Annotated in this window: 47 protein-coding genes and 2 riboswitches (1 of these 49 only partly in view); of the genes, 19 read left to right on the top strand and 28 right to left on the bottom strand. The window is 72.0% G+C overall.

From position 1 onward, the window contains the following. Positions 1-21: 21 nt before the first annotated feature. From ABH931_RS27170 to ABH931_RS27150, 5 genes are all read right to left on the bottom strand, one after another. Entirely contained in the window at positions 22-960 is a 939-nt protein-coding gene (locus tag ABH931_RS27170) for an ROK family glucokinase (RefSeq protein ID WP_370118496.1), read from the bottom strand. 149 nt (positions 961-1,109) lie between these two features. Beyond that, positions 1,110-1,547: a DUF5304 family protein gene (locus tag ABH931_RS27165; protein ID WP_370118493.1), complete on the bottom strand. Its 438-nt coding sequence runs from the start codon at positions 1,545-1,547 to the stop codon at positions 1,110-1,112. Positions 1,548-1,584: 37 nt separating this feature from the next. After that, positions 1,585-2,772: an ArsA-related P-loop ATPase gene (locus ABH931_RS27160; protein ID WP_370118490.1), complete on the bottom strand. Its 1,188-nt coding sequence runs from the start codon at positions 2,770-2,772 to the stop codon at positions 1,585-1,587. A 17-nt stretch (positions 2,773-2,789) separates the two neighbouring features. After that, positions 2,790-3,230 (bottom strand): SRPBCC family protein, encoded by a 441-nt coding sequence (locus ABH931_RS27155; protein ID WP_370118487.1) that lies wholly within the window; start codon positions 3,228-3,230, stop codon positions 2,790-2,792. A 127-nt stretch (positions 3,231-3,357) separates the two neighbouring features. Then, entirely contained in the window at positions 3,358-4,125 is a 768-nt protein-coding gene (locus tag ABH931_RS27150; RefSeq protein WP_370118484.1) for a metallophosphoesterase, read from the bottom strand. Positions 4,126-4,275: 150 nt separating this feature from the next. Here ABH931_RS27150 and ABH931_RS27145 point away from each other — a divergent pair, with 150 nt between their 5' ends. The 5 genes from ABH931_RS27145 to ABH931_RS27125 all read left to right on the top strand — a co-directional run bounded on the left by ABH931_RS27145 (position 4,276) and on the right by ABH931_RS27125 (position 14,803). Further along, positions 4,276-6,072 (top strand): long-chain fatty acid--CoA ligase, encoded by a 1,797-nt coding sequence (locus ABH931_RS27145; RefSeq protein ID WP_370118481.1) that lies wholly within the window; start codon positions 4,276-4,278, stop codon positions 6,070-6,072. Positions 6,073-6,248: 176 nt separating this feature from the next. Continuing rightward, a complete protein-coding gene (locus tag ABH931_RS27140; protein WP_370118478.1) occupies positions 6,249-10,316 on the top strand; it encodes a beta strand repeat-containing protein in 4,068 nt (1,355 codons plus the stop codon). A 130-nt stretch (positions 10,317-10,446) separates the two neighbouring features. Next, positions 10,447-11,688 carry a glycosyltransferase gene (locus ABH931_RS27135; protein ID WP_370118475.1) on the top strand — a complete coding sequence of 414 codons (1,242 nt, stop codon included), beginning with the start codon at positions 10,447-10,449 and terminating at the stop codon, positions 11,686-11,688. 29 nt (positions 11,689-11,717) lie between these two features. Continuing rightward, on the top strand, positions 11,718-13,337 hold the full coding sequence (locus tag ABH931_RS27130; RefSeq protein ID WP_370118472.1) for an ArnT family glycosyltransferase: 1,620 nt from the start codon (positions 11,718-11,720) through the stop codon (positions 13,335-13,337). Then, a complete protein-coding gene (locus tag ABH931_RS27125) occupies positions 13,334-14,803 on the top strand; it encodes a glycosyltransferase family 39 protein (protein ID WP_370118469.1) in 1,470 nt (489 codons plus the stop codon). The genes ABH931_RS27130 and ABH931_RS27125 overlap by 4 nt, the downstream gene beginning before the upstream one ends. A 235-nt stretch (positions 14,804-15,038) precedes the next feature. Here the strand turns inward: ABH931_RS27125 and ABH931_RS27120 are convergent, their stop codons facing one another. Next, a complete protein-coding gene (locus ABH931_RS27120; RefSeq protein WP_370118466.1) occupies positions 15,039-16,169 on the bottom strand; it encodes a glycosyltransferase family 4 protein in 1,131 nt (376 codons plus the stop codon). Positions 16,170-16,235: 66 nt separating this feature from the next. Here ABH931_RS27120 and ABH931_RS27115 point away from each other — a divergent pair, with 66 nt between their 5' ends. Further along, on the top strand, positions 16,236-17,507 hold the full coding sequence (locus ABH931_RS27115) for a glycosyltransferase 87 family protein (protein WP_370118464.1): 1,272 nt from the start codon (positions 16,236-16,238) through the stop codon (positions 17,505-17,507). Here the strand turns inward: ABH931_RS27115 and ABH931_RS27110 are convergent. The 6 genes from ABH931_RS27110 to ABH931_RS27085 form a co-directional block, all read right to left on the bottom strand. Further along, on the bottom strand, positions 17,431-18,816 hold the full coding sequence (locus tag ABH931_RS27110) for a hypothetical protein (RefSeq protein WP_370118461.1): 1,386 nt from the start codon (positions 18,814-18,816) through the stop codon (positions 17,431-17,433). The genes ABH931_RS27115 and ABH931_RS27110 overlap by 77 nt on opposite strands. Beyond that, positions 18,816-19,883: an NlpC/P60 family protein gene (locus ABH931_RS27105; RefSeq protein ID WP_370118458.1), complete on the bottom strand. Its 1,068-nt coding sequence runs from the start codon at positions 19,881-19,883 to the stop codon at positions 18,816-18,818. The genes ABH931_RS27110 and ABH931_RS27105 overlap by 1 nt, the downstream gene beginning before the upstream one ends. Positions 19,884-20,106: 223 nt before the next feature. Further along, positions 20,107-21,153 carry an NlpC/P60 family protein gene (locus tag ABH931_RS27100; protein WP_370118455.1) on the bottom strand — a complete coding sequence of 349 codons (1,047 nt, stop codon included), beginning with the start codon at positions 21,151-21,153 and terminating at the stop codon, positions 20,107-20,109. A 10-nt stretch (positions 21,154-21,163) separates the two neighbouring features. Continuing rightward, positions 21,164-21,327: riboswitch (cyclic di-AMP (ydaO/yuaA leader) on the bottom strand. 282 nt (positions 21,328-21,609) lie between these two features. Then, positions 21,610-22,602, bottom strand: a complete 993-nt coding sequence (locus ABH931_RS27095; RefSeq protein ID WP_370118538.1) for an NlpC/P60 family protein — start codon at positions 22,600-22,602, stop codon at positions 21,610-21,612. 245 nt (positions 22,603-22,847) lie between these two features. Beyond that, positions 22,848-24,227 (bottom strand): NYN domain-containing protein, encoded by a 1,380-nt coding sequence (locus tag ABH931_RS27090; RefSeq protein ID WP_370118452.1) that lies wholly within the window; start codon positions 24,225-24,227, stop codon positions 22,848-22,850. A gap of 113 nt (positions 24,228-24,340) precedes the next feature. Then, complete coding sequence (locus ABH931_RS27085) at positions 24,341-24,607, bottom strand: hypothetical protein (RefSeq protein WP_370118449.1); 267 nt, start codon at positions 24,605-24,607, stop codon at positions 24,341-24,343. Positions 24,608-24,733: 126 nt separating this feature from the next. Here ABH931_RS27085 and ABH931_RS27080 point away from each other — a divergent pair, with 126 nt between their 5' ends. Together ABH931_RS27080 and ABH931_RS27075 are read left to right on the top strand one after the other, a co-directional pair. Continuing rightward, positions 24,734-25,546 (top strand): rhomboid family intramembrane serine protease, encoded by an 813-nt coding sequence (locus ABH931_RS27080; RefSeq protein ID WP_370118446.1) that lies wholly within the window; start codon positions 24,734-24,736, stop codon positions 25,544-25,546. Between the two features lie 37 nt (positions 25,547-25,583). Beyond that, complete coding sequence (locus ABH931_RS27075) at positions 25,584-25,865, top strand: Lrp/AsnC family transcriptional regulator (protein ID WP_370118443.1); 282 nt, start codon at positions 25,584-25,586, stop codon at positions 25,863-25,865. A 13-nt stretch (positions 25,866-25,878) separates the two neighbouring features. Here ABH931_RS27075 and ABH931_RS27070 read toward each other — a convergent pair whose 3' ends face one another. Together ABH931_RS27070 and ABH931_RS27065 are read right to left on the bottom strand one after the other, a co-directional pair. Next, positions 25,879-27,246, bottom strand: a complete 1,368-nt coding sequence (locus tag ABH931_RS27070) for an aminotransferase class V-fold PLP-dependent enzyme (protein WP_370118441.1) — start codon at positions 27,244-27,246, stop codon at positions 25,879-25,881. A 135-nt stretch (positions 27,247-27,381) separates the two neighbouring features. Further along, positions 27,382-27,512, bottom strand: a riboswitch (SAM riboswitch). A 22-nt stretch (positions 27,513-27,534) separates the two neighbouring features. Continuing rightward, positions 27,535-30,450 (bottom strand): BTAD domain-containing putative transcriptional regulator, encoded by a 2,916-nt coding sequence (locus ABH931_RS27065; RefSeq protein ID WP_370118438.1) that lies wholly within the window; start codon positions 30,448-30,450, stop codon positions 27,535-27,537. Between the two features lie 161 nt (positions 30,451-30,611). Between ABH931_RS27065 and ABH931_RS27060 the strand changes: the two genes are divergently transcribed. Continuing rightward, on the top strand, positions 30,612-31,070 hold the full coding sequence (locus tag ABH931_RS27060) for a hypothetical protein (protein ID WP_370118435.1): 459 nt from the start codon (positions 30,612-30,614) through the stop codon (positions 31,068-31,070). Positions 31,071-31,107: 37 nt separating this feature from the next. Here the strand turns inward: ABH931_RS27060 and trpD are convergent, their stop codons facing one another. Beyond that, on the bottom strand, positions 31,108-32,187 hold the full coding sequence (gene trpD / locus ABH931_RS27055; protein WP_370118432.1) for an anthranilate phosphoribosyltransferase: 1,080 nt from the start codon (positions 32,185-32,187) through the stop codon (positions 31,108-31,110). 84 nt (positions 32,188-32,271) lie between these two features. Then, positions 32,272-32,682: a hypothetical protein gene (locus tag ABH931_RS27050; protein ID WP_370118429.1), complete on the bottom strand. Its 411-nt coding sequence runs from the start codon at positions 32,680-32,682 to the stop codon at positions 32,272-32,274. A 281-nt stretch (positions 32,683-32,963) separates the two neighbouring features. On the opposite strand from ABH931_RS27050, the gene ABH931_RS27045 reads away from it, so the two are divergent. The 4 genes from ABH931_RS27045 (at position 32,964) to ABH931_RS27030 (ending at position 37,190) form a co-directional block, all read left to right on the top strand. Continuing rightward, positions 32,964-33,584: a heme-copper oxidase subunit III gene (locus tag ABH931_RS27045; protein WP_370118426.1), complete on the top strand. Its 621-nt coding sequence runs from the start codon at positions 32,964-32,966 to the stop codon at positions 33,582-33,584. A 71-nt stretch (positions 33,585-33,655) separates the two neighbouring features. Next, positions 33,656-34,459, top strand: coding sequence for a c-type cytochrome (locus tag ABH931_RS27040; RefSeq protein ID WP_370118423.1), 804 nt, complete (start codon positions 33,656-33,658; stop codon positions 34,457-34,459). Continuing rightward, a complete protein-coding gene (locus ABH931_RS27035) occupies positions 34,456-35,523 on the top strand; it encodes a Rieske 2Fe-2S domain-containing protein (RefSeq protein ID WP_370118420.1) in 1,068 nt (355 codons plus the stop codon). The genes ABH931_RS27040 and ABH931_RS27035 overlap by 4 nt, the downstream gene beginning before the upstream one ends. Beyond that, complete coding sequence (locus ABH931_RS27030; protein ID WP_370118418.1) at positions 35,520-37,190, top strand: cytochrome bc complex cytochrome b subunit; 1,671 nt, start codon at positions 35,520-35,522, stop codon at positions 37,188-37,190. Before ABH931_RS27035 ends, ABH931_RS27030 begins: the two co-directional genes overlap by 4 nt. A gap of 96 nt (positions 37,191-37,286) precedes the next feature. Here ABH931_RS27030 and ABH931_RS27025 read toward each other — a convergent pair whose 3' ends face one another. From ABH931_RS27025 to ABH931_RS27000, 6 genes are all read right to left on the bottom strand, one after another. Then, positions 37,287-38,804, bottom strand: a complete 1,518-nt coding sequence (locus ABH931_RS27025) for an NCS1 family nucleobase:cation symporter-1 (RefSeq protein ID WP_370118415.1) — start codon at positions 38,802-38,804, stop codon at positions 37,287-37,289. 76 nt (positions 38,805-38,880) lie between these two features. Beyond that, complete coding sequence (locus ABH931_RS27020) at positions 38,881-40,812, bottom strand: MFS transporter (RefSeq protein ID WP_370118412.1); 1,932 nt, start codon at positions 40,810-40,812, stop codon at positions 38,881-38,883. 66 nt (positions 40,813-40,878) lie between these two features. After that, entirely contained in the window at positions 40,879-42,162 is a 1,284-nt protein-coding gene (locus ABH931_RS27015) for an Ig-like domain-containing protein (RefSeq protein ID WP_370118409.1), read from the bottom strand. Between the two features lie 169 nt (positions 42,163-42,331). Then, entirely contained in the window at positions 42,332-42,730 is a 399-nt protein-coding gene (locus tag ABH931_RS27010; protein WP_370118406.1) for a cytochrome c oxidase subunit 4, read from the bottom strand. Beyond that, a complete protein-coding gene (gene ctaD / locus ABH931_RS27005; RefSeq protein ID WP_370118403.1) occupies positions 42,727-44,466 on the bottom strand; it encodes a cytochrome c oxidase subunit I in 1,740 nt (579 codons plus the stop codon). Before ctaD ends, ABH931_RS27010 begins: the two co-directional genes overlap by 4 nt. Beyond that, positions 44,463-45,335 carry a cytochrome c oxidase subunit II gene (locus tag ABH931_RS27000; RefSeq protein ID WP_370118400.1) on the bottom strand — a complete coding sequence of 291 codons (873 nt, stop codon included), beginning with the start codon at positions 45,333-45,335 and terminating at the stop codon, positions 44,463-44,465. The genes ctaD and ABH931_RS27000 overlap by 4 nt, the downstream gene beginning before the upstream one ends. Positions 45,336-45,707: 372 nt before the next feature. On the opposite strand from ABH931_RS27000, the gene ABH931_RS26995 reads away from it, so the two are divergent. Continuing rightward, entirely contained in the window at positions 45,708-47,129 is a 1,422-nt protein-coding gene (locus ABH931_RS26995) for a cysteine desulfurase/sulfurtransferase TusA family protein (RefSeq protein ID WP_370118397.1), read from the top strand. A gap of 270 nt (positions 47,130-47,399) precedes the next feature. Here ABH931_RS26995 and ABH931_RS26990 read toward each other — a convergent pair whose 3' ends face one another. Continuing rightward, positions 47,400-48,374, bottom strand: coding sequence for a carbohydrate kinase family protein (locus tag ABH931_RS26990; RefSeq protein ID WP_370118394.1), 975 nt, complete (start codon positions 48,372-48,374; stop codon positions 47,400-47,402). A gap of 172 nt (positions 48,375-48,546) precedes the next feature. Between ABH931_RS26990 and ABH931_RS26985 the strand changes: the two genes are divergently transcribed. Both ABH931_RS26985 and ABH931_RS26980 read left to right on the top strand, forming a co-directional pair. Beyond that, the gene (locus tag ABH931_RS26985) at positions 48,547-48,765 is read left to right on the top strand and encodes a hypothetical protein (RefSeq protein WP_370118391.1); all 219 of its coding nucleotides are present in this window, start codon (positions 48,547-48,549) and stop codon (positions 48,763-48,765) included. Between the two features lie 77 nt (positions 48,766-48,842). After that, a complete protein-coding gene (locus tag ABH931_RS26980) occupies positions 48,843-49,397 on the top strand; it encodes a hypothetical protein (protein ID WP_370118388.1) in 555 nt (184 codons plus the stop codon). A gap of 64 nt (positions 49,398-49,461) precedes the next feature. On the opposite strand, the gene erpA is transcribed toward ABH931_RS26980, so the two are convergent. Continuing rightward, positions 49,462-49,815 (bottom strand): iron-sulfur cluster insertion protein ErpA, encoded by a 354-nt coding sequence (erpA, locus tag ABH931_RS26975; RefSeq protein ID WP_370118386.1) that lies wholly within the window; start codon positions 49,813-49,815, stop codon positions 49,462-49,464. Then, positions 49,812-50,459: a PadR family transcriptional regulator gene (locus ABH931_RS26970; protein ID WP_370118383.1), complete on the bottom strand. Its 648-nt coding sequence runs from the start codon at positions 50,457-50,459 to the stop codon at positions 49,812-49,814. Before ABH931_RS26970 ends, erpA begins: the two co-directional genes overlap by 4 nt. Before the next feature lie 108 nt (positions 50,460-50,567). Here ABH931_RS26970 and ABH931_RS26965 point away from each other — a divergent pair, with 108 nt between their 5' ends. From ABH931_RS26965 to ABH931_RS26955, 3 genes are all read left to right on the top strand, one after another. Further along, a complete protein-coding gene (locus ABH931_RS26965; RefSeq protein ID WP_370118381.1) occupies positions 50,568-51,266 on the top strand; it encodes an ABC transporter ATP-binding protein in 699 nt (232 codons plus the stop codon). Between the two features lie 5 nt (positions 51,267-51,271). Continuing rightward, positions 51,272-54,052 carry an FtsX-like permease family protein gene (locus ABH931_RS26960; RefSeq protein ID WP_370118536.1) on the top strand — a complete coding sequence of 927 codons (2,781 nt, stop codon included), beginning with the start codon at positions 51,272-51,274 and terminating at the stop codon, positions 54,050-54,052. Positions 54,053-54,231: 179 nt separating this feature from the next. Then, entirely contained in the window at positions 54,232-55,074 is an 843-nt protein-coding gene (locus ABH931_RS26955; protein WP_370118533.1) for a GNAT family N-acetyltransferase, read from the top strand. Between the two features lie 16 nt (positions 55,075-55,090). Here ABH931_RS26955 and ABH931_RS26950 read toward each other — a convergent pair whose 3' ends face one another. From ABH931_RS26950 to ABH931_RS26940, 3 genes are all read right to left on the bottom strand, one after another. After that, positions 55,091-56,464 carry an aspartate aminotransferase family protein gene (locus ABH931_RS26950; RefSeq protein ID WP_370118378.1) on the bottom strand — a complete coding sequence of 458 codons (1,374 nt, stop codon included), beginning with the start codon at positions 56,462-56,464 and terminating at the stop codon, positions 55,091-55,093. 157 nt (positions 56,465-56,621) lie between these two features. After that, complete coding sequence (locus ABH931_RS26945; protein ID WP_236656632.1) at positions 56,622-57,086, bottom strand: Lrp/AsnC family transcriptional regulator; 465 nt, start codon at positions 57,084-57,086, stop codon at positions 56,622-56,624. Positions 57,087-57,090: 4 nt separating this feature from the next. Then, positions 57,091-57,321, bottom strand: the final stretch of a protein-coding gene (locus ABH931_RS26940; protein ID WP_370118375.1) for a low temperature requirement protein A. The gene runs 960 nt beyond the window's last position; 231 of the gene's 1,191 nt are visible here — the last part of the coding sequence; its start codon lies beyond the right edge, outside the window — the gene reads right to left on this strand; the stop codon is at positions 57,091-57,093.

Below are 57,321 nucleotides of genomic sequence, written 5' to 3'. Positions count from 1 at the left end.
CACATCCTGTGAAGATCGCGATCAGAAGCGGGCGAGGTCCGCCGCGCCGATGATGCCGGCGGCGGAGCCGATCGTCGCGAGGACGACCTCCGCGCGGGGGCGGTGGACGCCACCGATCAGGTACTTCTCGAAGGCCTTGGCCACCGGGTCCAGCAGCAGGTGGCCGGAGTCGGAGACGCCGCCGCCGAGCACGAAGACGGCCGGGTCGAAGAGCGAGGCGAGGTCGGCGAGGCCGCGGCCGAGCCAGTCGGCGAGCTCGTCGTAGACGTCCAGCGCCAGCGGGTCGCCCTCCTGGGCGGCCTGGGTGATCTGGCTGCCGGTGATCGTCTCGGCGATGCCCTCGTTCAGTTCCAGCAACCGTGCGCCGCGCTCGGTGTCCGCCGCGGCCGCCTCGCGGCCGTAGCGGCGCAGGGCGCGGCCGGAGGCGTACTGCTCCCAGCAGCCCTTGGAGCCACAGCCGCACGGGAGGCCGTCGGGGACCATGTTCAGGTGGCCGATCTCGCCGGCCACGCCGAAGCTGCCCCGGTGCATCCGGCCCTCGATGACGATGCCCCCACCGACGCCGGTGCCGACCGTCACCATGATCATGTCCTTGTGACCGGCCGCCGCGCCGAACCGGAACTCGCCCCAGGCGGCGGCGTTCGCGTCGTTCTCGACCACCGTCGGCAGGTGGACCAGGTCCTCGATCCGGGCCTTGAGCGGCTCGTTCTCCCAGGCGATGTTGGGCGCCATCAGGACCGTCGACCGGTCGCGGTCGATGTAGCCCGGGGCGCCGACGCCGACGGCGACGACCTCGTGGTCCTCGCGCAGTTCCTTGATCGCTTCCGCGATGGCGCCTACGGCCCACTGCGGATCGGCGGGCGTCGGCACGCGGGTGCGCGCCAGGATCGCCCCGTTCTCGTCCACGACGCCGGCCGCGATCTTGGTGCCCCCGACGTCGACGCCGATGGTGAGTCCCATGTGTCCCTCAGTCTTCGGTAGATCCCCGCTGGGCGGTACCGTACATTAGCCGAAGACAGGAAGGCGAGAGTGTTCCGGGTCGAGTTCATAAGTCGAAAACAACTCTCCCGGTTCTGCCTCACCTCCACCAGGACGAACCCCGACGAGGTCTAGTCCAGGTCGATGTGTTCGGTGCCGTCCTGCTTCGGTGCCGTCCAGCGGCGTTCGGAGGCTGAAACCGCAGCCCGGTAGGCGGCGATCAGTTCACCCCCCGCCGCCAGCAGATGGCCGTACACGGCGGGGCTCGAGCTGCGGAGCGGTGCGGCCAGGTTCTGCAACACCTCCATCGGATCGCTGGAGCCGGAGCTGAGGGCGGTCACCTTCTCGGTGACGGCCGAGGCGAAACGGCGCACCTCGTCGACGAGCGGGCCGAGATCCTGCCCGAAGGGGAGGTCGGCCGACGCCCCCTCACCGTCCCGGCCAGTCTCACCGACCGCCTCGGGCTCCGCCACCGGGACGTGCTCCGCCGAAGCGGGCTCCTGCGGCTGTTGCCCCTGCTCGGCGACGGCCTCCGCCCACACGTCCCCGCTGTCCTCGACACTGCTCATGTCCCACTCCCCATCGTCGGCGTCCTCGCCTTCGACGCTACCTGAGCGGGGCGGGCCACAGGGACGGGTCGGGTGCGAATCGCACGGTCAGCTCCCCGTCGCGCAGTGCCGCGCCCGCGACCGTGCAGCGGCGCAGCGCGGACGGCAGCGGGACGGTACGGCGGTGTCCGGCGACGCCGAGGAGCAGGTCGTCGCCGCGGCGCAGCAGGTCGAGGTCACCGCGCTCGGCGCCGGGCAGCGGGATGTGCCAGACCAGCACGCCGTCGGGCGTGCCGAGCCGGTCCTCCACCTCCCAGGCGGCGGCCTTGCGGGCCGCGGCGACGGGCCCCTCCGGCCAGGTGGCCAGGGCGGCGGGTTCGGCCAGGCCGGCCAGGTCGGAGCGCTCCGGCTCCCGGCCGAGGTCTGGTACCAGGTGGACGGGCTCGTCCCAGTCGCCGAACCCCTCGTCGCCGAACGCCTCCACCGCAGCCGCACCGACACGGCTCACCAGCACCGACTCCAGCGGCAGTTGCTCCAGCGCCAGTGCGGCGCGCATCCGCCGCTGCTGCGCGCGGGTGCGCGGGCCGCCCGGCGGCGGGACCACCAGGCGCACGGTGGTGCCGGGCGCGTCGAGGGCGGCGCGGACGTCGGCCAGCTCGGCCGAGGCCCAGGCGCGCGCCTCGAAGAGCCACTGCGAGGGCATCGGCACCCCGGCCAGCCCGGCCAGGACCGGGCGCAGCGCGCGGGCGGCCTGCCGCTCGTCCGGCAGCAGCCGGGCGAGGTAGGTGTCCAGCCGCGCGGGCAGCGCCAGGGCGGTGAGCAGCTCGGCGACCGGCGGCGCGTCGACGACCACGAGGTCGAAGTCGTCCTGTCCGGGCAGCGAGCGCAGCAGGTCCAGCAGGGCGAGTTCGCGGGCGCCGGGCAGGGCGACGAGCTCGTCCGCCTCCAGCGGCTCGACGCCGAGGAGGTCGAACAGCGGCTTGGCGCGGCGCATCAGCCGCACGCCGGCCGCCCGGAAGGCCGACTGCCCGTCCAGCCGGACCGCGAACAGCCCCGGCTCCAGTCCCGTCCGGGCGGGTTCGGCACCGAGCCGCTGGTCGAGCAGCGCGTCCAGGGAGCGGTAGGGGTCGTCGGCGGCGACCAGCAGCACCCGTTCGCCGGACTCGGCGGCCAGGGCGGCGGTCGCGGCGGCGACGGTGGTGCGGCCGGCCCCGCCCGAGCCGCTGACGAGGACGAGGCGGGGCATGGCGGGCGCCTTGGCCATCAGGCGGCGAGGTCCTCGACGCGCTTCTTCAGACCGGCCAGCGCGCGGTCGATGATGACCTTCTCGGCCTTGCGCTTGATCATGCCCAGCATCGGGATCTTGACGTCGACCGCGAGCTGGTAGGTGACCTCGGTCCGCGCGCCCGCCGGGGTGAGCGTGTAGGAGCCGTCGAGGGACTTCAGCATCTGGCTCTTCACCAGCGTCCAGCTGACCTTGCGGTCACCGTCCCAGGTGTAGGCGAGGACGTGCTCGTCCTTGATCGCGCCCGCGTCCAGCACCAGGCGGACCTCCTCGGCGCGGCCGTCCTCGGTCTCGGCGAGGACCTCGATCTCCTTGACCTCGCCCGTCCACACCGGGTACGCGGCGAAGTCCGCGATCACCGCCATGATCGCGGCAGGGGTGGCCTCGATCGTGGTGCTCGACCTGGTGTGCTCCGCCATCGGGTGGCCTCCGCCTCTCGACCCTTGTACTACTACCGCGAAGAGGCTATCGCGTCCGTGCCCGCGGCCCGTGATCAGACCGGTCGGATACCGGCGCTCGGATGTCGGGCGCTCGGATGTCGGGCGCTCAGATGTCCAGCACCCATGGCCGTCCGGTCGCGTTGAAGTGGCCGACGTTGACGCACTCGGTGCGGCCGATCCGCATCCGCCGCGCCAGCGGCTGGTGGACGTGGCCGAAGAGGGCGTACGCGGGCTGGGTCTCCCGGATCGCCTCCAGCACCGCCTCGCTGCCGCGCTCGAAACGGCGGGCGACGGTGTCGTAGGTCAGCTCCGGTACCGCGGGCGGGATGTGCGTGCACAGCACGTCGACCCGGCCCAGCGCCGCGACCTTGGCCGCGTACTCCTCGTCGCCGATCTCGAAGGGCGTGCGCATCGGGCTCGGCAGGCCGCCGCCGACGAAGCCGAAGGTGCGGCCGCCGAGCTCGGTGGTCTGCCCGTCCAGCACCGTGACGCCGGCGCGGGCGAACTCCGGCCACAGCCGCGGCAGGTCCACGTTGCCGTAGGTGGCGTAGGTGGGCGCCGGGAAGGCGGCGAAGAGCTCGGCGTACTGACGGCGCACGGCGCCCTCGATCGCCTCGGCGCGGTCCAGTCCGATGCCCGCCCACAGCTCGGCGGAGAAGGCGCGCGCGTCCTCGAAGCGCCGCTCGGTGCGCATCCGCACCAGGCGGCCGGCGTTCTCGGCGCCGAACAGGTCGGGGAAGATGCCGCGGCTGTGGTCGGCGTAGTCGAGAAAGAGAATGAGGTCCCCGAGACAGACCAGCGCGTCGGCGCCCTCACCGGCGCGCGCGAGCGCCTCGCTGTTGCCGTGCACGTCGCTGACCACATGGACCCGCATGGGCCCCACCCTAGGCCCACTACGCTGGTCAGCGAGTGTGACCCTGGGAACACCTGGCTTCTACATCTATCCCGCCGGTCCTACCCGCTAGTAACGTCCAGGCGTCCCAGCAGCGTCGCCGTGGCAGCCAGACAGATCGAGGAGCAAGCTTTGCGCGAGTTCAGCCTTCCGGCCCTGTACGTGGTGCCGAGCGGCGGAAACCTCACCGACCTGGTTCACGCCAACGCGGAGCAGCACCCCGACCTGCCCCTCGTCGCCCGCAAGGTGGACGGCGTCTGGCAGGACCGCACGGCGAGGCAGTTCCTGGCCGAGGTCCGGGCGGCCGCCAAGGGCCTGATCGCCTCCGGCGTGAACGCCGGCGACCGGGTCGGCCTGATGGCCCGCACCCGCTACGAGTGGACCCTGCTGGACTTCGCGATCTGGTGCGCCGGCGCGATCACCGTCCCGGTGTACGAGACCTCCTCGGCCGAGCAGGTCGAGTGGATCCTCGGCGACTCCGGCGCGGTCGCCTGCGTCGCCGAGCTGCCCCGCCACGAGGCGGTCATCGCCGAGGTGCGCGAGCGACTGCCCGAGCTCAAGCAGGTCTGGCAGTTGGAGGCCGGGGGCCTCGACGAGCTGGTGAGAGCCGGCGCCGAGGTCTCCGACACGGCGGTCGAGGAGCGCCGGGCCACCCTCGGCCCGGACACGGTCGCCACCATCGTCTACACCTCCGGCACCACCGGCCGCCCCAAGGGCTGCATGCTGACCCACGCCAACTTCATGGCGGAGCTCGGCAACGTGACGCAGCGCCTTACGCCGCTGTTCCGCCCCGGCCACTCCTCGGTGCTGCTCTTCCTGCCGCAGGCGCACGTGCTGGGCCGGATCGCGGAGATCGCGGCCGCGATGGCGCCGATCCGGATCGGCCACGTCTCCGACCTCAAGGAGGTCACCGCGGAGCTGGCCTCGTTCCGGCCGACGCTGATCCTGGGCGTGCCGCGGGTCTTCGAGAAGGTCTACAACACCGCCCGCGCCAAGGCGCAGGCGGAGGGCAAGGGCAAGATCTTCGACCGTGCCGCCGACACCGCCATCGCCTACAGCCGCGCCCTGGACACCCCCGGTGGCGCCTCGCTGGGCCTGAAGCTGCGTCACCGGATGTTCGACGCGCTGGTCTACAGCAAGCTGCGCAACGCGCTCGGCGGCCGGGCCACCCACGCCATCTCCGGCGGCGCTCCGCTGGGCGAGCGGCTGGGCCACTTCTACCGGGGCATCGGCTTCACCGTGCTGGAGGGCTACGGCCTGACCGAGACCTGCGCGGCCACCGCCTTCAACCCCTACGACCGGCCGAAGATCGGCACCGTCGGCCAGCCGCTGCCCGGCTCGGCCGCCCGGATCGGCGAGGACGGCGAGATCTGGCTCAAGGGTCCGCAGGTCTTCACCGGCTACTGGAACAACCCCGCGGCCACCGCCGAGGCGCTGCACGACGGCTGGTTCGCCACCGGCGACATCGGCGAGCTGGACGAGGACGGCTACCTCAGGATCACCGGGCGCAAGAAGGAGATCATCGTCACCGCCGGGGGCAAGAACGTCGCCCCGGCCGTGATCGAGGACCGGATCCGGGCGCACCCGCTGATCGGCGAGTGCATGGTCGTCGGCGACCGCCGCCCCTTCATCGGCGCGCTGATCACCGTGGACCCGGAGTTCTTCCCGGCCTGGAAGAAGCTGCACAACAAGCCGGAGCAGGCCACCGTCACCGACCTGCTGGCCGACTCGGACCTGCTCTCGGCCGTCCAGGCGGCGATCGACGACGGCAACGCGGCGGTCTCGCACGCCGAGGCGGTCAAGAAGTTCCGGATCATCGACACGGTGCTCTCGGAGGACTCCGGCCACCTCACCCCCTCGCTCAAGCTGAAGCGCGCGGTGGTCATGAAGGACTTCGACGACGAGGTCGAGGCGCTGTACAAGAAATAATTCGGACTCCGGCAGTTCACCGGAATTTGATGTTCCCCCCGGAACCAGTGATTCCGGAGGGCTTTTTATAAACGCGGCGTATATTCTGACGAAATCCCCTCCAGTCCGTGCACAACGGTTGGGAAGCTGGCCCCGCGCATTCCGCGCCAACCGGACGAGGGGGGACTTCGTCAGCGATGTCCGTACGATCCGCGCTTCCCAAAATCCTGGCGGCGTTCAGTCTCGCCGCCACCCTGCTGGGCGGCGCCGCCGTCACGGCACCGGCCGCCCACGCCGACGAGACCACCGTCTCCCAGGACACCTACCGCACCGGCTGGGACCAGAACGAGCCCGGCCTGACGCCCGCCCAGGTCTCCTCCTCCGACTTCGGCCAGCAGTTCTCCACCGCCGTCGACGGGCAGGTCTACGCGCAGCCCGTGGTGGTCGGCAACACCCTCGTCGTCGCCACCGAGACCAACCACGTCTACGGCCTGGACCCGGTCACCGGCGCGATCCGGTGGAGCGACGCCTACGGCGCGCCGTGGCCCGCCTCCGGCGTCACCACGCCCGGCGCCACCTGGTCCTGCGGCGACCTCTCGCCGTACATCGGGATCACCGGCACGCCCGTCTACGACCCGGCCTCCGGCTACGTCTACCTGGTCTCCAAGGAGGACGGCGGCCAGTACCACGACGCGCCCGTCTACAAGATGCACGCGGTGGACCCGGCCACCGGCAACGAGAAGGCGGGCTTCCCCGTCGTCATCTCCGGCTCCCCGGGCAACGACCCGACCACCGTCTTCACGCCCGTCCAGGAGGGCCAGCGGCCCGGCCTGCTGCTGCTGAACGGCGTGGTCTACGCGGGCTTCGGCTCGGTCTGCGACCACGGCAACTGGCGCGGCTTCGTCGTCGGCGTCAACACCGCCGGGCAGCAGACGGCGATGTGGGTGGACGAGACCGGCGCCGCCAACCAGGGCGGCGGCATCTGGGCCTCCGGCGGCGGTCTGGTCGCCGACGCGCAGGGCCACATCGAGTTCTCCACCGGCAACGGCGTCTCCCCGCCGGTCGGCCCCGGCAGCAAGCCGCCCGCCAGCATGTCGGAGTCGGTCATCTCGCTGACCGTGCAGGGCGACGGCTCGCTCAAGGCGAACGACTTCTTCGCCCCCTCCGACGCGGCCTACCTGGACCAGAACGACCGCGACCTCGGCTCCGGCGGCGTGATGGCGATCCCGGACGGCTACGGCACGACCGCCGTCCGGCACCTGGCCGTCACCGAGGGCAAGGACGGCCGGATCTTCCTGCTGAACCGCGACAACCTGGGCGGCATGGCGCAGGGTTCGGGCGGCGGCGACGCCGACGTGCAGACGCTCGGCCCGTACACCGGCTGCTACTGCCACCCGGCCTTCTGGGGCGGAGGCGGCGGCTACGTGTACTACTCCAGCAACGGCGGCCCACTTCAGGCCTTCCACCTCGGCACCGACGGCAGCGGCAAGCCGGCGCTGGCCCTGGTCGGCCAGGGCTCCATCAACTTCGGCTACCTCAACGAGGGTTCGCCCGTCGTCAGCTCCACCGGCACCACCGCCGGCAGCTCCGTCGTCTGGGTCTCCAAGGCCAACGACATGTACGGCACCGGTGCCACCCTCTACGCCTACAACGGCACCCCGAACGCGGACGGCTCGCTCAGCCTGCTGTGGTCCGCTCCCTACGGCGTCGCCTCCAAGTTCGCCACGCCCGCGACCAGCGGCGGCCGCGTCTACATCGGCTCCCGCGACGGCCACGTGCTGGCCTTCGGCCGCCCGGCCACCTCGGTGCTGACCGGACAGCCGGTCCCGATCGGGCAGGTCAACGTGGGCTCCAGCGGCAGCGGGACGCTCACCCTCACCGCCTCCCGGGCGCTGGACGTCACCGGCGTCACCACCTCGGCGCCGTTCTCGGTGACGGCGCCGACGCTGCCCGCCGCGCTCGCGACCGGCGGCACGCTCACCGTCCCGGTCACCTTCACCCCCACCGTGGCGGGCGCGACCACCGGCATCGTCGAGGTGGCCACGGACCAGGGGACGGTCGGCTTCTCCGTCAGCGGGTCCGGCGTCAGGCCCGGCTTCCTGGCCAGTCCTTCGAGCGTCAGCTTCGACAGCCAGCCCACGGGGGTGCCGATCTCCACCTCCGTCCAGTTCACCAACACCGGCACCGGCGGCGAGACCGTCTCCGCGACCGGCTCCCCCGCCGCGCCGTGGAGCGTGACGGGTGCGCCGGCGGCCGGCACCGTGGTCCCCGCGGGCGGCTCCTTCACCGAGTCCGTCACCTACAGCCCGACCACGGCCGGCGACTCCACCGACCAGCTCTCGGTCACCTCCACCTCCGGCACCCTCACCGTGCCGCTGAGCGGCTCCGCGGTCACCGGGCAGGGGCATCTGACGATCACTCCGAGCTCGCTGAGCTTCGGCAACGTGCCGGTTGGCACGGTCTCGCCGCAGCTGAGCTTCACCGTCACCAACGACGGCAACATCCCGGTCACCCTGAACAAGGCGAAGGCGCCGGTCGGCACCTTCTCCAGCCCGAACGCCATCGCCGAGGGGCAGGTGCTCGGCCCCGGCCAGGCGATCTCGGTGCCGGTGGTCTTCTCCCCCGGCACAGCGGGCCCGCTCAGCGACAGCTACGAGATCACCGGCAACACCGGCCAGGGCGACCTCTACGTCCGGCTGTCCGGCACCGGCCTCGCCACGCTGCCGCAGCCGCCGACGAGCTGGCAGGCCAACGGCTCCGCCACGCTCTCCTCGGGAGCGATCCAGCTCACCCCGGCGACGACCCAGCAGTCGGGCTCCGCCTTCTACACCAGTGCGGTGCAGACCGACGGCCTGACCGCCTCGTTCACCTCCACCTTCAGCGGCGGCAGCGGCGGTGACGGCGCCACCTACGCCCTGGTGGACGCGAGCAGGGGCACCGACACCGGGACCGGCGTGTCCGGCGGCGGCATGGGCTTCTCCAAGCTGCCGGGCCTGGCCGTGGTCCTCTCCACCAGTTGGAACGGCGCGGCCGGGATGGGCAACTTCGTCGGTATCGCCCAGGGCCCCGGCTCCGGCGCCGACAACCTCACCTACCTGGCCTGGGCGAAGATCCCCGCCTCGTTGGAGAGCGGCAGCCACGCGGTGACCGTCACCACGGCGGGCGGGCACGTGAAGGTCGGGGTCGACGGCGCCGCGCTGCTCGACTACGTCCCGGCGGCGGGGGTGTTGCCCAGCAACGCCTATGTCGGCTTCACCGGCGGCACCGGCGCGAGCACCGACGTCCACGCTGTCTCGAACATCACGATCACGCCCCCGGCGGCGGCCACCACCGGCCCGCAGGTGCTGACGGCGACGCCGGGCACGGTCGCCTTCGGCCCGCAGACGGCCGGCGGCTCGGAGAGCCAGACGGTGACGCTGATGAACAACGGCACGGGCACGGAGACCGTCTCCGCCGTCACGGCCCCGGCCGCGCCCTTCGGCGCGACACTGCCGGCCGTGGGCACCGCCGTCGCCCCGGGCTCCTCGATCACCGTCCCGGTCAGCTTCGCACCGACCCTGACAGGGGCCCAGAACAGCTCCTTCGCGGTGACCACAACCAGCGGTACCGTCACCGTCTCGCTCTCGGGCACCGGCCAGCCGGCCGGGACCGGCGGCACCCTGCCCGGATTCACCGACGCGAGCTGGCACCTGAACGGCGTGGCGAGCCAGTCCGGCGGCGTGGTCTCGCTGACCACGGACGGCATGCACTCGTCCAAGGGCGACGCGATCAACGCCACCCCGGTCAGCCCGCTGGGCCTGCACGCCACGTTCACCGAGTCGATCAGCTCCACCGGCGCCCAGACCGGCGACGGCATGAGCTTCGCCCTGCTGAACGCGGCGACGACGGGCACCACCTCGCTCGGCCACGACGGCAGCGGGCTGGGCGTCACCGGACTGGACGCGACGGTGGCCGGGCTGGCGGTCTTCTCGAACTTCGGCGCGAGCAGCGCGCCGGATCTCGGTGTGGCCACGACAAGTTCGGCCACCTCCACGTTCTCCACCCTCGGGTACACCACGAATGTCCCGGCGTTGCAGGGGGCGACCCACACCGTCGACGTCCAGGTGACGACCGCGAGCCGTCTCGTGGTCAAGATCGACGGGGTCCAGGAACTCGACGAGGCGGTGACCTTGCCGAACAAGGTGCTGGTCGGGTTCACGGCCGGGGTCGGCGCCTCGACGGACACCTTCGCGGTCTCCGCGCCGACGATCACCTACACCTCGTAAATCAATTCCGGCCGATGGCCGGGAATACGTGCACGGCGCGGCCGCTCGTTAATTTCCGGGGAAAGGAGTGTTAATTCCCGGAAGGCGCGGGCGGTCGCGCATTAGCTTGTCCCGTGGGGAGGGACTTTCCATGATTTCCGCGTTCATCGTGGTGTGCTCGCTCGCGTTGTTCTGGGTGGCGGTGTTCACCCTGTGGTGGATGCTGCACGCGTGGCGCACGCCGGAGACGCTCGCCGGGACCAGCTTCGGCGCCCCGGACGGCACCGGGGCGCTCTCGTTCTCCCTGCTGGTGCCCGCCCGGCACGAGCAGGAGGTGCTGGAGCACACCGTGCTGCGGCTGCTTCAGTCCACGCACCGCGACTACGAGGTGATCGTCATCGTCGGCCACGACGACCCGGACACCGCCGCCGTCGCGCACCGGCTCGCCGCCGAGCACCCGCACCTGGTCAGCGTGGTGACCGACCACCACGAGAAGAAGAACAAGCCCAAGGCGCTCAACAACGCGCTGCCCAGCTGCCGCGGCGACGTGGTCGGCGTCTTCGACGCCGAGGACCAGGTCCACCCGGAGCTGCTCAGCCACGTCGACCACGCCTTCCGCGACACCGACGCCGACGTGGTGCAGGGCGGCGTCCAGCTGATCAACTTCCACTCCAGCTGGTACAGCCTGCGCAACTGCCTGGAGTACTTCTTCTGGTTCCGCTCGCGACTGCACCTGCACGCCGAGAAGGGGTTCATCCCCCTCGGCGGCAACACCGTGTTCGTGCGCACCGAACTGCTGCGTCTGGGCGGCGGCTGGGACGAGGCGTGCCTGGCCGAGGACTGCGACCTCGGGGTGCGGCTGTCCAGCCAGGGCGCCAAGGTCGTCGTCGCCTACGACTCGGAGATGGTGACCCGCGAGGAGACCCCGGACTCGGTGGTCTCCCTGTTCAAGCAGCGCACCCGCTGGAACCAGGGCTTCCTCCAGGTGTACCGGAAGAAGGACTGGAAGCGCCTGCCGTCGCTGCGGCAGCGGATGCTGGCCCGCTACACGCTGGTCACCCCGTTCATCCAGGCGCTGTCCGGCCTCGCGCTGCTGGCCGGCGTGGCGCTGGCGTTCGTGGCCCAGGTGCCCGTCACCGTCGCGCTGGTCTCCTTCTCGCCGCTGGTGCCGATGGCGGCGATGACCGCGTTCGAGGTCGTCGGCCTGCACGACTTCGGCAAGCAGTACCAGCTGCGGGTGCGGTTCAGCCACTACGCGAAGCTGCTGCTCGGGGCCCCGTTCTACCAGCTGATCCTGGCGGGGGCGGCGCTGCGCGCGGTCTGGCGCGAGCTGCGCGGACGCAAGGACTGGGAGCTGACCCGGCACGTCGGCGCGCACCTGGCCGAGGGCTGACCGATCGACACCGAGGGGGGAATTCCGCGATGACGTCAGTCGTCGAGGCCGTCACCGCACTCCCGCGCACCGAGGAGCCCGCCGCCGAACCGCGGCGGCGGCGCCTGGGGCGCTGGGCTTCGAACCGGCCGGACCTGCTGGTCGCCGCGCCGATCCTGGTGGTGATCGTCCTGGTCCAGGCCGTCAACATCACCAACTTCCCGACCGTCAGCGACGACGAGGGCACCTACCTGGCGCAGGCGTGGGCGATCCAGCACGAGGGGGCGCTGGCCCACTACAGCTACTGGTACGACCACCCGCCGCTGGGCTGGCTGCAGATCGCCGCGCTGTCGTGGATCCCGGCCCTGTTCGACCACGGCATGAACGTGGTGATGCAGGCGCGGATCATCATGGTGCCGGTCACCGCGGTCTCCGCCGCGCTGGTCCACGTCGTGGCGCGGAGGATCGGCCTGCCCCGGTGGGCGGCGGCGCTCGCCATGGTCGTCTTCGGGCTCTCGCCGCTGTCGGTCACCATGCAGCGGGAGATCTACCTCGACAACTTCGCGGTGCCGTGGATGCTCGCGGCCTTCGCCCTCGCGCTCTCGCAGCGCAGGCACCTGTGGCACCACATCGCGGCGGGGCTGTGCGCGGGCGTCGCCGTGCTCTCCAAGGAGACGATGATCATCACGCTGCCGGCCCTGGTGCTGGCGGTGTGGCGCGGCTCCGACCGCTCGACCAGGGTCTTCACCATGGTCGGCTTCGCGATGAGCTTCGTCCTGCTGAGTTTCCAGTACCTGCTGTACGCGGTGCTCAAGGGCGAGCTCTTCCCCGGCCCCGACCACAACTCGCTGATCGGCGCGCTGGAGTTCCAGCTCGGCCGGGGCGGCAGCTCCGGCTGGATCCTGGAGAGCGGCTCGGTCACCAACATGACGCTCCACTGGTGGATCGTCCGCGACCCGGTGATCCTCGTGGTCGGCGTGGCCGCGACGGTGGCGGCCCTGTGCGTGAAACGGCTGCGCGAGGTGGCGCTGGCCTCGCTGCTGCTGGTGGTCGTCGCCTGCCGCCCCGGCGGCTACCTGCCGGCCATGTACGTGCTCCAGGCGCTGCCGTTCCTCGCCCTGTGCACGGCGGGCGTGGCGGACGCGATCGCCCGTCAGTTCCTCACCGGGCGCGTCTCGCGGTGGCTGCCGCAGTCGCGCAACGTACTGGCCTTCTGCGCCGTGATCGCGGCCGGGCTGGTCGCCCCGCACTGGGAGACCGGCGACGAGACCGCCGACACCGCCTACAGCAACACCGAGTACAGCCAGGCCTCCGCCTGGGTCAGGGCCCACGTCGCCGACAAGCCGCACACCCGGATCGTCTCCGACGACGCCATGTGGCCCGACCTGGTCGACCAGGGCTTCCAGCCGGGCCTCGGCGCGATCTGGTTCTACAAGGTCGACCTCGACCCCGCGGTCACCCGCACCCTCCCGCACGGCTGGAAGGACATCGACTACGTCGTGTCCTCCTCCGTCATCCGCCAGGACCCCAACGGCCTGCCCACGGTCCGCGCCGCGATGGAGCACTCCGTCGTCGTCGCCCGGTTCGGCACCGGAACCCAGGAGATCGACATTCTCCGCGTGGACAAGTCCGGCCTCACGTACCACCCGCAGGCGGGGGGCGGGCAGTGAGCCTCCGTTCCCTCCGCACGGCCCTGCGGGACCGATGGCCGCTGTTCGCCGTCCTGGCGCTGCAGATCGTCCTCGCCTACCTGCTGACCAACACCGCCTTCGAGGACGAGGCGCTCTACCTCTACGCCGGCCACCGCGAGCTGGACCTCCTGCTCCACCACACACCCACCTACGACACCTACGCGTCCTACTTCTCCGGTGCGCCCTTCCTCTACCCGGTGCTCGCCGCGCTCGTCGACAGCGCGCTGGGCCTGGAGGGCGCGCGGGCGCTCAGCCTGCTCTTCATGGTCGGCGCCACGGCGCTGGTGTGGATGACGGCCCGTCGGCTCTACGGCCGCCGGGCGGCGGTCGTCGCCGCCGCGCTGTTCGGCGTCTCCGCGCCGACGCTGTTCATGAGCCGGCTGGCCACGTACGACGCCATGTGCGTCTTCCTGCTGGCGCTGGCCCTGTGGCTGGTGGTGCGGCTCGCCCGGGCCAACCCGGCGTGGGTGCTGCTCGCGGCACCGGTGCTGGTCCTGGCCGCCGCGACCAAGTACGCCTCCGCGCTGTACCTGCCCACGGTCGTGGCCGCCGCGGTGCTGACCGTCCCGGCGTCGGGCCTGTCCTGGCGCCGCGCGGCGCTGCGCGGCGGACTGCTGACCGCCGCCACGGCGGGCCTCGCCTGGGCGGCCCTGACGGGCTGGCCGTCGCTGCGGCAGGGCCTGGAGCAGACCACGGTCAACCGAGCGGCGGGCGCCGAACCCCTCTCCGGCATCCTGCGGCTGTCGGCGGTCTGGGGCGGCTGGATCGCGGTCCTGGCCCTCGTCGGCGTCCTCGCCACCGCGCGCACGGCCTCCCGCCCGGTCCCCGGCACACTGCTGGCCGGGGCACTGACCGTCACCGCGACCTTCGCCACGCTCTACCAGGCGCACCTGGGCACGTCGGTCTCCCTGCACAAGCACATCGGCTTCGGCCTCCTCTTCGCCGCCCCCGTCGCCGGCCTCGGCCTCTCCTGGGCAGCCCGCGCCGGCACGGTCCGGGCGGTCCCGGGCTTCGCGCTGGGCGTCTGCGTCCTGCTGGCCCTCTACGCGAACCACGCGGTCACCCCGATGTACGGCGGCTGGCCCGACTCCACCGGCGAGGTGGCCGCGCTGCGGCCGTTGGTGGGCCCCGGCCAGGACCAGCGGTACCTGGTGGAGGAGAACGAGATCCCCCGGTACTACCTGGCGTCGCGGACCGAGCCGTACGAGTGGCTGACGACGTACTACTTCCAGTACAAGTCCCTGACGGGCCTGCCGGCGTACCAGGCGGCGATCCAGGACGGCTACTTCGACCTGGTCGTCCTGGACTACGGCCCGACGGCGGCGCTCGACCGCGAGTTGAAGGCGGCACTGAAGGCGGACCCGGCGGGCTACCGTCTCGTCGCGAGCGTTCCCGGCAGGACGTCCTACGGAACGCAGACCTACGACATCTGGCAGAGGCTCTAGTGGCAACCCGCCAGGGGCGCGGGGCTCCGCCCATGTGCGGCTCTGCCGCGTGGCCGCGACAGTCCGCCAGCCTTCGGCCGGGAGGTACCCCTCTGGCCTGCGGATGGTCCGGGGCGCGCAGGGCCATCCGCACCCGGTGGTTGCTCGCGCCCACGCAGGGGGCACCTCGGGGCACCTCCCGGCCGAAGGCTGGGGGAGGAGCCGCCCATCGGCAGAGCCGCGCGCCCCTGACGGACTACAGCAAGCTCTCCAACCTGTCCGCCAGGAGGTCCCAGCGCCAGGCCTCCTCGACCCACGTGCGGCCCGCCGCGCCCATGCGGGCCCGCAGTGACGCGTCACCGAGCAGCGCGACGAGCCGCTCCGCGAGTTCGCCGCGGTCCCTGCCCGGGACGACGTAGCCCGTCTCGCCCTCGCGGACCGCGTCCGGCGCGCCGCCGGAGTCGCCGGCGACGACCGGCAGGCCCGTCGCGGAGGCCTCCAGGTAGACGATGCCGAGGCCCTCGACGTCCAGCCCGCCACGGCGGGTCCGGCACGGCATCGCGTAGACGTCGCCCGCGCCGTAGTGCGCGGCCAGCTCCTCCCACGGGACCGGGCCGGTGAAGACGACCGACGAGGCGACCCCGGTCGCCTCCGCCAGCTTCGTGAGGTCCGCCCGGTACGGGCCGCCGCCGACGACGAGCAGCACCGCGTCGGGGAAGCGCCGCAGCACCGACGGCCAGGCGCGGATCAGCGTGTCCTGCCCCTTGCGCCGGACCAGGCGCGAGACGCAGACCACGACCGGCCGGTCGGTGAGGCCCAGCCGGGCGCGGACCGCGTCGCCGCCCGACGCGGGGTGGAAGGTCTGCTCGTCGACGCCGGGCGGCACCTGCACCATCCGCGCCGCCGCCTGCGGGCCCACCGCGGCCGCGATCCGCGAGCGGGTGTACTCGCCCAGGTACGTGAGCGTGTCCGTGCCCGCGCCGATGCGGCGCAGCAGCTGCCGGGAGGCCGGCAGCTGCGCCCAGGCGGCCTCGTGGCCGTGCGTCATGCCGACGATCCGCTCCGCGCCGGCGCGGCGCATCGTCGGCGCCATCAGACCGAGCGGCGCCGCCGCGCCGAACCAGACCGACCCGCAGCCGTGCGCGCGCAGCAGCTCCGCGGCCCGGCGCGTCACACGCGGGGTCGGCAGCAGCATCGTCGTCCGGTCGCGGACGACCTCGAAGGGCTGCTCGGCGTCGAACTTCCGCACCTCGCCGCCGTCGCGCCAGGTGGAGGCGTAGACGACCAACTGCTCGGGCGGCAGCCGGAGCGCCATGTTGTGCACGAAGGTCTGGATACCGCCCTGGCGCGGCGGGAAGTCGTTGGTGACGATCAGGGTCTTGTTCACGGCGCTCTTCGTTTCTCGGTCAAGCGGTTCCCCGGTCCGGCTTGGGCTGATCCGTACGATATGGCAATGCGCATCCTCACCAGCAGCACCGTGCGTGTCTGGACCGGCTGGACGGTAGGGCGGGTCCTGCTGGTGATAGTGGCGCTGGGGGTGCTGCGGGTGCCGCACACCGACGTGGCCAGCGACGTGAAGGTCATCTACCAGGGCTGGGCCGAGGTGCTGCGCACCGGCACCTTCCCGATGGACGACGTCACCTGGCAGTACCCGCCGTTGGCCGGGTTCGTGATGCTGGTGCCGCTGTGGCTTCCCGGATCGTATTTCGCCGGCTTCCTCGCCCTGGTCGCGCTGTGCGACGCGGCCACCCTGCACCTGCTGGTGCGGGCGGGCGGTGGCGCGCGGAGCGGCGCGTGGTTGTGGGTGGCGGCGGTGCCCCTGATCGGACCGACCGTCTACTGCCGCTTCGACCTGGTGGTCACGACGGTCGCGGTCGCGGCGACGCTGGCCCTGGCCGCCCGGCCACGGCTGGCGGGGGTGCTCGCCGGGCTCGGCGCCATGCTGAAGGTCTGGCCGGTGCTGGTGCTGGTCGGTGCCGCGCCGCGAGGCCGGATCGCGGGCCGGGCCTGGGCGGCGTGCGCGGTGACCTGCGCCGCGGTCTGCTTCCTCGTGGCGGTGTCGACCCACGGCGGCTTCTCGTTCCTGGGCTTCCAGGGCGCGCGCGGCATCGAGGTGGAGTCCGTCGGGGCACTGCCGTTCTATGCGGGCTCGATGACGGGTCTCTGGCACGGCCGGGTGGCGATGCACTACGGATCCCTGGAGTTCCTGGGCCGTCACGTGCACGCGACGAGCGTGGCCATGGTCGCGCTGAGCCTGCTCGCCTTCGGCCTGCTGACGCTGTGGCGGCTGCGCAACCGGGTGTGGACCTCTGCCACGGCCGCGGACGCGGCGCTCACGGCGGTGCTGCTGTTCACCGTCACCAGCAGGGTGATCAGCCCGCAGTACCTGGTGTGGCTGCTCGGCTCGGCGGCCGTCTGCCTGACCGTGCCCGGCACCCGGATGCGGCCGGTGGCGTGGCTGCTGGCCGTCGCCGCGCCGCTGACCTTCCTGGAGTTCCCGCTGTACTTCGGCGAGCTGGTGAAGCGCTCGCTGCTGGGGACCTCGCTGATCTCGGCGCGCGACCTGCTGCTGGTCGCGGCCGCGCTGGTGGCCTGCGTGCGGCTGTGGCGGGCCGAGGACGGGCCGGCGGCGGACGACGGCGGGCCGCTCACCGCGGTGTCGACGGCGCCTTCGGAGCGGGGGCCGACAGAGCTGCCCGTACGTCCTGCCGCCACTGTGCGGTGAACTCGGCGGTGCCGACGCCGAGCGTGCCGCGCAGCGCCCGGTCGAGCACCGCGTCCCGGCTGAGCGTCCCGGCACGGCCCCCGGCGGCGACGGCCGCGTAGAGGGCGACGAGCTTCGCCTGCCCGTACCGGTCGACGACCGTACGGCAGGCGAACCAGGCCTTCTGGTAGGCCTGCTGCAACGCCGTGCCGGGCGCGCCACCGTCGAAGTCGCTGTCCCTGGGCAGGGCCGCCAGCAGGCGGGCCGCGCCGGAACCGGCGGCGGCCAGCGCGGCGGCGAGCTCCGGGGTGGTCTGCGCCGGGTTGCGGCCGGTGCCGAGATAGCCGGTCCAGTCGGCGACCCCCTCGGACAGCCAGCGCGGCGTCCACGCCTCGGTGTCGACGCGCGTGGCGACGTGGGTGGTCTCGTGGGTGATCACGACGCGGCGGCCGAGCGCGCTCAGGCTGTCCCAGGCGTCGGGGTTGACGGTGATCCGGTCGGTGCGGCGCCCGTCGGCGGCGCCGAGCTCGCCGGTGCAGACGGCGGCGATGCCCGCGAACGCGGCGGGCTCGGCGCCGAGCAGCGTGCCGAACTGGTCGGCGGTCTGCGGCGCGACCAGCACGGTGCGCTGTCCCCACCCGCGGCCCCAGACGGTGCTGACGGCCGGCACGGCCTGGTCGGCCTCGGCGCCGAGCGCGGCGAGGCTCGCCTGGTCGCGCAGGCCGAGCACCAGGCTGTAGCGGCCGCGCACCACCCGCACCGGACCGAGGTCCCACAGCAGCACGTCGCCGCCGTCGTGGTCGGAGTCGGCGGCGAGCCGCCAGGCACCGTCGGTGCCGCGGACGAAGGTGAGGTACTGGGTGGCCGTCATCGGCTGCTCGTCGAACCCGGTCAGCCGGTAGTCGAGCTCGACGGCCACGGGGGCCCGCTCCCCCGCGCCCGACGCGTCGCCCAGGGCGGGCGGCAGGGGGTAGGCGTCGAGGGAGAGCACCCGGTAGGTCCACTGCGAGAGCGGCACCTGAGCGAGGTTGGCGACCAGCTCGTGCTGCCGCCGCACCAGGTCGGCGGACGCGCCCGGGGCAAGGGTCGCGGCCAGCGCGCGGGCGTCGCGGGCCAGGACGGCGGCCGCGCGGGCCTCCAGCGCCCGCCGCACGCCGTCCTCGCGCGCCTGGGTGGCCTCGCGCTCGTCGTCGACCGCGTCGGCCCAGGCCTGCCACGCGGTGGTGCCGCCGATCCCGGCGACCGCGACGCCGGCGCCGTAGAGCAGGACGCGTCTGCGACTGAGGCCGCCGGTGTCGTCGGTGCCGCCGGTTATCGGGCCGCGGGCCATCAGGGGCGCACCACCATGGCGACGGGCATGTCGTTGACGCTCTCGTAGCGGACCCTGGCGCCCGGGTACGGAGCGTGGATGATCATGCCGTGTCCTGCGTACATGCCCACATGGTGCATGTCTCGGTAATACACCACGATGTCCCCCGGACGGGCCTGCGACAGCGGGACGCGCCGCCCGGCGAAGGCCTGTTCCTGGGACGTGCGCGGCAGCGCCACCCCACCGTGGCGCCAGGCCCAGTACATCAGACCCGAGCAGTCGAAGGCCCCCGGACCTGTCGCCCCGTACACGTACGGCTGCCCGAGCGCGGCCCGCGCCGCCGCCAGCGCGGCCGCGGCCCGGGAGTCCGCCGGGCCCTCGCCGGCCGCCAGCGGCACGTCCGCCGCCTGGGCGGCGGCCTGGGCCGCGTCGTCCTCCTGCTGCTGGAGCACGTCGCGCTGCTGCGCCGTCAGGCTGCCGAGCAGCGCCTGCGCGTGGCCGAGGCGGCGTTGCACGTCGGCCTTGTCGGTGGTGATCGACCGGCGCAGCCGCTCGATCTGGTCCAGTTGCGCGCCGACGGTGGCGCGGTCGCGCCGCTCCCGGTCCTCGTCCGCGCGCAGTTGCGCCAGCCGGGAGGCGAGGTCGGCGTCGACCTGCCCGAGGTCGGCGGCCCGGTCGAGGTAGTCGGCGGGGTGCGCGCTGAGCAGCAGCTGCACCACCGGGTCGATGGTGCCGCCCTGCTCGTACTCGGCCTGTGCCATCGCGCCGAGCTGGGCCGCGACGTTGTTGACGTGCTGCTGTTCCTCGGCGAGCTGCTGTTCCAGCAGGGCGGCCCGCCGCTGCAGCACGGCCTGCTGCTCCTGCGCGCCGGCGGCGCGCTGACCCGCCGTCTCGGCCTGCGCGTAGAGGGCGTCGACCTGCTGCCGCACCTCGTCCGGGCTGCCGGCCCCGGCCCCTCCGGACGGTCCGGGCTGCGCCTGCGCACCGCTCTGGGCCGTCAGGACGGCCGCGGTCGCCGCCGCCACGGTGACCGCGGCACGGGAGAGCACGGAGGGGCCGAGACGTCTGCCTCGTCGATGGGATGCCACGAGCGCAGACGCTAGCGATTGGGACAGAACCAGTCCAAGCTCCACAGAGCTGAAAAATCCCCACGAAAACCGCTCACATGAACCAATCCGCAGGTCGTCCCGGAGAAGGCACGGCTTCGGCGCGGGCTGCGGACCCCGACACACGTCGCGCGAATGCACCCAGGGGAGTGAACGACGATGCCCGCCGTCGGTCACCGACGGCGGGCACGCGTGCAGCTGCGGATCAGATGTGACGCATCGCGTAGATGCTGCCGATCCAGTCCATGCGCTCGTACTTGACGACCGTGCCGGTGTGCGGCGCGTGCAGGACCATGCCGTTGCCGGCGTAGATCCCGACGTGGGTGTCGCCGTTGAAGAAGATCAGGTCACCCACCTGCAGGTCGGCCGTCGAGTTCACCGCGGTGCCGTCGTTGATCTGGTCGTAGGTGGTGCGGCCCAGCGAGACGCCGGCCTGGGCGTAGGCCCACTGGGTCAGACCCGAGCAGTCGAAGGAGTCCGGACCGGTCGCGCCCCAGACGTAGGGCAGGCCCAGGCGGGTCTGCGCGGCCGCGAAGGCCGCGGCCTCGACCGAGTCGCCGGCCTTGCTGCTGCCGGTGCCACCGGTCAGCGGGGGGCGGCTGGTGCCGCGGCTCGCGGCACCGCCGGAGGTTCCGCCGCCGACGACGGCGCTGCGCTGGGCCGCGGTCATCGAGTCGAGCAGCGCCTGGGTCTGCTGGACCTTCTTCTGCGCCTCGGCCTTCTGCGCGGACAGCTGCTTGGTGGTGGTGTCCATCTGCTGGAGCGTCTGCTCCGCCTGGGACTTCTCACCCGCGAGCTTCTGCTCCTGGCTGCGGAGCTGGTCCAGGATGGAGGCCTGGTTCGACGTCAGCTGACCGAGCGAGGCGGCCTTGGTCAGGTAGTCGTCGGGGGTGGCCGAGAGCAGCAGCTGGACGGTCGGGTCGACCTGGCCGGTCGCGTACTGCTGGTTGGCGATCTCGCCGAGCTGGTCCAGCCGCGAGTTGACGTCGGCCTGGCCGCGCGCGATCTGGTCCTGGAGCTGGCTGACCTTGGCCTGCTGCTGCTTCAGGTTCTCCTGCGACTGGTCGTACTTCTGGACCGCCTGGTCGGCTTCGGTGTTCAGCTGCTGGAGCTGGGAGCGCAGCTGGTCCGTGGTCGGCTTGGGCGCGGCCTGGGCGCTCTGCGCGGACACCGCGACGGCGGTGGCGGCGGCGGCCGTGAGGACCGACATGCGCGTGCGGCCGGGAGACTTGGGACGGCGATGGGACGCCACGAAGGCGATCTCCTTCTTCCTACGTCCGCCTACCGGGTGAGCTGACGGGTTCGGGCCAGGAAGTCAGCCCTACGACGCCTCACTCGGCCCGGAGTCGCACCGGCCCGCCCCTGGCGTCGATTCACCCCGGAAGGAACCATTGGTTCCCCGGCTCCGACTCGACGGTCGCCCCCTGCGGACCGCGTCGCCGAACTCGACGGTGACCACCGCTGCCACCCTGGATGGGTGAACGACCGTACGGCGGTTCGAGGAGTGACCCTAGTAACCCAACCGTGATCGGTTCAAATCCTTGTCAGAAAAAACTCGTGTCACTTTCGACGCAGTGTCAGTGGATCAACGCTGTGTAGTCGGAATCTGACCAGGAGCCGACGACATGCCGGAGAAATCGGTCATTCCATCGCTCTCCGCACGGATGCTGTGAGAGTCTTCACAGACCGTCGGAGCGTCGGGCGCGGGTCAGATCCGACGGATCGCCACAACCCCGCCGAAGTAGGACATCGGCTGCACCGAGACGTCGTAGCCGTACTCGGGGGCGTTGAGCAGCATGCCGTTGCCGGCGTAGAGGCCGACGTGGCCGCCGTTCTCCATCACGATGATGTCGCCGACCTGCGCGTCGGCCATGCTCGGCACCATGGTGCCGACGTTCTCGTCGGAGTAGGAGGAGTGCGGCAGCGAGACGCCCGCCTGGGCGTAGGCCCACATCACCAGGCCCGAGCAGTCGAAGCCGGCCGGGGTCGACCCGCCCCAGAGGTAGGGCGCGTGGCCTATCTGGCTCTCCGCGGCCAGCATCGCGGTGCGGGCCGTCGCGGATATGCCCGTGAGGTCGATGTGGCCGGTGTAGCCGCTGCTGGAGACCGAGCCGTAGCCACCGCCACCGCCTCCCCCGCCGACGGTCGTGCGCTGGGCCGGGGTGAGCGCGTCCAGCACCGACTGGGCCTGCTTGAGCTTGGCCAGGGCCTCGCTCTTGGCCGAGCTCATCTTCGCGAGCAGCTGCTGCTCCTGCGCGAGTTCGGCGGCGGCCTCGGCCTTCTCGGACTGGAGGGTCTTCTCCTGCGCCACCAGCGCCTGGAGCTGCGCGGTCTGGTTGCTGGTGAGCTCGTCCTGCGAGGCCGCCTTCTGCAGGAAGGCGTCGGGCGAGCTGGAGAGCATCAGCTGCACGGTCGGGTCGACGCTGCCGTCGGCGTACTGCGCGTTGGCGATCTGGCCGAGGTTGTCCAGGCCGGTGTTGACCTGGGCCTGCTGGCGGGCGATCTCGTCCTGAAGGATCGCCACACGCCGCTGCAGGGCCTCCTGCTGGGTGTGCGCCTCGTTCCACTGCTCGGTCTTGGCCGCGGCGTCCGTACGGTCCGCGTCGACCTGCGCCTTGGCGTCCTTGGTGGAGATCGCCGGAGCGGCCTGGGCGGCGGTCTGCGCCGAAAGCGCCACCAGGGTCGCGGCCGCGGCCGTCATCACGGACACACGGGCACGGCTGACCTCGCGAGGCCGGCGGTGAGAAGCCACGTCGGATGCAGTCCCTTCGCACACTTGAACGCCCGCAGAGACGAATGGGAACGCGAGTGCGGACGTTGAGCGACGAGAATAGTGAGCCGCGGGACCACTTGTCTCCCCCGGAGGGGAATCCGGTCCGCTCTCTTAACAAACCCTCAAGATCCCCGGGGTTTGCGGGAGCGCCGCGGCAGGGCCGCAGGAGCGGATCAGGTGCGGATCAGCCGGCGCAGCAGCATCGTCGAGGGGACCGGACGCGCGCCGGACGCCCTGACCCCGTCGGCGACCTCGCGGTCCGTGGAGACCACGACCACCGGCCGGCCCTCCGGCTCCGCCCGCACCAGACGGCGGATCAGCTCGTCCGCGGTCTCGCCGGTCCGGCTGAACAGCACCCGCACGCCGCGCGGCGGCGGCGCCATCGGGATCGGCCCGTCCAGGTCCTTGCCGTCGAAGACGCAGGTGATCTCCGCGCCCGTCTGCACGGCCACCAGGCCCAGCCCGCGCGTCAGCTGCTGGCGCTGGCGGTCCAGGGGCATGCCGGGCCAGCCGGTCTTGGTGACGTTGTAGCCGTCCACCAGCAGGTGGACCTGCGGCAGTTCGAGCAACTGGTCGAGCAGCGCCGGGTCGTCGCCCTCCAGCGCGCGCCGGGCCACGTCGTGCGGCGAGGCGGCCACCGGGACCACCGCCTCGACGGTGTCGGCGGGACGGCCGCTCAGCGGCGCCAGGCCCAGCTCCCGCTGGAGTCCCTGGGCGCCTTGCACCACCGTGTCCAGCAGCAGCCGCAGCCGCATCTCCTCGGTGGACCTGCCCTCGCGGGCCGCCCGGCGGGACGCCTCCAGGGCGGTCTCCAGCTCCGCCACCCGGTGCTTGAGCCGGCGCACCTCGCTGTCCTGCGCGCCGCGCTCGGTCGCGCCGGTGGCGCGCTGCGCCTCCAGCTCGCCGACGGCCTTGCGGGTGGCCGCCTCGGCGCGCTTGGTGTCGGCGGAGAGCGAGCGCAGCTGCCGGCGCAGGCTGTCGCCCTCCTTCTTCAGCGCGTCCAGCTCGGCCTTGGCCCGCTCGGCCTCAGTGCGGGTCGCGGCGCGCACCGAGGCGAGCTCCTCCTGCAGCTTCTCCGCCAGCCGCGCCGACTCGGCGGCCGCGCCCTCGTGCTCGGCGCGCTCGACCTCGTCCCCGGCCTCGCCCACGACCCTGGTCCAGCCGGGGGTGCGCAGCAGATACGCGGCGGCGGCCACGTCCTGCGGGTCGGCGGCGGCCGGAGCGGTCCCGCTCTCCAACGCGGCCACCAGATCGGGCTGTCCCTGCCGGACCCGTTCCGCTATCCGCGCCCGGAAGGCCGGTTCGGTCTCCAGGGCGGCGGCGATGGCCGTGGCGCCACGCTTGACCCGGGCCTCGCGGGTGAACTTGACGTAGGGGCGCAGCCGGGCGGGCAGCTCGGCCGCGGTGAACGCGCCGAGGGCGTCGGCCGCGATGCCGACCACGCGCTTGCGCACGCCCTCGGGCAGCGGCCGCTCCAGCGCCTCGGCGCTGTCGCCGTCCAGGGCGCCGTCGACACCGTCATCCGGCGTCGGCGCCTGGTCTCGCTGCTCCACGTCTTCCGCTCCGATCCGCCGTGCTCCCCAGGTCCCCGTCACCTGGAGAGCCATTGTCCCCGCTGCCGCCCCCCACCGTTGCCTCCGCCACGATCACAGGTCCACCGTCGCGCTCAGGCGCGCTTGGCCTGCTCCGCCGCCTCGGCGGCCGCACCCGGACGGTCGACCAGCTCGATCTGGTCCACGGCGTTGCACCAGCGGCAGCGCACCGACTCGACCGTCTCGCTCAGCACCTCGCGCTCCTCGACGTTCGGCTCCCCCGCCAGGTCCAGGTGCACGAACTCGACGACCCGGGAGGACCGGGTGACGTCGAAACGGGTCAGGTTGCCGCACAGGGTGCAGCGCCACCTGGTCGCCTCGGTGGGAAGCGGAACGGACATGGCGAGATCCTCTCGTCGTTTGTCTTACCCGGAAACCCTATGGCCTCAGGGCCGGGCGCGGGCACGGTCCCCCACACGCTCCAGTAGGTGGGTGTCAGATTCGTCCCGAGAAGGAATGCTTTGGCCATGGTCACCCTCGCGGCCCAGGAGCCCACTGCCCGCCTGCCCCGTCCCGTTCCCTACCTGCCGCTGGTGACCGGCTCGCTCATCGCGCTGTGCGTGGCCGTCTTCCTGGTCGGGCCGGTCTCGGGCCTGGACCCCCTCTACGGCACCGGCTCCGCCGAGGCCTGCGCGCAGACGCTCTACTACCACCGCTGGGGCGCCATCCCCGCCGAGCTGCTCCACAACGCGGTCCTGCCCGCCCGGCTCGCCCACCTGCACCACTGCGCGGCGGGCGGCGGCCTGCCGAAGATCCCGGCGCTGTCGGTGCTGACCGCCATGTTCGTCCACGGCGGCTGGCTGCACCTGGCCGGCAACATGGTCTTCCTCTTCGTCTTCGGCGCGATGGTGGAACGCCGGATCGGCCCGCAGGCCTTCCTGCTCTTCTACGTCGCCCTCGGCTACCTGGCGACGTACGGGTACGCGCTGTTCGAGTCCGGCAGCCCCGCCGCGACGCAGACACTGGTCGGCGCCTCGGGGGCGATCGCCGGGGTGCTGGGCGCCTACCTGTGCCTGTACCCGAAGGCGCGGATCACCAGCCTGATCCCGCTGCTGCTCTTCCTGCCGCTGCGCTTCCCGGCCTGGCTGGTCCTCGGCTTCTGGTTCGCGGTGCAGTGGCTCTCCATCCGCGCGACCGACCCCGCGACGCCGGGTGTCGCCTACGCCGCGCACCTGATCGGCTTCGCCGGCGGGTTCGCCTTCGCCTGGCTGCTGTGGCGCGGTGGTGCCCGCCGGATCGCGGGCCTCCTCGGCCGGGTCACGGGTCGGACGCGGCACTAGCATGTGAGGCGCAGGCCCTCGCGCGACAGGAGACCCCGTGATCACCGCCATCGTCCTCGTCAAGTCCAGCGTCGACCAGATCCCCGAGATCGCCGAGCAGATCGCGGCGCTGGAGAGCGTGACCGAGGTCTACTCCGTCACCGGCGGCTGGGACCTGATCGCCATCGTGCGCGTGCGCGCCCACGAGGAGCTCGCCGACGTGATCCCCGGTCAGGTCAACAAGGTGCCCGGGGTGGAGCACACCGAGACGCACGTCGCGTTCCGCACCTACTCCACCCACGACCTCGACGCGGCCTTCGCCATCGGGCTGGACGACTGAGCCTCTCCGGGACCTACCGGCGGGTGTCCGGCACGCAACGGCCGCCCTCGGTCCGGTAAGCCCAGGCGGAACCGTTGCCGACCAGCTCCCGCACCGCGGCGACGAAACGGTCCACGTGCTCCTCGGGCGTGCCGGCACCGAAGCTGACGCGGATCGCGTTCAGGCTCCGCTCCCCCGGCAGCGACGGCTCCGGCGCGCCGCACTCGCTCGGCGCGGCCTCCTCGCCGCCCAGCAGCGTGCGGACCAGCGGGTGCGCACAGAACAGGCCGTCGCGCACGCCGATGCCGTACTCGGCCGAGAGTGCGGCGGCGAAGTGCGAGCTGTTCCAGCCCTGCACCACGAACGAGAGCACGCCCACCCGCGGGTGGTCCTCGCCGAACAGCGTCAGCACCCGCACCTCGGGCACCTGGGCGAGACCCGCCCGCAGCCGCTCGATCAGCTGCTGCTCCCTCGCGTGCAGCGCGTCCAGCCCGGCCTCGGTCAGCGCCCGGCAGGCCGAGGCGATCGCGTAGGCGCCGATGACGTTCGGCGAGCCGGCCTCGTGGCGCGCGGGGCCCTGGTGCCACTCGACGGCCACCGAGCCGTCCGCCTGCCGCGCGACGGTCCGGCTCGCGCCGCCACCGGCGAGGTACGGCTCGGCCTCGTCCAGCCAGTCGGAACGCCCTGCCAGCACGCCCGCGCCGAACGGCGCGTAGAGCTTGTGGCCGGAGAAGGCCACCCAGTCCACGTCCAGCTCCCGCACGGAGACCTTGTGGTGGGGCGCGAGCTGGGCCGCGTCCAGGACGATCCGGGCGCCGTGCGCGTGGGCGACGGCGGCGAGCTCGGCCACCGGCCAGATCTCCCCCGTCACGTTGGACGCGCCCGTCACGCACACCAGCTTCGGGCCCTGCCCGGCCGTCTCCAGCGCGGCGTCCAGCGCGGCGACGGCCTCCCGCGGCGAGCGCGGCGCCCGCAGGTAGGCGACCTCCAGGCCGCGGCCCGGCCAGGGCAGCAGCGACGCGTGGTGCTCGGTCTCGAAGGCGAAGACGCGGGTGCCGGTGGGCAGCGCGCCGGCCAGCAGGTTCAGCGAGTCGGTGGTCGCACGGGTGAAGACGACCTGGTCGTCCTCGCGCAGGTCCAGGAACTCGGCGACGGCGGCGCGGCTCTGCTCGAACAGGTCGGTGGACAGCTGGGAGAGGTAACCCGCGCCACGGTGCACGCTGCCGTAGTACGGCGCGTAGGCGGCGACGTCGTCCCAGACCCGCTGGAGCGCGGGCGCGCTGGCGGCGTAGTCGAGGGCGGCGTAGCTGACCTTCTCGCCGGAGACGAGCGGGACCTCGACGTCACGGCCGAGAACGGCGAGAGGCTCACAAACCGAGACATTACGGGCGGCGACAGACATGGCGGTACCTCCGGAAGCAGTGCGTGGGTATGGCGAAACAGCCCCGCCTGGAAGGGGGCATGGATGTCCTACGGAGATGTGGAGGCCCGGACGGCCTCTACCGCATTCGCTTCTGCACGGGAGAACTCCTCGAAGGACACGCGCTTGCCTGCGGCACCTCACCGCAGGCCTGGTCGTCACCCGGAGGCACCCCACCACGGTCGGAGGGTTGCCGGACAGCGAGCCGGGGCTTCAGCGGCGAACGCCGCGTGCTGTCACTCGTGACCTGATCAGGAGTATGCCAGAGGGTCACTCCGTGGGCGAAGAGCGTCCCGGGATGTGAGAAAGCCGTGCCAGCTCCGCCTGCACCGAGGCCGCCCGCTCCGGGCCGAACTCGACGTAGAGCCCGTCCGCCTCCGCACGGCAGCGGTCCACCTCGGCGGACCGGCCCTCCACCGCGTGGGCGCGAGCGGCCGTCTCCAGCACCAGCGCCAGCAGCTCCTTGGCGCGGCTCTGCCGCAGCACCGGCTCCGCCGCCTCGCAGGCCCGCAGCGCGTCCACGGTCCGGCCGGCCACCAGGTGGATCTCGGCGAGGCTCTGCAGGGTCTTGCCCTCCCCGGCCACGTCACCCAGCTCCCGCTTGATCCGCAGCGACTCCTCCAGGTGGCCGACCGCCTCCGCGGAGCGCCCGCCGACATGGCAGGCCACCCCGAGGTTGTTCAGCACGACCGCGACCTTGGCCGCCTCCCCGGAGCGCCGGAAGGCCGCGAGCACGGTCGCAAGGCTCGCGATCGCCCGGTCGTGGTCGCCCATCTTGCTGTACGCACAGGCCAGGTCCACGGTGCAGGCCAGCGCGCCGGGCTCGTCCCCGAGCCGGGCGCGGATCACCCGGCTGCGTTCGAACTGCTCGGCCGCCGCCTCGGGGCGGTCCGTCGCCAGCCGCACGATGCCGAGGGTCTTGCGCACCGTCGCCTGCGCCGCCTCGTCGCCCAGGTCGGTGACGGCCCGGACGACGGTCTCGCAGAGCGTCTCCCACTCCGGCGCGTACTCGCCCCGGGTGTAGACGTCCGCCCAGAACGCCCACACCAGCCGGGGCGCCAGCTCCAGCAGGTGACGCTCCGTCGCCAGCGAGGCCACCGCGCAGGCGTGCACCACCGCCATCAGGTTGCGGCTCTCCGCGTCGAACCAGGAGTGGGCCTCGGCCGGGTCGCCGAAGGTCAGCCAGGACGCCGCGTGCGGCCGCCCGGCCTCCCCCCAGAAGGCGTCGTCGGCCGCGGGCGCCCGGGAGGGCAGCACCCGCCCGGCGGCGGCGTCCGCGGTGTAGAGGTACCAGTGGGCGAGCCGGGCGAACGCCTCACGGCGTTCCTGCTCCCGCGCGGCGGCCAGCTCCTCGGCGTAGACCCGGACCAGGTCGTGCATCCGGTAGCGCGCCGGACCGGCGGGCTCGACCAGATGGGCGGCGAGCAGCGTCCACAGCGCCTCCTCGGCCCGCGCCCGGTCCTCACCGGCGAGCGCGAGCGCGGCCGGGAGGCTGACGGTCGGTCCGGGCACGGCGCCCAGCTGCCGCAGCAGCCGCGCCGAGTCCTGCGGCAGCGCTGAGTAGCCGACGGCCAGGGTGGTGCGCACCGCCCGGTCCTCGACCTGGAGTTCGTCCAGCCGTCGGCCCTCGTCCAGCAGGCGCTCGGCGAGCATCGCCACGGTCCAGCCCGGGCGGCAGGCCAGCCGGCTGCCCGCCACCCGGATCGCCAGGGGCAGCCCGGCGCAGACCGCCAGCACGGCGTCGACGGCTTCCCGCTCGGCGGCGACCGCCTCCTTGCCGACGATCCGGACGAACAGCTCGAAGGCCTCCTCAGCGTCCAGGACGTCGACCGCGAGCCGGATCGCGCCGTCGAGGCCCGGCAGGGTGCTGCGACTGGTGATCAGCACCGCGCAGCCGCCGGACCCCGGCAGCAGCGGCCGCAGCTGTGCGGCGTCGCGCACGTTGTCGAGCAGCACGAGCACGCGGCGTTCGGCCAGGACGCTGCGGTAGAGCACCGCGCGCTCCTCCGCGTCGGCCGGGATCTCGCCGTCGGGCACGCCGAGCCCGCGCAGGAACCGCGCCAGCACGTCGTGCGGGTCCGCCGGGGCTCCGCCGACCCCGCGCAGGTCGGCCTGGAGCTGGCCGTCCGGATAGCGGGCCAGCACACGGTGCGCCACATGCACGGCCAGCGCGGTCTTGCCCACCCCACCGGCGCCGTCCAGCGCCGACAGCACCAGCGGCGCACCGGGCCCGACGGCCCCGGACAGCAGCGTGACCAGCCGGGCGACGAGTTCCTCCCGGCCGGTGAAGTCGGTCAGGTCCGCCTGGAGCTGACGCGGCACCACGCCGCGGCCGGCCGCCGGCAGCGGCGCCGGGGCCGGCGCCGGCGCCGGCGCCGGCGCCGGGGCCGGGGCCGGGGCACCGCTGAGCGGCGAGGAACCGGCCAGGGCCGAACCGGGCAGGGCCGAACCGGGCAGGGCCAGCCCCGGGTCGGCGTCGAGGATGCGCGCGTGCAGACGGCACAGGGGTGGGGTCGGCTCCACCCCGAGCTCCTCGGCCAGCACCGCGCGCAACCGCCGGAAGACGGCCAGCGCCTCGCTCTGCCGCCCGCTGCGGTAGAGCGCCAGCATCGCCGCCGCGGCGATCTCCTCGTCGAGCGGGTACTCGCGCAGCAGGACGGTGAGCTCGTCGGTCAGCTCGCGGTGCCGTCCCAGGGCGAGCTCGGCGTCGACGCACTCCTTGCGGACGGTCAGCCGCAGGTCGTTCAGCCGCGCCGCCTCGAACTCCAGGGCCCGCCCGGGCATCCCGGCCAGGGCCGGCCCGCGCCAGCGCGCAAGCGCCCGCCGCAGCAGCACCACCCGCTCCTCGGGATCCCCGGCCGACCGCGCCCGCCGCCGGTCCTCCTCGAAGGCCAGCAGGTCCAGCCGGCCGGCCTCCAGTCGCAGGACGTAACCGCCCCGGACGGTGCCGAGCAGACCGTCGGGCGCACCCGCCAGGGTGAGCTCGCGGCGCAGCCGGGAGACGAGATCCTGCACCTGCCGCACCGCGGTGGAGGGGGCGTCCGCGTCCCAGACCGCCTCCACGAGGGAGTCCATCGGCACCATCGCGGCACCGCCCAGCAACAGGGCCGCGAGCAGCTTCTCCTGCCGGGCGCCGCCCAGCGGCAGCTCCTGGCCGCCGATCTCGGCCCGCAGTGGTCCCAGCACCCCGAACTGCATCTTTCCCCCCGGACGTGCGCTTCTCGCGGAGAAACCTAGGCGCCCGAACGATCTCTGTCCAGTACCCGACAAGGACGGCGTGAGGACCCGGCGAGGACGGTCCTTCCTAGCGTTGCGGCAGCCGATCCACCTGGTGAAAGGAACACACCATGAAGCTGACCCGTCTCTCCGGGGCCGTGGCCGCCACCGCGCTCGCAGGGCTCGCCACCGCGGGCGGCCTCGCGACCGCCACCACCGCCAACGCGGCGACGTCGTCGAACATCTGCCGCTCGGGGTCCGTCCCCAACGACGGCGAGTCCGTGCTGCCCTGCATCTACGGCAACGGGGCCAAGAGCATCTACGGTCTCGCCGTGATCAGCGGCACGAACCACACCTCCGTCAACCTGTGCGTCGACATCATCAACGCCGCCACGGGCGCGGTCGTGTCGGGCACCCCCACCTGCACCTACGTGTCGGACGCCGCCAACGGCGGGTCGGTCAGCACCAGCTGGGTCGCCCCCGGCTACGGCACCTACGTCTCGCACGCGTGGTTCACCAGCCCCACCTACTACGACGGGGGCGAGAGCGGCCGCCTGTCCATCACCGTGGGCTGCCCGCCGGCCTGCTGACCGATCCCGTCACACACCACCCGGGCCTGTACGGGGTTCAGGCCTGGGTGGTCGCCTTGGCCCACTCGGCGAGCTTGCGCTCGGCCGCACCGGAGTCGATCGCCTCGGCCGTCCGCTCCATCGCGGACGCCATCTGGTCCACGAACGGCGCGTCGGAACCGCCCTGCTCCAGGGCGACCAGCGCCGACGCGCTGTTCAGGACGACCGCGTCCCGCACCGGCCCGCGCTCGCCGGCCAGGACCCGGCGGGCGACCTCCGCGTTGTACGCGGCGTCCGCGCCGCGCAGCGCCTCGACCGGGGCGAGGGCGACACCGACCTCGCGCGGGTCGAAGGTGAACGGCTCGACCTCGCCGCCGCGCACCCGCCAGACCGTCGAGGTGGTGGTGACCGTCAGCTCGTCCAGGCCGTCGTCGCCGCGGAAGACCAGCGAGGAGTTGCCGCGCTTCGCCAGCACGCCGGCGATCAGGCCGGCCATGCGCGGGTCGAAGCAGCCGACCGCGTTCGCGCCCACCCGCGCGGGATTGGTCAGCGGGCCCAGCAGGTTGAAGAAGGTGGGGATCCGCAGATCCCCGCGCGCGGTGGCCGCGTGCCGCATCGAGGGGTGGAAGACGGGCGCCGGACAGTAGGTGATGCCGACCTCCGCGCCGACCTCGGCGACCCGGCGCGGCGTCAGCGAGAGATTGACGCCGAGCTTCTCCAGCACGTCCGTCGCGCCGCTGGCGCTCGAGGCGGCCCGGTTGCCGTGCTTGGCGACCCGCGCGCCCGCACCCGCCGCGACGATCGCGGACATGGTGGAGATGTTGACCGTCTTGGCGCGGTCACCGCCCGTCCCGACGATGTCGACCGCCGGACCCGGCACCTCGATCACCGTCGCGTGCGCGTACATCGTCTCGACCAGGCCGGAGATCTCCTCGACCGTCTCGCCCTTGGCGCGCATCGCGACCATGAAGCCGGCCACCTGGGCCGGCGTCGCCTCACCGGAGAAGATCTGGTCCATCGCCCAGGCGGTGTCCGCCGCGCTCAGGTCCTCGCCCGCCAGCAGCGGCATCAGGACGTCGGGCCAGGTGCGCACCCGCGCGGGGTCGTCGCCACCGAACGCAGGATTGGTGTGCACCATGACTTCTCGCCTCTCGAAGGCCGGGGTGGATCAGCTAGGACGGCCCCAGCCTATCGAGACGGACACCTCACGAGACCACTGATCTCAGGCTGCAAGACCCGCGCGTCCGCGCAGCAGCGCCGTCGCCGCGCCGGCCAGCGCGACCGGGTCGACGGGGGCCGGGACCGCCGCGTCGGCGTGGCTCCACGTGGCGAGCCAGGAGTCCTGGGGGCGGCCGATCAGCACCAGCACCGGCGGGCACTGGTAGATCTCCTCCTTCAGCTGGCGGGTCAGGCCCATGCCGCCCAGCGGCACCGCCTCGCCGTCCAGCACCAGCAGGTCCACCTTGCGGGAGCCCTTCTGGTACTCGTCCATCGCCCGCACCACGGCCGGGGCCGTCGCGCACTCCAGGTAGACGAGCTCCGGCAGCTCCGCGTCGGGCCGCTTGCCGAGGGCGAGGCGGACCTGCTCCCTGGTGTTGCGGTCGTCGCTGTAGACAAGGATGTTCAGTGCCATCGCTCGTACTCTCCCCGCTGGGATTGTGACCCGGACCACTGCGCGGTGCTCGGTTCGGATGCTACTCGCGTCCCGCGCGCCACAACACCGGGTGAACGACGATCTCTGGTAGGAAGGTCCGGACAGCCCCACGTGCTTCACCACTTCGAGCGACACCCCGTCGTCCGGTGGTCTGGCACGCCCGCTGCGACCTGCCAGGACGGGGCGTCGGAGGGTACGTCATACCTCAGACACACCGAGGAAGACCCCCCGGCGTTAGTGCGGAATAAGGGACCGACATAATGTCGGTCGTGGCGACAGCAACTGCAGTAGAAACCGGGCACGCGCACGGTTCGGTCAACCGGCCGAACCTCACCAGTGTCGGAACCATCGTCTGGCTGAGTTCCGAGCTGATGTTCTTCGCGGCCCTCTTCGCGATGTACTTCACGCTCCGTTCAGTGACGGGTACCGCCTTCTGGCACTCGCAGAACGACGCGCTGAACGTTCCCTTCTCCTCCGTGAACACCACGATCCTGGTGCTCTCCTCGTTCACCTGCCAGATGGGTGTCTTCGCCGCCGAGCGCGGCGACGTGAAGAAGCTCCGGGCCTGGTTCGTCCTGACCTTCATCATGGGCGCGATGTTCATCGGCGGTCAGATCTACGAGTACACCGAGCTGGTGAAGAAGGACGGCCTGTCGCTGTCCTCCAGCCCCTACGGCTCGGTGTTCTACCTCACCACCGGCTTCCACGGGATGCATGTGACGGGTGGTCTGATCGCGTTCCTGCTGGTCCTCGGCCGTACCTACGCGGCCAAGCGGTTCACTCACGAGCAGGCGACCGCGGCGATCGTCGTGTCCTACTACTGGCACTTCGTCGACGTGGTCTGGATCGGCCTCTTCGCGACCATCTATCTGATCAAGTAGCAGGGTCGGACCGTCAGGCGCGGTCTAACCGGACTCCAGACGCTCCAGATCCTCACACCGGGGTTTATTCCGTGAAAAAGCTCTCCGCACGACGGCGCCACCCGCTGGCAGCGCTCGTCGTCCTTATCTTCGCCCTGGCGGCCGTGGGCTCGCTGTACGCGGCGCTCGCGCCGACCAGCAGCGCCTCCGCCGACGCCAGCCAGTCCCTCCAGGTCGAGGAGGGCAAGCGGCTCTACCAGGTCGGCTGTGCCAGCTGCCACGGGCTGAACGGCGAGGGCACCTCGATCGGCCCGTCCCTGGTGGGCGTCGGCGGCGCCGCTGTCGACTTCCAGGTCGGTACCGGCCGCATGCCCGCGCAGCAGCCGGGCGCGCAGATCCCGAGCAAGAAGGTCATCTACGACCAGGGGCAGATCGACCAGCTGGCCGCCTTCGTCGCCACCCTCGGCGCCGGTCCGGCCCAGCCGCTCGCGGGCCAGTACAGCGGTGGTGACGTCGCCCGTGGTGGCGAGCTGTTCCGTACCAACTGCGCCCAGTGCCACAACTTCGGCGGTGCCGGTGGCGCGCTGAGCGAGGGCAAGTACGCCCCGAGCCTCGCGGGTGTCAGTGCCAAGCACATCTACGAGGCCATGCTGACCGGCCCGCAGAACATGCCGTCCTTCCCGAACTCCACCATGCCGGAGCAGGACAAGAAGGACATCGTCGCGTACGTCACCCACACGACGAACAGCGACACCAACCCGAGCTACGGCGGGATGACCCTGGGCTCCATCGGTCCGGTCTCCGAGGGTCTCTTCGGGTGGATCTTCGCGCTGGGCGCCCTGATCGGCACGGCCATCTGGATCGCCGCTCGCACCCCCAAGGCCAAGAAGTCATGACGAGCCAGGACAACATGTCTGAAGAACACCTGCCGGAGGCCGCACACGGCCACGGGGGCGGAGCAGTCGTCGGTAAGGACGGATACTTCGCCGACCCGGGCCTGCCGCCCCACGAGCACCGCCGTACCGACATCGACGAGAAGGCCGCCCGCCGTGCGGAGCGCCAGGTCGCGATGTGGTTCCTGCTGTCGATGGTGGCGACCGTCGCCTTCATCGCCAGCTATGTCATCTTCAAGCCGGGGCCGACGCACCACGTCTACATCTGGCCGATCGGCAACGTCGCTCCGCTGAACTTCTCGCTCGGCGTCACGCTGGGCGTCTCGCTGTTCGCGATCGGCGCGGGGGCGGTCCACTGGGCCCGCACCCTGATGTCGGACGAGGAGCACGTCGCCGAGCGTCACCCGATCGAGTCGACCCCCGAGGTCCGCGAGCAGGTCTTCGCGGACTTCCGTCAGGGCGCCAAGGAGTCGGGCTTCGGCCGTCGCAAGCTGATCCGCAACACGATGATCGGCGCCATGGCGATGGTCCCGCTCTCCGCGGTCGTGCTCTTCCGCGACCTCGGCCCGCTGCCGGAGAAGAAGCTGGACACGACCGGCTGGAAGGCCGGCATGCTCCTGAAGAACATGAACACCGGTGAGCCGATCATGGCCTCCGACGTGCAGGTCGGTTCGCTGACCTTCGCGATGCCGGCCGACCTCTCCGAGGACGACGACGACTTCCAGGAGCGCATCGCCAAGGACGCGCTCATGCTGGTCCGTCTTCAGCCGGGTGACATCAAGGACAAGAAGTCCGCCGACTGGGGCTACCAGGGCGTGCTCGCCTTCTCCAAGATCTGCACCCACGTCGGTTGCCCGATCTCCCTGTACGAGCAGCAGACGCACCACGTCCTGTGCCCGTGCCACCAGTCGACGTTCGACCTGTCCGACGGCGCCCGCGTCATCTTCGGCCCGGCCGGACACGCGCTGCCGCAGCTGCAGATCGGCGTCGACGGCACCGGCAACCTCGAGGCCCTCAACGGCTTCACCGTTCCCGTCGGCCCCGGCTTCTGGGAGCGCAGCGAATGAGCACTCACATCAGCGACGCCACCTCCGGCGCGCACGAGCAGATCGGCCACAGCGAGGCCGGTGTCGAGCAGAAGCACCTGGGCGAGAAGTCGGCCGACTGGGTCGACGGCCGCCTGGGTGTCTACAACCTGGCCAAGGCCAACCTCCGGAAGATCTTTCCGGACCACTGGTCCTTCATGCTGGGCGAGATCTGCCTCTACAGCTTCATCATCATCATCCTGACCGGCGTCTACCTGACGCTGTTCTTCCAGCCCAGCATGGGCGAGGTCGTCTACCACGGTAGCTACGTCCCGCTGCAGGGCATCAAGATGTCCGAGGCCTACAAGTCGGCCATCGACATCAGCTTCGACGTGCGCGGCGGTCTGCTGATCCGTCAGATCCACCACTGGGCGGCGATCGTCTTCGTCGCGGCCATGCTGGTGCACATGATGCGCGTCTTCTTCACCGGCGCGTTCCGCAAGCCGCGTGAGATCAACTGGCTGTTCGGCTTCCTGCTGCTCTTCCTGGGCATGTTCGACGGCTTCATGGGCTACTCCCTCCCGGACGACCTGCTGTCCGGTACGGGTATCCGCTTCATGGAGGGCGCGATCCTGTCGATGCCGCTGGTCGGCTCGTACGTCGCGATGTTCCTGTACGGGGGTCAGTTCCCGGGCAACGACATCATCCCGCGCTTCTTCACGATCCACGTGCTGCTGATCCCGGGCATCATGCTGGGCCTGCTGGTGGCCCACCTGATCCTGGTCTTCTACCACAAGCACACCCAGTTCGCGGGCCCCGGCCGCACCGAGAAGAACGTCGTCGGCATGCCGCTGATGCCGGTCTACATGGCCAAGGCCGGTGGCTTCTTCTTCCTGGTGTTCGGTGTCATCGCGTTCGTCTCGGCGATCGCCTCGGTCAACCCGATCTGGGCGTACGGTCCGTACCGCCCCGACCAGGTGTCCACCGACGCCCAGCCGGACTGGTACATGGGCTTCTCCGAGGGCCTGATCCGCATCATGCCGGGCTGGGAGATCCGCGCCTGGGGTCACACCCTGGAGCTGGGTGTCTTCATCCCGCTGGTGATCTTCGGTCTGATGTTCATCGTCATCGCGATCTACCCCTTCCTGGAGGGCTGGATCACCGGTGACAAGCGTGAGCACCACATCCTGGACCGTCCGCGCAACGCCCCGGTCCGTACCGGTCTCGGTGTCGCGTGGATCGCGGAGTACATCATCCTGCTCGTGGGTGGTGGCAACGACCTGTTCGCCACGCACCTGCACCTGTCGATCAACGCGATCACCTGGGCCTGCCGGATCCTGTTCTTCGTCGGCCCGGTCATCGCCTTCATGGTGACCAAGCGCTGGTGCATGGGTCTGCAGCGCCGCGACAAGGACAAGATCCTGCACGGTCGCGAGACCGGCACGATCAAGCGCCTGCCGCACGGCGAGTTCGTCGAGGTCCACGCTCAGCTCCCGCAGGAGGAGCTGTTCCGCCTCACCGCGCACGAGCAGAACGCGCCCGCCGAGCTGCCCGCCGAGGTGGACGAGAACGGCGTCAAGCGCAAGGTCAGCGCCGCCGCCAAGCTCCGCGCGAAGCTCTCGGCCGGGTACTTCGGCCCCGAGAGCCAGATCGCGAAGCCGACCGGTGAGGAGCACGCCGAGATCACCTCGGGCCACGGCCACCACTGAGGCAGCCGTACTGCAGTAACGCCGCCGCCACAGCGGTAGAGGCCCCCTCCTTCGGGAGGGGGCCTCGTGCGTTCTCCCCGCCGCGCCGCGCCCGCGTCACTCCCGCCGGCTCGCCGCGCTCCCCAGGTTCAGCAGCAGGTAGACCAGCAGCGAGGAGGCGAGGCCGACCGCCCAGCCGTAGTCGGCCAGCGGCTTGAGGAGCGGGATCACGCCGTCCGCGGGGAACGGCCCCTGCTTCACACCGCCGCTGACGGTCGAGTAGGACCCGCCCACCGCCAGGACGCCGCCGACCAGGAAGGCGGCGACAGCGCGCAGGTTCCAGCCGCCGGTGTACCAGTAGCGGCCGCCCTCCCGGTACAGCTCGTGCAGGTGCAGCCGGGTGCGGCGCAGCACCCAGTAGTCGGCGACCAGGATGCCCGCGACGGTGCCGAGCAGTCCGCCGACGACACCCAGCCAGGTGAAGATGTAGACGTGCGGGTTGGCGATCAGCTTCCACGGCAGGACGGCGATCCCGACCACGCCCGTGATCAGCGCGCCGGTGCGGAAGTTCACGTACTTCGGCAGCAGGTTGGACAGGTCGTAGGCGGGCGAGACGACGTTGGCGGCGATGTTCACCGACAGCGTCGCGACCATGACGATCAGCAGCGCGAACAACGCGCCGACAACGTTGCTCATCCGCGCGCTCAGCGCGATCGGGTCCCAGACGGGCGCTCCGTAGACCGCCTGGGAGCCGGAGGTGACCAGCACCGACAGGACGGCGAACAGCGTCATCGTGGTCGGCAGGCCCAGCGTCTGGCCCCAGAGCTGCGCCTTCTGACTGCCTCCGAAGCGCGTGAAGTCGGGGATGTTCAGCGACAGGGTGGACCAGAAGCCGATCATGCCCATCAGCGCGGGGAAGAAGACCTTCCAGAAGCCGCTCCCCCAGCCCAGCCGGGACGGCTGGTCCAGCAGCGGCCCGAGGCCCCCCGCCTTGTCGACCATGAAGCCCAGCAGGACCAGCGCGCCGACGATCACCAGCGGGGCGGCCCAGTTCTCCACCCTCCGCAGGGTCTCCATGCCGCGGGTGATCACCGCGATCTCGATCAGCCAGAACAGCAGGAACGAGAGCCACTGCGTCCACGGCGTGCCGAAGACCTGACCGGCCGACAGCCAGCCGTGTCCGACGACCTTGCCGGCGAGGAGGTAGATGCCCTCGCCACCGATCCAGGTCTGGATGCCGAACCAGCAGCAGGCCACCGCGGCCCGCACCAGGGCGGGCAGGTTGGCGCCGCGCACGCCGAACGCGGCGCGCGCGAAGACCGGGAACGGGATGCCGTACTTGGTGCCCGCGTGGCCGGTCAGCAGCATGGGAACGAGCACGATCACGTTGGCCAGGGCGATCGTGAGCACGGCCTGTCGCCAGTCCATGCCGAGCGCCACCAGCCCGGAGGCGAGAGTCCACGAGGGGATGCAGTGGGCCATCCCGACCCACAGGGCCAGGTAGTTGTAGGTCCGCCAGGTGCGCCGCTCGACGGGGACGGGGGCCAGGTCGCCGTTGCTGAACCGGGGGTCGTCGAGGACGACCCCCTCGGCCAGGGCGACCCGGCCGTCCGGGTAGGTCTGCTGGAGGGACATCGCACGCCACCTCGCTTCGCGAAGAAGGCCGGAAAGCGTCAGTAGAGCAGAGCCCGATCTCCGCGCATAGACCGCGTCAGCCCCGTTCGTGCACGCTCTCCAGGTGGGCGCCGATCCGGCCGAGGAACTCCTCCCAGCGCTCCACGAACTCCGGGTCGTGCGGGGAGAGTCCCGTCGCCATCCGGGTGACCTGGGGCAGCAGCGTCGGGTAGCTGGCGAGCCCGAAGCACATCAGCCGGAACAGCGCCGGGTCCAGCTCCGGGTCGAGCCGGCCGGCCTCCTGTCGGCGGGCGATCTCGGCGATCTGGGCCCGGATGACGGGCGTGCGCTCCGCCTCGTGCGGGATCGGCCGGTCGCCGTAGGCCAGGGCCTCGCGCTGGAGGTAGGCGAGCCAGGCCGCGTCGGCGTCCTCCTGGTGGCGGTAGTGGAAGGCGAGGAACTCCCCGAACGGCTCGGGGGCCTGGTCGGCCCGGTCCAGGCGCTCGCCGCGCACCTTGGCGAGCAGCTCGTTGAAGAGCGGGTCCCCCACCCGGCCGCCGGTGGCCAGGAACATCGACCAGGCGAAGCCGCCCGCCCATCCCGGCAGCCGCTCGATGAGCGCGTTGGCGGGCTGTCCCGGCGCCTGCGGCATCCGGTACACCAGGAACGCCGCCACCAGCAGCAGCACCGCGCTCACGGGGATCAGCTCGCCGAAGGCGGTGGCGTAGGAGACGCCGTGCGTCTGCCGGCCCACCAGCGTGAAGAAGAGCAGCCCGAAGAGCGCGACGCCGAGCACGTTGCCGGTCTGCATCGAGGTGGTGACCACCCCGGAGGCGCCGCCGGCGTCCTTGGGCGGCACGCCGGACAGGATCGTGCCGACCAGCGGGCTCATGCCCAGGCCCTGCCCGGCCCCGGTCAGCAGCATCGCCGGCGCCAGCGCCCAGACCGACAAGGTGGTGCCCGCCGTGGCGGCCGTGGCGGCGATGCCGAACAGGCCGAGGGCGGCCAGCACGTAGCCGAGCGCCAGCACGTGCCGGCCGAGCACCGGCACCAGCCGGGGCGCCAGCAGCGAGGTGCAGAAGAAGCCGACCGCACTCGGGGTGTACACCAGCGCGGACCTCATGGGCGAGAAGTCCAGGCCCGTCTGGAGGTAGACGGCGAGGATGAACAGGAAGCCCGCGTAGGACACCTGGAACAGCACCGCGATCGGCACGCCCGTGGCGAAGCCCTTGTTGCGGAACAGGTCGAGCCGCACCAGCGGCTGCCCGCCGCGCGCGGCGATCGCCCGCTCGTAGCGCAGGAAGCCCCAGCCGACGGGCAGCGCGGCCACCAGCATCAGCACCAGCCACAGCGGCCAGCCCTGGTCCCGGCCCAGCAGCAGCGGCACCGAGAGCAGCAGCAGGAGCGCCGTCACCAGCCCGACCCCGCCCAGGTCCAGCTTGGTGCGGCTCTCGTCGCGGTCGTCGGGCAGCCAGACCAGCGCGGCGAGGGCCGCGAGGATGCCGACCGGCACGTTGACCAGGAACACCGGCCGCCAGGTCCAGCCGAACAGGTCCAGCGCCAGCAGCGCGCCGCCGATCAGCTGCCCGGCGATGGCGGCGATGCCGATCACCGCGCCGAAGACACCGAGCGCCTTGCCGCGCGCCTCGCCCTGGTAGGTGGTCTGGATGATGGCCAGGACCTGCGGGTACAGCATCGCCCCGCCGACGCCCTGCAGCACCCGGGCCAGGACCAGCACGGTGATGTCCGGTGCCGCCCCGCACAGCGCCGAGGCGGCGGTGAACACCAGCAGCCCCGCCACGAACATCCGCTTGCGGCCCAGGATGTCCCCGAGCCGCCCGCCGGTGACCAGCAGCGAGGCGTAGGCGATGGTGTACGCCGACACCACCAGCTCCACCGCGCCGAACCCGGCGGAAAGGCCCGAGCGTATGGACGGGATCGCCACGTTGACGATCGCCACGTCCAGGATTGCCATGAACGTGCCGACCAGCACGATCGGCAGGACGAACCTGCCTTGTCCGGTGCGCACCACGCGCCTCCCCCTTCACGTCAAAGTCCCCATTCTCATGGGGACTTCGGCGTGGCGCACGCCATTTCACGCGCTGGGACGCAGGTACCCCGCCGTCGTCGTCACGGCCGAGGAGCCGGTCGCGCCCGAGGAGTCGCCGGTGGGCTGGGCCGGGTCGGCCGGCGCGGTGGTGACGGTCCGGCCGAGCGCGCTGCCCTTGATCCAGTCGGACCAGGCCAGGTTCCAGTCGCCGAAGCCGTTGCCGAACGGCTCCATCTGGTGGCCGAGGCTGTGGACCACCTGGACGATGTCGCCGCGGCGGAAGTTGTCGTAGAACCACTCGGCGTTGCCGGTGCTCATGCCGGTGCAGCCGTGGCTGACGTTGGAGACGCCCTGGGAGCCGACCGACCAGGGCGCGGCGTGCACGTACTCGCCGCTCCAGGTCACCCGGGTGTCCCAGTACACGTCCAGGTGGTAGGCGTTGGGGCTGTCGGCGGCGATGCCGACGGTGGAGGAGTTCATGAAGACCTCCTGCTGCTGCTCCAGCACCACCTTGATGCCGTTGCGGGTGGAGAACCCGGGCTTGCCGGTGGTGATCGGGATGGAGCGGATCTCCTGCCCGTTGCGGTAGACGGTCATGTAGTCGCTGCCCGCGTCGGTCAGGGCGAGCATCTTGTCGCCGATCCTGAACCCGATCGTGGCCGGGGCACCGCCGTAGAGGCCGTCCTGGACCTTGGCACCGCCGAGGTCGAAGGAGGCCTGGACGGTGGTGTGCGCCGGCCAGTAGTCCTTGGGCCGGAAGTGCAGCGTCGAGTCGTCGACCCAGTACCACGCGCCGGTGACCTGTGGCGTGGAGCGGACCGTCAGCGCGCGCTCGACGACCTGCCGGGCGGCCGGGTCGTGCACGGGGTGGCTCAGCGCCACCGTGATCGGCTCGCCGACGCCGTAGACGGCCTTGTCTCCGGGCGTCATGGTCGCGGTGAGGGTCGCGGACGCCGTGAGGGTGGTGAAGCCCTTCTGGACCCCGCCACGGCCGTTCCCGGCCCCGTCCGCCGCCTGGACCTTGACGGTGTAGTGGGTACCGGCCGCCAGCGGCCCGGTGGAGCGCCAGGAGGCGCCGTCCGCGGCGAGCTTTCCCGCGACCTGGCGTCCGGCGTCGGAGACGACGGTGACGTCCGTCAGGTGCCCGCCGTGCTGCGCGGTGATGACGACCGGCAGCGCCGGGTCGACGTTGGTGGCACCCGCGGGGGTGATCTGTACCAGGGCGCTCGCGTCGACCTGCTGCTCGGGCGCGACGCCGCCGCCGCTGCAGGCCGTGAGTGGCGCGGCGGCGAGGACCGCGCCCGCGACCAGAATCCTTGCCGACTTCATCTGCAGCCTCTCCCGTGACGGAACCCGACGCTCCGTCACATCGTAGGAAAGCTGCCCATCGGGCACGCGCTGCGTCACCCACGCGAGTGACGCGGGCAAGCCGAAGGGCCGAGCCCGGCGCCTTTCGGCGCGGGCTCGGCCCCTTTCGTGCTGTGCGACTGCTACCGGCTCACTGGGTCTGGTTCTCGCCCCGGTAGTACTCGAACGTCCAGCCGAAGAGACCCATGAGGATCACCGGCATGGCGAACATCATCAGCCACCAGCCGAAGATGACGCCGAGGAACGCGAGGGTGCCACCGAGGCCCAGGGCCAGCGGCTGCCAGCTGTGCGGGCTGAAGAAGCCCTGCACGCCCGCGTCGTCCGAGACCTCGGCCTGCGGGTTGTCACCGGCGCCCGTGTCCACGCGCTTGGCGGTGAACAGCAGGTAGAAGGCGATGAACGAGCCCAGCGCGAAGGCCAGGAACAGGCAGGTGGTGCCCGTCGGGTCCTTGGACCAGACGCCGTACCAGATGGCCATCGCCAGGACGAAGACCGCGAAGCCGGCGAAGATCTTGCCTTGCTCCTTCATCGGTCACCCGCCTCCTTCTTCTCCAGTGCGGCCTGCAGGTGGGCCGGCACCTCGCCGTGGTTCTCCAGGTAGTCGCGCGCCGCGATCTCCGGGTGGTGCAGGTCGAACGCCGGGGATTCGCTACGGATGCGCGGCAGGGTGAGGAAGTTGTGCCGCGGCGGCGGGCAGGAGGTCGCCCACTCCAGCGAGCGGCCGTAGCCCCACGGGTCGTCGACGTCGACCTTCTTGCCGTACTTGGCGGTCTTCCAGACGTTGTAGAGGAACGGCAGGATCGACGCGCCCAGGATGAAGGAGCCGATGGTCGAGATCAGGTTCAGCGTGGTGAAGCCGTCGGAGGGCAGGTACGTCGCGTAGCGACGCGGCATGCCCTCGGCGCCCAGCCAGTGCTGCACCAGGAACGTGGTGTGGAAGCCGACGAAGAGCAGCCAGAAGGTGATCTTGCCGAGCTTCTCGTCCAGCATCTTGCCGGTCATCTTGGGCCACCAGAAGTGGAAGCCCGCGAACATCGCGAAGACGACGGTGCCGAAGACCACGTAGTGGAAGTGGGCCACGACGAAGTACGAGTCCGAGACGTGGAAGTCGATCGGCGGGGAGGCGAGCAGAACACCCGTCAGGCCACCGAAGACGAAGGTGACCAGGAAGCCGACGGTCCACAGCATCGGGGTCTCGAAGCTGAGCGAGCCCCGCCACATGGTGCCGATCCAGTTGAAGAACTTGACGCCGGTCGGAACGGCGATCAGGAACGTCATGAAGGAGAAGAACGGCAGCAGGACCGCGCCGGTGACGTACATGTGGTGGGCCCACACCGTCACGGACAGGCCGGCGATCGCGATGGTGGCCGCGATCAGCGAGGAGTAACCGAACATCGGCTTGCGCGAGAAGACCGGCACGACCTCGGAGATGATCCCGAAGAACGGCAGCGCGATGATGTACACCTCGGGGTGACCGAAGAACCAGAACAGGTGCTGCCACAGGATGGCGCCACCGTTGGCCGGGTCGAAGACGTGCGCACCGAACTTGCGGTCGGCCTCCAGCGCCAGCAGCGCGGCGGCGAGGACCGGGAACGCGAGCAGGACCAGGACGGCCGTCAGCAGGACGTTCCACACGAAGATCGGCATCCGGAACATGGTCATGCCCGGGGCACGCATGCACAGGATCGTGGTGATGAAGTTCACCGAGCCGAGGATGGTGCCGAAGCCCGAGAGCGCCAGACCCATGATCCACATGTCGCCGCCGACGCCGGGGCTGTGGATCGCGTCCGAGAGCGGCGCGTAGGCGAACCAGCCGAAGTCGGCCGCGCCGTTCGGGGTGAGGAAGCCGCCGACGGCGATCAGCGAGCCGAACAGGTACAGCCAGTAGGCGAACATGTTCAGACGCGGGAAGGCCACGTCGGGGGCACCGATCTGGAGCGGCATGATCCAGTTCGTGAAGCCGGCGAAGAGCGGCGTCGCGAACATCAGCAGCATGATCGTGCCGTGCATCGTGAACGCCTGGTTGAACTGCTCGTTCGTCAGGACGCCCGCGTTGGGCTGCGCCAGCTGGGCACGCATGGTCAGCGCCAGGATGCCGCCGACGAGGAAGAAGGCGAACGACGTGACCAGGTAGAGGCTACCGATGGTCTTGTGGTCGGTCGTCGTCATCCACTTGATGATCGACGTACCAGCCTTCGTCTCCTTGGCCGGCCGGGCCGCGGCGGTACCCCCGCTGAGCCCATGGGGTTCATTGAGGATGGTCATTTCTGGAGGTTCCCCGCTCCCGTGGTAACGATGCCGGACGGAACGTTGCCGCCCTGGCCCTTGGCGCGAAGCTCGTCCAGGTGGGCCGCGTAGTCCGCCGGAGAGACCACCTTGACGTTGAAGAGCATCTGCGAGTGGTCGACACCGCACAGCTCGGTGCACTTCCCGCGGAAGGTGCCGAGCTCGGTCGGGGTGACCTCGAAGTGGTTCACCACGCCCGGGACGACGTCCATCTTCATCAGGAAGTCCACCGGCCAGAAGCCGTGGATCACGTCACGCGAGGTCAGGTCGAACTCGGTGGTCACACCGAGCGGCAGCCAGAGCGTCGGCGGCTGGCCCGGGGTGCCGACGTCGTAGGCGCCGGGGCCGCTGGTGTCGACCTTGGTCTGGTTGTGCGGGTCGACCTGGTAGTCGTAGTTGAACGCCCAGCTCCACTGGAAACCGACCACGTTGATGTGGTTGGTCGCGTCGCTCGTCTTGAGCAGGTAGTTCTCGTCACGCGCCGTGTAGAAGAAGAAGACCGACACCATGATCAGCGGGACCACGGTGAACAGTGCCTCGAGCGGCATGTTGTAACGGAACTGCGGCGGCACCTCGACCTTGGTGCGGGTGCGCCGGTAGAAGAAGACCGCCCACAGGATCAGTCCCCAGACGAGCGCCCCGACCGCCAGTGCGGCGATCCAGGAGCCCTGCCACAGGAAGAGGACCGTGCGGCCCTGGACGTCCCGGGGGGTGGGCAGGCCGAGGCGCGGCAGGTCGGAGGACTGGCAGCCTGTGGCGGTGGCAAGGACGAGGCCCAGCGTGAGCGCTGAAAGCAGCTTCCGCCGCATCGAGCGCCGCGGCGAGCGGTCGGAGCCGTTGGGACTCACTTAGCGCCTTCCCGAAGTCTCGCCCGCTCACCAGCCGACCGAAGAGCCGGAGAGCTCTCCGGGATTTCCAGTGGCATGGTCACGGGCAGGGTTTGGATGTTTATGCGGCCCAAACCCTACTCCAGCCCGATCGACGGTTCGCGGGCAGGTCCCACTAACGCGCCGATCATCACCCCACGCTGCGCCCGTTCGGGCGATTTCGCAGGTCAGAAGGGGTACACGCGGGGAACTCAGGGCCCGCGCGACACGCCGGTCCGCCACGGTGGGGGGCGCCTCCTGACGCCGCATGAGGACGTCATACGATCTGGGGGTGGACGGCCGGCATCGGTGCCGGCTGACATGCTGCCATCTCCGCGCTCGTTACGGTGGGGTGTGCCGAATTTCGACGTCGCGTCCACCGCACCGCTGCACCCCCTGGCCAGGCAGGCCCTGCTGGCCGCGCTCGACGAGGGCTGGGCGGACCCGGCCCGCCTCTACCGCGACGCGCGACAGGCGCGCCTGCTGCTGGACTCGGCCCGCGAATCCCTCGCGACGGACCTCGGCGTCCGCGCCGACGAGCTCACCTTCACCGCCTCGGGTACGCAGGCGAACCATCTGGCCGTCCTCGGACTGCTCGCCGGAAATCACCGGAAAGGGCGTCATCTCGTCCACAGCGCTGTCGAACACTCCTCGGTGCTCCACGCAGCCGAGCGATTCCAGGCCGACGGCGGCTCGGTGACGGTCGTCCCCGTCGACTCCTTCGGCCGCGTCGCACTCGACGCCTTCGAGGACGCCCTCCACTGCCCCGGCCGCTCCCCCGGCGTGGCACTGGCGTGCCTCCAGGCGGCCAACCACGAGGTCGGCACGGTCCAGCCGGTGGCGCGCGCGGCCGAGCTGGCCGCCGAGGCAGGCGTGCCGCTGTTCGTGGACGCCGCCCAGTCGGTCGGCTGGGGCCGCGTCGAGGGACCCTGGTCCGCACTGGCCGCGTCCGCGCACAAGTGGGGCGGCCCGGCGGGGGTCGGCGTCCTCGCCGTCCGCAAGGGTGTCCGCTACCGCTCGCCGCTCCCGGCGGACGAGCGGGAGGGCGGCCGCGTCCCCGGCTACGTCAACGTCCCCGCGATCGTCGCCGCGGCGGTAGCGCTCCGCGCCTCCCGGCAGGAGGCGGCCGAGACCGCGGCGCGGCTGCGCCCGCTGGTCCGGCTCCTCCACGAGCGCGTGCCCGCGCTGATCCCGGACGTCTCGGTCCTCGGCGATCCGGCCCTGGACGACCCACTGCGGCGCCTGCCGCACCTGCTGACCTTCTCCTGCCTGTACGTGGACGGAGAGTCCGTGCTGGGCGCGCTGGACCGCGCGGGCTTCGCGGTCTCCTCCGGCTCCTCCTGCACCTCCAGCACGCTGACGCCGAGCCACGTGCTGGCCGCGATGGGGGCGTTGACGGAGGGCAACATCCGCGTGTCGCTCGGGCGCGAGGCCACGCGCGAGCAGGTGGAGGAGTTCCTGCGGGTGCTCCCGTCGGCTGTCGCCGAGGTGCGCGCACAGCTGACGCCCACCGCGCCACGCAGCAGTGCGCAGGGCGCGATCGTGGTGGACGTCCTCGGGAGCTTCTGCCCGGTGCCGGTCATCGAGCTGGCGAAGGCCTTCGAGGGCGTCCCGGTGGGTGGCCTGGTCGCCGTCCTGTCCGACGACGAGGTGGCAGCCGTCGACGTGCCGGCCTGGTGCCACATGCAGCACCAGTCGTACGAGGGAACGGCCCCCGCGAGTGACTACCTCCCGGGGGCGCACGGCCTGGCCTACCTGGTACGGCGGGAGGTCTAGCCACCGGCGCGGGGCTCTACCGATCTGCGGCTCTACTGATCTGCGGCTCCTCCCCCAGCCTTCGGCCTGGAGGTGCCCCCTGCGGGACGCGACCATCCCCCAGCCTTCGGCCGGGGGGACCCCCTCCCACGGCCTTGGGATCCCGAGCGAGCGGGGCCATCCGCCCGGAGTGGGTTGCTCGCGCCCACGCAGGGGGCACCTCCGGGGCACCTCCCGGCCGAAGGCTGGACGGGAAGCCGCACAACGGCAGAGCCCCGCGCCCCTCCATGGCTACGCCATGTGCGCGCGGACCTCGGTCGCGGCGTCCTCGCCGTAGGCCGCGGCGAAGCGGTCGAGGAAGTGACCGTGGCGCAGCTCGTACTCCTGGGTGCCGAGCGTCTCGATGACCAGGGTCGCCAGCATCGCGCCCACCTGGGCCGCCCGCTCCAGCGAGACGCCCCACGTCAGGCCCGCCACGAAGCCGGCCCGGAACGCGTCGCCGACGCCCGTCGGGTCGACCTTCGCCGTCTCGGCGGCGCAGGACACGAAGATGGTCGGCTCGCCCTTGCGGTCGATGCGCGCGCCCTTCGCGCCCAGCGTGGTGATCCGGACGCCGACCCGGTCGAGGACGTCCTCCTCCGACCAGCCGGTCTTCGACTCGATCAGGGCCTTCTCGTACTCGTTCGAGAACAGGTAGGCCGCTCCGTCCACCAGCGTGCGGATCGACTCGCCGTCCAGGCGGGCCAGCTGCTGGGAGGGGTCCGCCGCGAAGGCGTAGCCGCGGCTGCGGCACTCCTCGGTGTGGCGGACCATCGCCTCGGGGTCGTCGGCCCCGATCAGCACCAGGTCCAGACCGCCCACCCGGTCGGCGACCGGCTGCAGCTCGATGCCGCGGGCCTCGCTCATCGCGCCGGTGTAGAAGGACGCGATCTGGTTGTGGTCCAGGTCCGTGGTGCAGACGAAACGCGCGGTGTGGCGGGTCTCGGAGATGTGCACGGAGGCGGTGTCGACACCGTGACGGTCCAGCCAGGAGCGGTACTCGGCGAAGTCCGCGCCGGCCGCGCCCACGAGCACCGGGTGCAGGCCCAGCACGCCCATGCCGAAGCAGATGTTCGGCGCCACTCCGCCGCGTCGCACGTCGAGGGTGTCGACGAGGAAGGAGAGCGAGACCGTGTGGAGCTGGTCGGCGACGAACTGCTCGGCGAAGCGGCCGGGGAAGGTCATCAGGTGGTCGGTGGCGATGGAGCCGGTGACAGCGATACGCACGGCGGCGTGCTCCTCGGGAGGACGGGGGCGGACGACGATCTACCGTACCGGCCGCCGCGGTCGGCCGACACGCCCCCGCGTTACCGCGAGGTAGGGCTGGCCGGGTACCTCCCGGGGTTCTACTGTCGACGGTGTGACCGCCATGTGACGCGGCTCACGAGGAGGCCCGGAGATGATGCCCGACCGCAACCCCGTCCACATTCCCGCGTACCTGCGCGGCGACGCGGACGTCGACACACTGGCGGGGCTGGTGGAGCGGGGGCGCAGACTCGGCCGGTTCTGGCCGCAGCTCGCGGTCGAGCCGCGCGAGCACACCGAGCCGCTGCGGCACCGCCCGTCGTTCCGGATCGGGGCGGACGAGGCCCGCCTGTTCGGCGACATCTCCCTCTGATCGGAGCGAGGGGAACCGGTTCGGCCCGCTCCACGTCCCATGCACGCACAGCAAGGGACAGACCAGGAGGCCGTACCGTGCACAACCGTCGTCGTTCCCGCTTCCGCGCCCTCGGCGCGCTGGCCGTGCTGGCGGTCGGCGCCGCCGGGCTGTCGGCGTGCTCCTCCGGCGCGGGCGCGTCCACTGTCACGCCCCCGAGCGCGTCCGCCGGCGCGCCGAGCGCCGTGGTGAGCCCCTCCCCCAGCGGCTCGATCATCCCGGGCGGCCCGATCCAGCGCCCCTCACCGGGCTCGTCGGCGCCCGCGGCCCACGGCATCCCCGTCTCCGGCTACAGCACCAACGGGACGGTCCTGACCGTGTACTACTTCGCCGGCGTCTGCGACAAGTACGGCGTGAAGGCGGACCAGTCGCAGCCGGGCGAGGTGCGGGTCACCGTGGTGGTCACCCAGCACGCGCCGATCGGCCAGATGTGCCCGCAGGTGATCTCGAGCCAGCACGCCAGTGTGGACCTCGGCCGGCCGCTGGACGGCCGCAAGGTGATCGACACCGCCACCGGCCAGCCGGTTCCGCAGTCCACCGGCGGCCCCTACTCCGGCATGGAGTCCCACGGCCCGGTCGGCAACCAGAACTGAGCCCGGCCGGAGAACGACAACGCCCCGGCCATCGGCCGGGGCGTTGTCCGCGTACGCGGGGCGATCAGCTGAAGGAGTCGCCGCAGGCGCAGGAGCCGGTCGCGTTCGGGTTGTCGATGGTGAAGCCCTGCTTCTCGATCGTGTCCACGAAGTCGACGGTGGCGCCGGACAGGTACGGGGCGCTCATGCGGTCGGTGACGACGTTCACGCCGTCGAAGTCGGCCACCACGTCGCCGTCGAGCGAGCGCTCGTCGAAGAAGAGCTGGTAACGCAGGCCGGAGCAGCCGCCGGGCTGCACCGCGACACGCAGCGCGAGGTCGTCGCGGCCTTCCTGCTCCAGCAGGCTCCTGACCTTCGCGGCGGCGGTGTCGGTGAGGATGATCCCGCTCTCGACGCTGGTCTCGTCCTGGACGGTCATCTGCTTACTCCCGGGTTTGACGACGTACTTCCACCGGCGGAAACCGCCGACGCCCCGGAGGTATTCCGGGAAGGCTCCATTGCGTCCATGCTCGCACACTCGGCACCGCTCATCACCGCCGCGTTCGCCACATCAGCCAGCCGCGCCTCCGCGCTGTCCACGGTGGCCAGATCGGCCTTGGTGTGCGCGAGCGCCGCGTCGATCAGCAGCGCGACCAGCGGCTCCTCCCCGCGCTCGCGTCGCAGCCGGGTGAGCGCGGCGATGTCGGCGAGGTAGGCCTGCCGCTGCGCGGCGACGAGCTCGGCCAGTGCCGGCGGGCCCAGCCGGGCCGCCCCGAGCAGTTTGAGGAAGAGCTCGTCGCGGAAGCCCGAGGTGCGCACCCACGGACTGGTGGCCCACTCCCGCAGCTCGTCCTGTCCTTGCCCGGTGAGCTGGTAGGCGTTCTTGTCGGGCCGGTCGGACTGCGCCACATGGACCCGGGTGACGTGGCCGTCGCGGACGAGGCGGTCCAGCACCTGGTAGAGGTGCCCGATGTTCAGGCCACCCCACTGCGGGCCGATGGCCTCCTCGAAGCGCCCCTTGAGCTCGTAGCCGTGGCTCGGGCCGTCGGCCAGCAGCGCCATCACCGCGTGGTGAAGCGGCATTTACACACCTCCTAGCTTGTGACAATGTACTCCTGCATTGCCACAATGTATGGCCTGGCACAGCCCGGTGCGGCCAGGCACGGGGTGGAACGGGGCAAGGGGGAACACATGCCGATCGGCCTGCGCGGCGTCAGCCGCGGCTATCCGGGGCTGACCGCACTCGAAGCGGTGGACCTGGAGATCGCGGACGGCACCGCCGTCGCGCTGACGGGGCCCTCCGGCGCCGGCAAGTCCACCGTGCTGCACCTGCTCGGCGGCATGGACACCCCCACCGCCGGCACCGTGGAGATCGACGGGAAGCCGCTCACCGCCCGGGACCTGGACGCGCACCGGCGCCGCGTCGGGTTCGTCTTCCAGCGCTTCCACCTGCTGCCCGCGCTGACCGTCCTGGACAACGTGCTCGCCCCCGTGCTGCCGCGCCGGGTGGACTACGACCGCAAGGCCAGGGCGGCGGAGGTGCTGGAGGCGGTGGGCCTCGCCGCCCGGGCCCAGGCACTGCCGGCCGAGCTCTCCGGCGGCCAGCAGCAGCGCGTCGCCATCGCCCGCGCCCTGATCGGCCGCCCCCGGCTGCTGCTCGCCGACGAGCCCACCGGCAACCTCGACAGCGTCATCGGCCGCGAGATCGTCGACCTGCTGCTGTCCCTGCGCGAGCGCTACGGCACCACCCTGGTCCTGGCCACCCACGACGCCGAGGTCGCGGCGAGCTGCGACCGGGTACTCCGGTTGCAGGACGGCCGGATCACCGCCGACACCACGATCGAGCCCTCCAGCGACGTGCTCGACCGGCTCGGAGGGCTGCGCCCGTGATCACGATGATCCTCGCCCAGCTGCGCCGCCGTCGCGGCCGCGCGCTGGCCCTGGTCGCGGGCATCCTGGTGGCCGCGACCAGCTTCTCGCTGCTGACCGCGGCGGTGACCACCAGCCGCGCCGAGACCGTCGGCACGGTTAACGCCAACGCCCGCTCCGCCTACGACCTACTGGTCCGCCCGGCGGGCACCCGCACCGCGCTCGAACAGCGACGCGGGCTGGTCGAGGCGGACTTCCTCTCCGGCATCTTCGGCGGCATCACCCTGGCCCAGTACCACCGGATCGCGGGCCTGGCCGGGGTGGACACGGCCGCGCCGGTCGCCAACCTCGGCTACCTGATGATCAACAGTGAGCTGCGGCTGGACGTGACCGGCCTGCTCGCCCCAGGCGTCCGCAACCAGCTGCTGCGCGTGCGTCCGGCGCTGGCCGCGGGACCGAACCGGTTCACGCTGGCCGACCAGTACGTCTACGTCACCCGGGACCCGATCGTCAGCGTCGACGCCCGGCCCCGGGGCGGCTTCGAGCCCTCCGTCCAGGTGCAGCAGACCGCCGCCGGGGGGCGGCCGGTGTGCTGGTACTACGACGAGGACTCGTCCGGTGCGGCCAGCAAGGGCCCGTTCGGCCCGTGGGACCCGGCCGCCCAGGAGGGGATCTCCGGCTCACCGTTCACCATGCCCGCGCGAACGATGATGAGCTGCTACTCCGTGGGCGGCCACGTCTACGCGGACCTCCCGGTCGCCTTCCCGGTGATGCTCTCCGCGATCGACCCGGCGGCCGAGGCCCGGCTGGTCGGCCTGGGCCGGGCCGTCACCTCCGGCCGGATGCTGCGGGCCACGGACCGGCCCACCAACGCCACCAACGGCCCGGAGACCCTCGCGCAGGTGCCGGTCCTGCTGAGCGACAACCCGCAGAGCGCGGGCACCGTCTCCGCGACCGTCCAGCGCCTGGACGCGGGCGACCCGGCCACCCTGCCCGACCGGCTCTCCACCTCCGGTGCCCGCGCCTACGTGAACGGCCTCGGCGGCGCCACCGCGGGCACCCTGCATGCCGACCTCGGCACGGCCTTCCGCACGCTGGGCGCCTACTCCTCCTACAGCTCAGGCACCTACTGGACCGCCGGCCCCGTCACCTACCGCGCCACCGGGTCCGGTCTGGAAGCGGTGCCACAGGCCGCCCAGCCGCTCGGGACCTGGCGCGGCGGCGCCGAGCAGGGCTGGATCCGGGACGTGCCCGAGGAGAACACCGGCACCCAGTTCCGCACCGTCACCGCCCGGGCCGAGGTCGGCTGCGAGGGCATCGAGGGCACCTGCACCGACATCACCGCCGCGCCGACACCCGTGCTCGACTTCGTCGGCCGCTACGACAGCTCCAAGTTGGACCGGTTCTCCTCGCTCAGCGGCGTCCCCCTCGACACCTACCAGTCCCCCGCCGTCACCGGCGCCGACGCCGCGAGCCGTGCCGCGCTCGGTGGCAGGGCGCTGCTCCCCGACCGCAACATCGGCGGGTTCCTCAGCCAGCCGCCGACGCTGCTCACCACGCTCGACTCCATGGACGTGTTCTTCGCCAGCCGACTCGTCCCCACCCCGCAGGCAGCCGCACCGATCAGCGCCGTCCGGATCCGGGTGGCGGGCGTGACCGGCGTCGACCCCACCTCGCGGGCCAGGGTGAACGCGGTCGCGGCCGCGATCCGCGCCGCCTACCCGCACCTGGTCGTGGACGTCACCGCCGGCAGTTCGCCAGCGCCGCAGACCATCGCGCTGCCCGGTGGCCTGCGGGTCAGCGAGGGCTGGACCGAGAAGGGCGTGGCGCTGCGGATCATGTCCGCCGTCGACGCCAAGAGCGCGGTGCTGTTCGTGCTGGTGCTGGTGGTCTGCGCCCTGTTCCTCGGGCAGGCCGCGCTCGCCTCGGTGCGGGCCCGGCGCACCGAGATCGGCACGCTGCGCTGCGTCGGCTGGAGCGCAGGCGAGGTGTTCCGGCTGATCCTGGGCGAACTGCTGCTGATCGGCACGGTCGCGGGCGCGGCCGGGGCGTTGCTGGCCTACCTGCTGGCCGTCGGGTTCGGTCTGCACGCCTCCGCCGCAAAGGCCGCGCTGGTGCTGCCGACGGCGGTGCTGCTGGCCCTCGCGGCCGGGCTGCCGCCCGCCTGGCGGGCGACCCGGCTGGGCCCGCTGGACGCCGTCCATCCGCCGGTGGTGGCGGCCCGGCGGGCCCGCCCGGTGAGGTCCGTGCGCGGGCTGGCGCTGCGCAACCTGATCCGGGTTCCGGGCCGCAGCCTGCTCGGCGCGTCCGGGCTGGCCCTCGGCGTCGCGGCGTTCACCGTGCTGCTCGGCGTCACCCTGGCCTTCCGCGGCGAGGTGGCCGGCTCCCTGCTCGGCGACGCGGTCGTCGCGCAGGCCCGCGGCGTCGACTACGCGAGCGTCGCGCTGTCGCTGCTGCTGGGCGCGGCGGGCGCGGTGGACGTGCTGGTGCTCTCGCAGCGCGAACGCGCCGCCGACCTGGCCGTGCTGCGCGCCTGCGGCTGGAGCGGCCGCGAACTGTCCCGGCTGGCGCTGCTGGAGGGCCTCTGGCTCGCCCTGTTCGGCGGCCTGCTGGGGGCCGGCGCCGGCCTCGGCACGCTGGCCCTGCTCGGCCGCGGCCTGCTCGACGGCGGCCGGGCCGCCGACCTCGCCGCGGCGGGCCTGCTCGCGGCGACCGCCGGCGTGGTCCTGGTCTGCACCGCCCTCGCCGTCCCCGCCCGCGCCCTCGGCCGCCTCGCCCCGGCCCGGCTCCTCGCCACGGACGGCTGAGCACCCCGGCCGTCCGGAGGCGCACAGCCGAGGACGGCCGGCCGGAGGCGCACAGCCAAGGACGGACGGCCGGGGAGGCGGTCAGCGCCGGGCGGACCGGTGCCGGCACGGGCGCCCGCCCGGCAGGAGCGGGTGCCTGACAGGGGCGGGAGAGTGCTGGCAGGATCGGGCGGGTGCTGATGCGACCGGTCCACGACTCCGCCGCCGACACCGCCGCCGTGCGGGCGATCGACGCCGCCGCGTTCGACAAGCCGCTGGAGGGCCGCGAGGCCGCCCGCGCCGACGTCCGTACGCGGCGGCTGGCCGCAGCCGACCAGGCCGGCTGCTGGTTCGCGGAGGACGACGGCACGCCGCTCGGGGTCGCGCTGTCGCTGCGCCGGGAGGGCCTGTGGGGGCTGGCGCTGCTCGCGGTCCGCCCCGAGGCGCAGGGCAAGGGAGTCGGCCGCACCCTGCTCGACCACGCGCTCACCCACGCCCACGGCTGCCTGCGCGGCATGATCGTCGCCTCCGCCGACCCCCGCGCGGCCCGCCGCTACCACGCGGCCGGCTTCCGGCTGCACCCCACGATGGCGCTGACCGGCCGGGTCGACCGGGCGGGCCTGCCCGCAACCGGCGGCCTCCCGGTGCACCTCGGCGACGCGACCCACTTCGACCTGCTCGACTCCGTGGACCGCCGCTCCCGCGGCTCCGCCCACGGCGAGGACCATCTGGCGCTGCTGCGCACCAGCGACGAACTGCTGGTCGCGGACACCCTCACCGGCTCCGGCTACTGCTACCGCCTCGGCGGCCGGGTGATGCTGCTGGCAGCCACCTCCCGCCGGGTCGCCTCGGCGCTGCTGACCGAGACCCTGGCCCGGATCCCGGAGGGCGAGACCGCCGACGTGCGCACGGTGACGGCCGAACAGGACTGGGCCGTCGACGTGGCCATGGCCGCCGGGCTCACCGCCGAGAGCCGCGGCTGGCTGGCCCTGCGCGGCATGAGGCCCCCGACGCACTACCTGCCGTCGGGGGCCTACCTGTGACCGTTCCGGGAACGGATCAGACCATCGTGTCCAGGATCTCCCGGACCATCTCCATCGTCGTGCCCGGGTGCAGGAACGCGAAGCGGGCGACGACCTCCCCCTCCCAGCCGGTCGGGGTGACGAAGCCGGTCTGGTCGGCCAGCAGCCGCTCGGACCAGGCGTAGTAGTCCTTCGCGGTCCAGCCCTTGCGCCGGTAGACCACGCTGGACAGCTCCGGCTCCCGGACGACCTCCAGGTCGGGGTACTCGGCACGGATCAGCTCGGCGGTGTCGCGGGCCAGCGCGATGCCGGTCTCGATCGCCTCGGAGTAGGCGTCGGTACCGTGCACGGCGAGCGAGAACCACAACGGCAGGCCGCGGGCGCGCCGGGTGAGGTGGTAGGCGTAGTCGGTCGGGTTCCACTCCTGGTCGTGGTCGGCGGTGTGCAGCACGTCCAGGTAGGAGGCGTCCTGGGTGTGGACGGCCTTGGCCAGGCGCGGGTCGCGGTAGATCAGCGCGGCGCAGTCGAACGGCGCGAAGAGCCACTTGTGCGGGTCGACGACGAAGGAGTCGGCGTGCTCGATGCCGTCGTACTTCGCCCGCACCGAGGGCGCGAGGAGCCCGGCGCCGCCGTAGGCGCCGTCGACGTGGAACCACAGGCCGTGCTCGCGGGCGACCTCGGCGATGCCGGCCAGGTCGTCGACGATGCCGGCGTTGGTGGTGCCGGCGGTGCCGACCACGGCGATGATCGAGCCCGGGTCGGGGTCGGCCGCGATGGCCGCGCGCAGCGCCTCGCCGGTCAGCCGGTGGTCCACCGTCGGCACGACGAACTTCTCGACGCCGATGATGTTGAGGGTGTTGGTGACCGAGGAGTGGGTCTGGTCGCTGACCGCGATCCGCAGCCGCGCGCCGATGCCGACGCCGAGGCGCTGGCGGGCGGTGTCGCGGGCGACGACGAGGGCGGAGAGGTTGCCGGCGGAGCCGCCGGAGACGAAGCAGCCGCCCGCCGAGGCGGGCAGGCCCGCGCGGTCCGCGATCAGGCGCAGCACCTGGTTCTCGGCGGCGATGGCGCCGGCCGCCTCCAACCAGGAGATGCCCTGGAGCGAGGCGCAGGAGACGACCATGTCGAACAGCAGCGCGGCCTTGGTCGGCGCGCACGGGATGAACGACAGGTAGCGGGGGCTGTCGGCGGAGATGACCGCGCGGGACAGCTCGTGGTCGTAGAGCTTGAGCACATCCGCAGGATCGTTTCCGCGGTCGCTCAGCAGGCCGTCCAGCGCGGCGCCGAGCTTCTCGCCGTCGCCGGGGTGGTCGAGCGGGACCGGGTCGTACTGCAGGCGCTCCCGCATGTAGTCGAAGACCAGGTCGACCATGCGGGCGTCGTACCGGTGCATGCGGTCGGCGTGGGGCACGGGAGATCCTTCGGGGCGGTTGGGCTGTGGGGGCAGGCCTGTAGGGGCATTGCCACCCTAGGCACCACACCGCGCTCGTCGCCTGTCGGAACCCTGCGGCCCGCGCAGGAATCCTGCGTGATCCTCACCGGCAGGTGAGGAATCCTGCTTCAGCCGATCAGCCGATCAGTCGGCTGAGCGCCACAGTGCTGCGGCTGCGCTGCACGCCGGGCTCGCGCCGGATCCGCTCGATGACCGCCTCCAGGTGCCGCATGTCCGCCGCACGCAGGTGAACCAGCGCGTCCGCGTCGCCGGTCACCGTCCAGGCGGCCACCACCTCGGGGAACTGGCGCAGCGAGGAGAGGATCTCCTCCGGCGGGGTGCGCTCGCGGCAGAAGACCTCGACGAAGGCCTCCGTCGTCCAGTCCAGCACGCCCGGGTCCAGCACCACGGTGAAGCCGCGCACCACGCCGCGCTCGCGCAGCCGGTCCACCCGCCGCTTGACCGCCGTGGCGGAGAGATTCACCAGCAGGCCGATCTCCGCGTAGGAGGCGCGCCCGTCCCGCCCGAGCAGCTCCAGCACCCTGCGGTCCACGTCGTCGAGACTGGCGGCAGGACTGATCGGCGTTCTCGGTGCTGGCACGCGCTCAGCTTTTCACATCCGCGCTGCCCACATCGCTGCCCGCATCCTCGCCCTGGAGCCGGTGGACCACGAGGCCGAGCGCGACCGACGCCGCGCAGACCAGCCCCGCCACCAGCACCGTCGGCGAGAACAGCACCGCCACCGCGCTCACCGGCAGCACCCACAGCGCCACCCCGCGCTTGGTGTGCCGCGAGTGCAGCGCCCAGACCGTGAACAGGTACACCGCGGTGGGGAC

Source organism: Streptacidiphilus sp. MAP12-33 (assembly GCF_041261265.1).
GTDB lineage: Bacteria > Actinomycetota > Actinomycetes > Streptomycetales > Streptomycetaceae > Streptacidiphilus.
The sequence above is the reverse complement of the archived record's forward strand: the minus strand, read 5'-3'. Positions and strand labels throughout refer to the sequence as shown.

Bases quoted from the DNA above. Each gene is read 5' to 3' on its own strand.
- ABH931_RS27170 (WP_370118496.1), bottom strand. From the start codon at position 960: ATGGGACTCACCATCGGCGTCGACGTCGGGGGCACCAAGATCGCGGCC.
- ABH931_RS27165 (WP_370118493.1), bottom strand. From the start codon at position 1,547: ATGAGCAGTGTCGAGGACAGCGGGGACGTGTGGGCGGAGGCCGTCGCC.
- ABH931_RS27160 (WP_370118490.1), bottom strand. From the start codon at position 2,772: ATGCCCCGCCTCGTCCTCGTCAGCGGCTCGGGCGGGGCCGGCCGCACC.
- ABH931_RS27155 (WP_370118487.1), bottom strand. From the start codon at position 3,230: ATGGCGGAGCACACCAGGTCGAGCACCACGATCGAGGCCACCCCTGCC.
- ABH931_RS27150 (WP_370118484.1), bottom strand. From the start codon at position 4,125: ATGCGGGTCCATGTGGTCAGCGACGTGCACGGCAACAGCGAGGCGCTC.
- ABH931_RS27140 (WP_370118478.1), top strand. From the start codon at position 6,249: ATGTCCGTACGATCCGCGCTTCCCAAAATCCTGGCGGCGTTCAGTCTC.
- ABH931_RS27135 (WP_370118475.1), top strand. From the start codon at position 10,447: ATGATTTCCGCGTTCATCGTGGTGTGCTCGCTCGCGTTGTTCTGGGTG.
- ABH931_RS27130 (WP_370118472.1), top strand. From the start codon at position 11,718: ATGACGTCAGTCGTCGAGGCCGTCACCGCACTCCCGCGCACCGAGGAG.
- ABH931_RS27115 (WP_370118464.1), top strand. From the start codon at position 16,236: ATGCGCATCCTCACCAGCAGCACCGTGCGTGTCTGGACCGGCTGGACG.
- ABH931_RS27110 (WP_370118461.1), bottom strand. From the start codon at position 18,816: ATGGCCCGCGGCCCGATAACCGGCGGCACCGACGACACCGGCGGCCTC.
- ABH931_RS27095 (WP_370118538.1), bottom strand. From the start codon at position 22,602: ATGACGGCCGCGGCCGCGACCCTGGTGGCGCTTTCGGCGCAGACCGCC.
- ABH931_RS27085 (WP_370118449.1), bottom strand. From the start codon at position 24,607: ATGTCCGTTCCGCTTCCCACCGAGGCGACCAGGTGGCGCTGCACCCTG.
- ABH931_RS27080 (WP_370118446.1), top strand. From the start codon at position 24,734: ATGGTCACCCTCGCGGCCCAGGAGCCCACTGCCCGCCTGCCCCGTCCC.
- ABH931_RS27070 (WP_370118441.1), bottom strand. From the start codon at position 27,246: ATGTCTGTCGCCGCCCGTAATGTCTCGGTTTGTGAGCCTCTCGCCGTT.
- ABH931_RS27060 (WP_370118435.1), top strand. From the start codon at position 30,612: ATGAAGCTGACCCGTCTCTCCGGGGCCGTGGCCGCCACCGCGCTCGCA.
- trpD (WP_370118432.1), bottom strand. From the start codon at position 32,187: ATGGTGCACACCAATCCTGCGTTCGGTGGCGACGACCCCGCGCGGGTG.
- ABH931_RS27050 (WP_370118429.1), bottom strand. From the start codon at position 32,682: ATGGCACTGAACATCCTTGTCTACAGCGACGACCGCAACACCAGGGAG.
- ABH931_RS27045 (WP_370118426.1), top strand. From the start codon at position 32,964: ATGTCGGTCGTGGCGACAGCAACTGCAGTAGAAACCGGGCACGCGCAC.
- ABH931_RS27035 (WP_370118420.1), top strand. From the start codon at position 34,456: ATGACGAGCCAGGACAACATGTCTGAAGAACACCTGCCGGAGGCCGCA.
- ABH931_RS27030 (WP_370118418.1), top strand. From the start codon at position 35,520: ATGAGCACTCACATCAGCGACGCCACCTCCGGCGCGCACGAGCAGATC.
- ABH931_RS27025 (WP_370118415.1), bottom strand. From the start codon at position 38,804: ATGTCCCTCCAGCAGACCTACCCGGACGGCCGGGTCGCCCTGGCCGAG.
- ABH931_RS27015 (WP_370118409.1), bottom strand. From the start codon at position 42,162: ATGAAGTCGGCAAGGATTCTGGTCGCGGGCGCGGTCCTCGCCGCCGCG.
- ABH931_RS27010 (WP_370118406.1), bottom strand. From the start codon at position 42,730: ATGAAGGAGCAAGGCAAGATCTTCGCCGGCTTCGCGGTCTTCGTCCTG.
- ctaD (WP_370118403.1), bottom strand. From the start codon at position 44,466: ATGACCATCCTCAATGAACCCCATGGGCTCAGCGGGGGTACCGCCGCG.
- ABH931_RS26985 (WP_370118391.1), top strand. From the start codon at position 48,547: ATGATGCCCGACCGCAACCCCGTCCACATTCCCGCGTACCTGCGCGGC.
- erpA (WP_370118386.1), bottom strand. From the start codon at position 49,815: ATGACCGTCCAGGACGAGACCAGCGTCGAGAGCGGGATCATCCTCACC.
- ABH931_RS26970 (WP_370118383.1), bottom strand. From the start codon at position 50,459: ATGCCGCTTCACCACGCGGTGATGGCGCTGCTGGCCGACGGCCCGAGC.
- ABH931_RS26965 (WP_370118381.1), top strand. From the start codon at position 50,568: ATGCCGATCGGCCTGCGCGGCGTCAGCCGCGGCTATCCGGGGCTGACC.
- ABH931_RS26960 (WP_370118536.1), top strand. From the start codon at position 51,272: ATGATCCTCGCCCAGCTGCGCCGCCGTCGCGGCCGCGCGCTGGCCCTG.
- ABH931_RS26955 (WP_370118533.1), top strand. From the start codon at position 54,232: ATGCGACCGGTCCACGACTCCGCCGCCGACACCGCCGCCGTGCGGGCG.